General features: G+C 60.2%; 46 protein-coding genes and 1 pseudogene (1 of these 47 only partly in view). 36 read left to right on the top strand and 11 right to left on the bottom strand.

The features are described from left to right. Positions 1-574 precede the first annotated feature (574 nt). Positions 575-1,924 (top strand): replication initiation protein, encoded by a 1,350-nt coding sequence (locus tag HB376_RS14390; RefSeq protein WP_213764327.1) that lies wholly within the window; start codon positions 575-577, stop codon positions 1,922-1,924. 107 nt (positions 1,925-2,031) lie between these two features. Here HB376_RS14390 and HB376_RS14395 read toward each other — a convergent pair whose 3' ends face one another. Beyond that, positions 2,032-3,096 carry a ParB/RepB/Spo0J family partition protein gene (locus HB376_RS14395; RefSeq protein ID WP_213764328.1) on the bottom strand — a complete coding sequence of 355 codons (1,065 nt, stop codon included), beginning with the start codon at positions 3,094-3,096 and terminating at the stop codon, positions 2,032-2,034. Between the two features lie 24 nt (positions 3,097-3,120). Continuing rightward, positions 3,121-3,783, bottom strand: coding sequence for a ParA family partition ATPase (gene parA / locus HB376_RS14400; RefSeq protein ID WP_062085299.1), 663 nt, complete (start codon positions 3,781-3,783; stop codon positions 3,121-3,123). A gap of 1,530 nt (positions 3,784-5,313) precedes the next feature. On the opposite strand from parA, the gene HB376_RS14405 reads away from it, so the two are divergent. The 9 genes from HB376_RS14405 (at position 5,314) to HB376_RS14445 (ending at position 16,471) form a co-directional block, all read left to right on the top strand. Beyond that, positions 5,314-6,699, top strand: coding sequence for a gluconate:H+ symporter (locus tag HB376_RS14405; RefSeq protein ID WP_213764329.1), 1,386 nt, complete (start codon positions 5,314-5,316; stop codon positions 6,697-6,699). A 67-nt stretch (positions 6,700-6,766) separates the two neighbouring features. After that, complete coding sequence (locus HB376_RS14410) at positions 6,767-7,057, top strand: DUF1272 domain-containing protein (protein ID WP_213764330.1); 291 nt, start codon at positions 6,767-6,769, stop codon at positions 7,055-7,057. A gap of 185 nt (positions 7,058-7,242) precedes the next feature. Then, on the top strand, positions 7,243-7,782 hold the full coding sequence (gene fae / locus HB376_RS14415; RefSeq protein ID WP_213764331.1) for a formaldehyde-activating enzyme: 540 nt from the start codon (positions 7,243-7,245) through the stop codon (positions 7,780-7,782). Between the two features lie 95 nt (positions 7,783-7,877). Beyond that, on the top strand, positions 7,878-8,915 hold the full coding sequence (locus HB376_RS14420) for an aldo/keto reductase (protein WP_213764332.1): 1,038 nt from the start codon (positions 7,878-7,880) through the stop codon (positions 8,913-8,915). After that, positions 8,912-10,357: an NAD-dependent succinate-semialdehyde dehydrogenase gene (locus HB376_RS14425; RefSeq protein ID WP_213764333.1), complete on the top strand. Its 1,446-nt coding sequence runs from the start codon at positions 8,912-8,914 to the stop codon at positions 10,355-10,357. The genes HB376_RS14420 and HB376_RS14425 overlap by 4 nt, the downstream gene beginning before the upstream one ends. 94 nt (positions 10,358-10,451) lie before the next feature. Next, on the top strand, positions 10,452-11,861 hold the full coding sequence (locus HB376_RS14430) for an MFS transporter (protein ID WP_213764334.1): 1,410 nt from the start codon (positions 10,452-10,454) through the stop codon (positions 11,859-11,861). Between the two features lie 358 nt (positions 11,862-12,219). After that, entirely contained in the window at positions 12,220-12,780 is a 561-nt protein-coding gene (locus HB376_RS14435; RefSeq protein ID WP_213764335.1) for a fimbrial protein, read from the top strand. A gap of 86 nt (positions 12,781-12,866) precedes the next feature. Beyond that, positions 12,867-13,610: a fimbria/pilus periplasmic chaperone gene (locus tag HB376_RS14440; protein ID WP_213764336.1), complete on the top strand. Its 744-nt coding sequence runs from the start codon at positions 12,867-12,869 to the stop codon at positions 13,608-13,610. 179 nt (positions 13,611-13,789) lie between these two features. Continuing rightward, positions 13,790-16,471 (top strand): fimbria/pilus outer membrane usher protein, encoded by a 2,682-nt coding sequence (locus tag HB376_RS14445; RefSeq protein WP_213764337.1) that lies wholly within the window; start codon positions 13,790-13,792, stop codon positions 16,469-16,471. 230 nt (positions 16,472-16,701) lie between these two features. Here HB376_RS14445 and HB376_RS14450 read toward each other — a convergent pair whose 3' ends face one another. After that, entirely contained in the window at positions 16,702-17,571 is an 870-nt protein-coding gene (locus tag HB376_RS14450; RefSeq protein ID WP_213764338.1) for a LysR family transcriptional regulator, read from the bottom strand. A gap of 297 nt (positions 17,572-17,868) precedes the next feature. On the opposite strand from HB376_RS14450, the gene HB376_RS14455 reads away from it, so the two are divergent. Further along, on the top strand, positions 17,869-20,253 hold the full coding sequence (locus HB376_RS14455; protein ID WP_213764339.1) for a GNAT family N-acetyltransferase: 2,385 nt from the start codon (positions 17,869-17,871) through the stop codon (positions 20,251-20,253). Between the two features lie 105 nt (positions 20,254-20,358). On the opposite strand, the gene HB376_RS14460 is transcribed toward HB376_RS14455, so the two are convergent. After that, on the bottom strand, positions 20,359-20,904 hold the full coding sequence (locus HB376_RS14460; protein ID WP_213764340.1) for a hypothetical protein: 546 nt from the start codon (positions 20,902-20,904) through the stop codon (positions 20,359-20,361). Positions 20,905-21,124: 220 nt separating this feature from the next. After that, complete coding sequence (locus tag HB376_RS14465) at positions 21,125-21,946, bottom strand: IclR family transcriptional regulator (RefSeq protein WP_213764341.1); 822 nt, start codon at positions 21,944-21,946, stop codon at positions 21,125-21,127. Between the two features lie 214 nt (positions 21,947-22,160). Here HB376_RS14465 and HB376_RS14470 point away from each other — a divergent pair, with 214 nt between their 5' ends. The 5 genes from HB376_RS14470 (at position 22,161) to HB376_RS14490 (ending at position 27,056) form a co-directional block, all read left to right on the top strand. Continuing rightward, positions 22,161-22,499 carry a UxaA family hydrolase gene (locus tag HB376_RS14470; RefSeq protein WP_346730494.1) on the top strand — a complete coding sequence of 113 codons (339 nt, stop codon included), beginning with the start codon at positions 22,161-22,163 and terminating at the stop codon, positions 22,497-22,499. A gap of 4 nt (positions 22,500-22,503) precedes the next feature. After that, positions 22,504-23,793 (top strand): UxaA family hydrolase, encoded by a 1,290-nt coding sequence (locus HB376_RS14475; RefSeq protein ID WP_213764343.1) that lies wholly within the window; start codon positions 22,504-22,506, stop codon positions 23,791-23,793. A gap of 49 nt (positions 23,794-23,842) precedes the next feature. Further along, positions 23,843-24,928 (top strand): aldo/keto reductase, encoded by a 1,086-nt coding sequence (locus tag HB376_RS14480; RefSeq protein ID WP_213764344.1) that lies wholly within the window; start codon positions 23,843-23,845, stop codon positions 24,926-24,928. Then, positions 24,925-25,767, top strand: coding sequence for an amidohydrolase family protein (locus HB376_RS14485; protein ID WP_213764345.1), 843 nt, complete (start codon positions 24,925-24,927; stop codon positions 25,765-25,767). Before HB376_RS14480 ends, HB376_RS14485 begins: the two co-directional genes overlap by 4 nt. A gap of 440 nt (positions 25,768-26,207) precedes the next feature. After that, complete coding sequence (locus HB376_RS14490) at positions 26,208-27,056, top strand: fumarylacetoacetate hydrolase family protein (RefSeq protein ID WP_213764346.1); 849 nt, start codon at positions 26,208-26,210, stop codon at positions 27,054-27,056. A gap of 349 nt (positions 27,057-27,405) precedes the next feature. Here HB376_RS14490 and HB376_RS14495 read toward each other — a convergent pair whose 3' ends face one another. Continuing rightward, positions 27,406-27,849, bottom strand: coding sequence for a PaaI family thioesterase (locus tag HB376_RS14495; RefSeq protein WP_158937053.1), 444 nt, complete (start codon positions 27,847-27,849; stop codon positions 27,406-27,408). A 295-nt stretch (positions 27,850-28,144) separates the two neighbouring features. Then, positions 28,145-29,269: an AGE family epimerase/isomerase gene (locus tag HB376_RS14500; protein WP_213764347.1), complete on the bottom strand. Its 1,125-nt coding sequence runs from the start codon at positions 29,267-29,269 to the stop codon at positions 28,145-28,147. 208 nt (positions 29,270-29,477) lie between these two features. Here HB376_RS14500 and HB376_RS14505 point away from each other — a divergent pair, with 208 nt between their 5' ends. From HB376_RS14505 to HB376_RS14520, 4 genes and pseudogenes are all read left to right on the top strand, one after another. Next, the gene (locus tag HB376_RS14505) at positions 29,478-30,161 is read left to right on the top strand and encodes an MgtC/SapB family protein (protein ID WP_213764348.1); all 684 of its coding nucleotides are present in this window, start codon (positions 29,478-29,480) and stop codon (positions 30,159-30,161) included. Between the two features lie 163 nt (positions 30,162-30,324). Beyond that, positions 30,325-31,665, top strand: a complete 1,341-nt coding sequence (locus tag HB376_RS14510) for a hypothetical protein (RefSeq protein WP_213764349.1) — start codon at positions 30,325-30,327, stop codon at positions 31,663-31,665. Positions 31,666-31,746: 81 nt separating this feature from the next. Continuing rightward, a pseudogene (locus HB376_RS14515) lies at positions 31,747-32,298 on the top strand (aldehyde dehydrogenase family protein); the annotation flags it as partial. A gap of 55 nt (positions 32,299-32,353) precedes the next feature. Next, a complete protein-coding gene (locus HB376_RS14520) occupies positions 32,354-33,709 on the top strand; it encodes a DUF3100 domain-containing protein (RefSeq protein ID WP_213764351.1) in 1,356 nt (451 codons plus the stop codon). Positions 33,710-33,828: 119 nt separating this feature from the next. On the opposite strand, the gene HB376_RS14525 is transcribed toward HB376_RS14520, so the two are convergent. Then, positions 33,829-35,871: an FUSC family protein gene (locus HB376_RS14525; protein ID WP_213764352.1), complete on the bottom strand. Its 2,043-nt coding sequence runs from the start codon at positions 35,869-35,871 to the stop codon at positions 33,829-33,831. 428 nt (positions 35,872-36,299) lie between these two features. Here HB376_RS14525 and HB376_RS14530 point away from each other — a divergent pair, with 428 nt between their 5' ends. From HB376_RS14530 to HB376_RS14545, 4 genes are all read left to right on the top strand, one after another. Beyond that, on the top strand, positions 36,300-36,452 hold the full coding sequence (locus HB376_RS14530) for a hypothetical protein (protein WP_165101877.1): 153 nt from the start codon (positions 36,300-36,302) through the stop codon (positions 36,450-36,452). A gap of 561 nt (positions 36,453-37,013) precedes the next feature. After that, the gene (locus HB376_RS14535; protein WP_213764353.1) at positions 37,014-37,307 is read left to right on the top strand and encodes a hypothetical protein; all 294 of its coding nucleotides are present in this window, start codon (positions 37,014-37,016) and stop codon (positions 37,305-37,307) included. Positions 37,308-37,572: 265 nt separating this feature from the next. Continuing rightward, positions 37,573-38,511, top strand: a complete 939-nt coding sequence (locus HB376_RS14540) for a 3-hydroxyacyl-CoA dehydrogenase family protein (protein ID WP_213764354.1) — start codon at positions 37,573-37,575, stop codon at positions 38,509-38,511. Continuing rightward, positions 38,508-39,128 carry a flavin reductase family protein gene (locus tag HB376_RS14545; RefSeq protein WP_213764355.1) on the top strand — a complete coding sequence of 207 codons (621 nt, stop codon included), beginning with the start codon at positions 38,508-38,510 and terminating at the stop codon, positions 39,126-39,128. The genes HB376_RS14540 and HB376_RS14545 overlap by 4 nt, the downstream gene beginning before the upstream one ends. 84 nt (positions 39,129-39,212) lie before the next feature. On the opposite strand, the gene HB376_RS14550 is transcribed toward HB376_RS14545, so the two are convergent. Next, positions 39,213-41,198, bottom strand: coding sequence for a methyl-accepting chemotaxis protein (locus HB376_RS14550; RefSeq protein ID WP_213764356.1), 1,986 nt, complete (start codon positions 41,196-41,198; stop codon positions 39,213-39,215). A gap of 453 nt (positions 41,199-41,651) precedes the next feature. Between HB376_RS14550 and HB376_RS14555 the strand changes: the two genes are divergently transcribed. The 4 genes from HB376_RS14555 to HB376_RS14570 all read left to right on the top strand — a co-directional run bounded on the left by HB376_RS14555 (position 41,652) and on the right by HB376_RS14570 (position 45,838). Then, positions 41,652-42,830, top strand: a complete 1,179-nt coding sequence (locus HB376_RS14555; protein WP_213764357.1) for a glycine betaine/L-proline ABC transporter ATP-binding protein — start codon at positions 41,652-41,654, stop codon at positions 42,828-42,830. Beyond that, positions 42,823-43,725 (top strand): choline ABC transporter permease subunit, encoded by a 903-nt coding sequence (choW, locus tag HB376_RS14560; protein ID WP_213764358.1) that lies wholly within the window; start codon positions 42,823-42,825, stop codon positions 43,723-43,725. The genes HB376_RS14555 and choW overlap by 8 nt, the downstream gene beginning before the upstream one ends. A 77-nt stretch (positions 43,726-43,802) precedes the next feature. Further along, on the top strand, positions 43,803-44,807 hold the full coding sequence (locus tag HB376_RS14565) for a GlxA family transcriptional regulator (RefSeq protein ID WP_213764359.1): 1,005 nt from the start codon (positions 43,803-43,805) through the stop codon (positions 44,805-44,807). Between the two features lie 77 nt (positions 44,808-44,884). Further along, positions 44,885-45,838, top strand: coding sequence for a choline ABC transporter substrate-binding protein (locus HB376_RS14570; RefSeq protein WP_213764360.1), 954 nt, complete (start codon positions 44,885-44,887; stop codon positions 45,836-45,838). Between the two features lie 1,132 nt (positions 45,839-46,970). On the opposite strand, the gene HB376_RS14575 is transcribed toward HB376_RS14570, so the two are convergent. Continuing rightward, positions 46,971-48,077 carry a GlxA family transcriptional regulator gene (locus HB376_RS14575; RefSeq protein ID WP_213764361.1) on the bottom strand — a complete coding sequence of 369 codons (1,107 nt, stop codon included), beginning with the start codon at positions 48,075-48,077 and terminating at the stop codon, positions 46,971-46,973. A 292-nt stretch (positions 48,078-48,369) separates the two neighbouring features. Between HB376_RS14575 and HB376_RS14580 the strand changes: the two genes are divergently transcribed. The 8 genes from HB376_RS14580 (at position 48,370) to HB376_RS14615 (ending at position 56,728) form a co-directional block, all read left to right on the top strand. Then, positions 48,370-48,603, top strand: coding sequence for a hypothetical protein (locus HB376_RS14580; protein ID WP_213764362.1), 234 nt, complete (start codon positions 48,370-48,372; stop codon positions 48,601-48,603). 736 nt (positions 48,604-49,339) lie between these two features. Further along, positions 49,340-50,734, top strand: coding sequence for an L-serine ammonia-lyase (locus HB376_RS14585; protein WP_213764363.1), 1,395 nt, complete (start codon positions 49,340-49,342; stop codon positions 50,732-50,734). Between the two features lie 40 nt (positions 50,735-50,774). Next, positions 50,775-52,019, top strand: coding sequence for a sarcosine oxidase subunit beta family protein (locus HB376_RS14590; protein WP_213764364.1), 1,245 nt, complete (start codon positions 50,775-50,777; stop codon positions 52,017-52,019). A gap of 20 nt (positions 52,020-52,039) precedes the next feature. Continuing rightward, the gene (locus HB376_RS14595; RefSeq protein ID WP_213764365.1) at positions 52,040-52,354 is read left to right on the top strand and encodes a sarcosine oxidase subunit delta; all 315 of its coding nucleotides are present in this window, start codon (positions 52,040-52,042) and stop codon (positions 52,352-52,354) included. Beyond that, the gene (locus HB376_RS14600; protein WP_213764366.1) at positions 52,351-55,353 is read left to right on the top strand and encodes a sarcosine oxidase subunit alpha family protein; all 3,003 of its coding nucleotides are present in this window, start codon (positions 52,351-52,353) and stop codon (positions 55,351-55,353) included. The genes HB376_RS14595 and HB376_RS14600 overlap by 4 nt, the downstream gene beginning before the upstream one ends. Then, positions 55,343-55,993, top strand: coding sequence for a sarcosine oxidase subunit gamma (locus tag HB376_RS14605; protein WP_213764367.1), 651 nt, complete (start codon positions 55,343-55,345; stop codon positions 55,991-55,993). The genes HB376_RS14600 and HB376_RS14605 overlap by 11 nt, the downstream gene beginning before the upstream one ends. Then, positions 55,990-56,457, top strand: coding sequence for a dihydroneopterin aldolase (locus HB376_RS14610; RefSeq protein WP_213764368.1), 468 nt, complete (start codon positions 55,990-55,992; stop codon positions 56,455-56,457). The genes HB376_RS14605 and HB376_RS14610 overlap by 4 nt, the downstream gene beginning before the upstream one ends. Positions 56,458-56,464: 7 nt before the next feature. Continuing rightward, positions 56,465-56,728: a hypothetical protein gene (locus HB376_RS14615; protein WP_213764369.1), complete on the top strand. Its 264-nt coding sequence runs from the start codon at positions 56,465-56,467 to the stop codon at positions 56,726-56,728. Between the two features lie 82 nt (positions 56,729-56,810). Here HB376_RS14615 and betA read toward each other — a convergent pair whose 3' ends face one another. After that, a protein-coding gene (betA, locus tag HB376_RS14620) for a choline dehydrogenase (protein WP_213764370.1) crosses the window boundary here: on the bottom strand, positions 56,811-57,671 show its 3' portion. Its footprint extends 828 nt past the window's final position; only the last 861 of its 1,689 coding nucleotides appear in the window; the start codon falls outside the window, past its right edge; its stop codon occupies positions 56,811-56,813.

The raw sequence follows: 57,671 nt of genomic DNA on the forward strand, positions 1-57,671 counted from the left end.
TCCGTTTGTGACTCTAAAGGTGAGTGTTTGCGGGGGCCAGTGAGGAGCAAGTATCGATGCCGTCGACCGTGGGAAAGTCTAAAGGTGAGGTTATGCGGGAGCCTGGATCCGAGGTTTGGGAGCCTGTTTTGAGGCTGCAACTTGGCTGAATAGGGCTCCCCGGCAGGTTAAAGGTGAGCTTTTGCGGGAGTAATTGCGGAGGATCTGGCGTGCTATCGAGGGTTAAAGCCTTGATAACTCGACGATTACAGCAATTTCTCCGCGCTTTCACGAATTTTCGCCTTCCGGGAAAATTTCGTAAAAACCACAGGGGCGCGTAAAAAAATTTCAGGTGAGAAGATACGGGATCAGGCTTGAAGCGGTTCGATTTGAATCCGCAAGCGCTCAATCCGTTTACCCGCATGGCACGGGGCATAAATGAGATGAGGCGTGACGGTGAAGGTGAGAGTTTTCAGGAGCGCACCTCAGTGAGTTTTGCGCGTGACATCCGCTTCACCACTACAGGGTGAGTGCGCACCTGTAGACGAGCTTCACCGTCATGAGTATGCTTTCCCAAAATTCTCCTGACTCCAGCATGGCAACCAAACGCGCGAAGAAGACCGACATAGTGAGTCCGAGTTCGGCGGAGCTGCGAAAAGCCGTCGAAGCCATCGCTATCCAGCCAAAAAGCGGCAAGATCACGCTTTTGACTCGCAAGTTATTCAACGTGCTGCTGGCGGTCGCTCAGCAGGCGGACGAATCCGGGGACACTTATCGCGCGCTTTTATCGGACATTGTCGCGAATGCGGCGTTCGATTCCAACGATACCGCGCTGGTGAAAGAGCATTTGCGCCGCATGGTGTCGGTGCAGGTTGAGTGGAGCACAGGCACGTCGAGTCTGAAGCCTGGGCGTAAGTGGGGCATATCGACGTTGATCGCAGACGCCGAAATTCTCGAAGACCCCGCTACGCGCCGGGTGTGGGTCGAGTTTTCCTTCGCCCCAAAGATCAAGAAAAAGCTGCTCGACCCGGTGCAATACGCGCGCCTGAGTCTGCAGTTTCAAAGTCAGCTCCGCAGCAGTGCGGGCCTTGCGCTGTATGAAATCTGCGTCCGCTATCTGACGAATCCGAGCCATCTCACCATGCGCGAGACTTGGGAATGGTGGCGGCCGATCCTCTCAGGAACGCCCGACACCGAAGCGGGCGACGAAGCCAAGCGCGAGTACAAATATTTCAAGCGTGACTATCTTCGGCCCGCGATCGCGGAAGTCAATGCCGTTACCAATATCTTTGTCGAGTTGATCGAGCACAGGGAAGGCCGGCGGGTAGCTGAAATTCAGTTTCGCGTGACCGAGCGCAAGCAGCCTATGCTTGCACTCGATGAACATCCGAACGTGTTCGACAGTACGTTGGTCGATCGCATGGTGAAAATCGGGATTCCGCTGAAAGATGCGCAAACGCTTTACGCGGACAGCGAGGAAAACCGAATTCGTTCGGCGTTGCAAATGACCGAGCAGAGAATGCGAAGCACGTCGCTGCCCCCGGTACGAAGTGCGGCGGCGCTTTTCAAGGATGCTTTGAAGAAGGGATATGCGCCCCAGGTCGAAGCATTGCCGGCAGTAGCGGCCCCAGCGAAAACCAACGGAGCGCCAGCGGACGACCTGAAGGCGCGTTTGTTGAGCGAATATTCCGTGTTTCGCCGGAAGGAAGCACGCTCGTTATACGAGGAACAAGGTGAGTCTGAACGGGAGCTGGCCCGTCAGACCTTTGAGGAAGATGTGTTGCCGGAGCTCGGCACACACATGCGTGACGATTGGCGCAAGCGGGGTCTCGATTCAAAAATGGGCGAAACCTCGTTTTTCGACTGGCTTGCGCGTAAGACTTGGGGGGAACCGACCGACGGCGATCTGTTGGCATTCACGTTGAATCAGGGTCGTGCCGCGTAAGAACCCCGATAGAGGGGTTGGTAGCAAGGGCCGGTAGCTGAAGAAGTCGCGCTTGTGCCCCCTTGATGCCCCTATTCGCTTTCTCGTGTGCCGTTATCCAGGTTGCTTCATCGTTTTGCCGTATCCGCTTGCAGCATCTTCTCTATCTGTTGAAGAATTTCGTCGCGTTTGTCTTTCGACAAACCACGTAAGCGCAACTCGAGCCTGTCGTCTCCATACGTCTTGAGATCACCCACGGCAAGCCCGTCCAGCTTGATTTCCAACCGCTGCGCATAGCGTTGACGCCCTGCGGGTTTGGGCGTTTCTTGTGCGCTTGCACGGCCTTTCACAATGTCAGCGACTTGTCGGGTGCTCAGATCATCCGATGCAATTTTGTTGATCAACCGCAGCGTGGCATCTGCGCCGCGCGCCGTATGAAAGCGTGAGACCTGATAAGCCATATTCGAACCAAATCGATCCGGCCGGGCGACCATCTCATGCATCACGTTCTCGGGTAGCTTCGCGATAGCTAAAGCGACGGCGATCGTCGATTCGTCGAGGCCCAGGTGGTCGGCGAGTTCTCGCTGGCTCTGGAAGTGCTTTTCATCGAGGAAACGCTTCCAGACGATGGCGTTATCGAAGACGGTTTGCGAGTCCCGTTGTACGTTTAGGTCATAACCCAGCTTGTAGCTTTCGATGCCAATAGGAAGGTCGATGACAATCGCCTTCACGGTTTCTTTATTGGCTTCCTTCAGCGCCCGTACTCGGCGGCCACCGTCGCTAACAAAGAAAGTGCCCGGGTTTTCGTGATCGGGAATCACGTGAATGGCTTGCTGCTGGCCCTGCTTCGCCAGATTGACGGCCAATTCCGCGATGGACGCCTTCAGATAAAAATGCCTGGGGTTGAACGGGCTCGGCTTGATGGCCTTTAGCGGCAACTCAATGACCTGGCCGCGTATGTACCTGTTTTTCCGGCGCCACACCTGGAAGTTTTCCGACTCCTGCGCCGCTGGGTCGTCGTGGAATTCATCTTCGGTGTAAGCGCTGGAGCGGCCGGTGACCTGCTTGTCATTCCCCGCCTCTTGATTGACGATTTCGTCGATAGCATTGATGCGATCAAGGGCCGTGCGCTTTTCGCTGCTGGTCGTATCCGGCCGGGCTTTGAAGCCTTTTGCGAACTGGGTAGGTTTCATTCGGGATCCTTTATGCGCATAAAGTCAGGGAAGCATGGCGAGAACTTCGTCAGCGCACGCACGTATTTCAATGGCGGCCAGTCGCGCGCCGCGGTCGCTCATCTGAAGTACGGTCTGGCCTAGCGCCATCGCCTGCTTGTAGCACTCGCGGGTCGGAATCTGGGTCTTCAGCAGAGGGAACCCCAATTCTTCCAGCGCACGCTTCAGCTCGCGCGTCAGCATACGTTTCTCCTCGGTTTTGTTGAGGAGAAACACTGCGCGCAGATCTTCATTCATGACCTGTGCTTGCTGAATGAGTTTGACGAGGCCCACGCTGGACCAATAGTCAGCAGGTGACGACGATGTCGGGACAATGGCAACCGTCGCAGCGAGAAGGACGACGCCCGATACTTTTTCCGTAATTGAGGGCGGGCAATCAACGACGATGATGTCGTAGTCGTTGACGAATTTCTTGATCTCTCGATGAATCTGGGCCCCTGCTTCGGACAGGTTCACGATAGGAAACGGGATGCCGCTGGCCTCGTCGGCCGCAGCACTGGCCCAGTGGACCAGGGTATTTTGCCCGTCCGCATCGACGACGAGCACCCGCTTTCCTTTCTCGTGAAACGCCGCGCCTAGATGCATTGCTATCGTGCTTTTTCCTACTCCGCCCTTCTGCTGCGTGATCGCAATGATTTCAGCTGCCACGTTTTGCTCCCAAATTTAGCTTTTCGAATTTTACATTGAAAACTCAATTTTTCTAGCGCTAACTCATCGGGTTGGCCGTTTGGCCGATTTTCTGTGGGGTTTATGCGCATAAAGTCCCCGCGCTGGAGTTGCTTGGCTATGCGCCGATGCTGTTGTCCAGCATTGAAATCTATGGACCCGTCCTGCGAAGCGGTTGAGGGGCTTTTGATATTTGGCCCGTGCGCTAATGAAGTTGATGCGATTCCAGCGCACCGCCGATCACCGTGCCGAGAATCGTCGATCCGACTGTTGCCGATTCAAGCCACGCGTTGGCCGGGATGAGCTTTTCGGGCGGCAACGACAACAATTCCGGCCATGTTTCGAGTCGGATTGAGTCGGAAACCTTGGATTTGGCTGCTGGGCCTCGGTCCGTTCTTTGGATGTTTCGGCAACCCCACCAGCCTCTTCGAGCCATTTGGGTGAGAGTGCGGGCTCGCTACAGAAGGCCGATTGGACTCGATCAATGGCCTCTCACACGGCGACGTCAGTACGTAGTCTGTCGGCCCGCTCAACGACGATCGACGTTCGCTTGTGCCGGAATCGTTGCGGCCGCGATGAGTACCTCGCCTGGCAGAAAGCGACGGCGAGTCGTGGTGGGGCCAGAAAATTCGTCAAGGAGGCGGAGCTTTATGCGCATAAAGTCCACGTGCGGCTAATTCTGAGGTAGCTGTCCAAGGGACGGAAGGCGCCCGGCTCGGAAGTCGGGACAAAACTTGATCAGTCAGCCCCGATTCGCATCCGATCCGCGCAGATGCCCTATTGGCGGTTGTGGGAACGGAACATTGGCGGAGTGCAAATTGGAGGCTTTGGGGGCATCCCGATTCTGAACGGCTGGGTCAAATTCGAAATGTCTGGAATGATCCACAGGCCGGAACCTTATCTACAGGCGCTTGTTCGCCGCTACTTCCGACCCCGCCGCCATGGAAATTCGCTATACCTGCACCTCCGCTTGTTAAAAGCGTATTTCCCCGTGCAGGCGACCGCAGTCATAATCCTCGCCACAATCGCCGGTTTAGATTGAAATTATAATAGTTAGAATTATTAGACGCGATAAACGCCATATGCGGCAGCTACCGCGCTAATTTGGAAAGCTCATTTCGATGAAGCTATTAATCGACCACGGACTTCAAGACGCAAAGAACGGAGGAACGAATCGAACAAAGAGTAAGGAGTAAGGCGCACCCCTTAACCCATTCAACGAGCTGAAGTTGTAAAGCACGCATTCGCGTCCGTCCCCGTATTCGCTAAAAACGCTAAAGAACGAGAGAACGAGACCAAATCGACTACCTCCAATCAAACGCCGTCCTCACCCCCTAGAAATCACCTCCAAACCCCTACGACCCGAAAGACCCCCAAGTATTTTGTAAGCATTCACTCGTAAAATCCGGCGACCGTGCGATGCCTGCGACCTGATTTATCAATACCGGCCGTCGCGGACAAGCGGGCAACGGACAAACCAGTCACCCCCTCCACTTAGCCAAGGGCATTTCAGTGCATTTGACCTCGACTCTCGCCGCGTGGTCCACCCACGACACGCGTCTTCTCATCGCATGCGCGCTCGGTCTGGCGTCAATCATCGTTCTTATCAGCGCGCTGAAACTTGCGCCGTTTCTCTCAATTCTCGTCGGCACTTTTGTCGCGGGTTTCACGGCGAACTTGCCGCTGGAAGCCGTCGCGAGCGCGTTCAGCAAAGGGGCGGGCGGAATCCTGGGGGATGTCGGCATCATCATCGCGCTCGGGGCCATGCTCGGTGCGCTGATGGCGGAATCGGGCGCGGCGGACCGGCTGGTCTCCACCATCCTCGATCACTCCACGCCGCGCACGTTGCCATGGCTGATGGCGCTGGTGGCCATCATCATCGGCTTGCCGCTGTTCTTCGAGGTGGGTCTCGTCATGATGGTGCCGATCATCTTCGTCATGGCGCGCCGCTCGAAGCAACCTATCCTGCGTATCGCGATCCCCGCGCTGGCCGGCATGACGACGCTGCACGCGCTGCTGCCGCCACACCCGGGCCCGCTGATTGCGGTCAGCGCGCTGCACGCGGACCTTGGCATCACGATGGGGCTGGGTTTCATCATCGCCATTCCCGCCGTGATTCTCGCCGGGCCGGTCTATGGCATATGGCTGTCGCGCCGCATGCACGTGGAGGAGCCGGAGGAAATGGGCAAGCTGTTCTCATCGAAAGTCGATGCAAACGGAGCGCTCGACGCGCCGAGCTTCGGCATCTCGTTGCTGACCATTCTTCTGCCTGTCGTCCTGATGCTTGGCCGAACGGTGGCGAAACTGGCGATCCAGCCCGAAACTTTTCTCTTCGATGCCCTCAATTTTCTCGGTGAGCCGCTTATCGCCCTGGGACTCACCGTTCTTTTCGCGATCGTTGCGCTGGGCTGGTCACGCGGCATGCCGCGCGACCGGGTGGGCGGCATCCTGCGCAAAAGCCTGCCGCCGATCTGCGCTTTGCTGCTGACCATCGGTGCGGGGGGCGGTCTTAAGCAAACGCTGGTTGTCGCCGGCATCAGCACGACGATCGGCAAGATCGCCATCGGCTCGCACATGCCGCTGATCCTGCTGGCCTGGCTGATCGCGGTGGCCTTGCGGCAGGCGACCGGCTCGGCGACCGTCGCGACCACGACCACCGCGGGGATCATCGCCCCGGTCGTGGCGGGCTTGAGCGCGACTCACAACTCGCTGCTGGCGTTGGCGATCGGCGCGGGTTCGGTGTTTTTCTGCCATGTCAACGACGCCGGTTTCTGGATGATCCGCGAGTATTTCGGCTTGCAGTTGAAGCAGACCGTCTACGTCTGGTCGGTGTTGCAAACCATCGTTTCGGTAGTCGGCCTCGCGTTGACGCTGGTCATGTGGGGCGTGCTGACGTAAATCGTGGGCAGATTGGCAAGGCAAGCGGGCACTCCGACCCTAAACTGCAAAAAAGGAGATATCGATCATGCTTGCCTTGCGTCCCTCTTGTGAATGCTGTGGAAAAGCGCTGCCGCCGGACGCGCGCGACGCGATGATCTGCAGCTTCGAATGCACGTTCTGCGAAGCCTGCGTGTTGTCCCGGCTCAGCAACGTGTGCCCCAATTGCGGCGGCGGTTTCCAGCTCCGCCCGATTCGGCCGAAAGCCATGCTCGAGCACCGGCCGGCCTCAACCGACGTGCACCCGTCCGGCGTGAATGAACAAGCGCATCGCGCATTCTTCGATCGCTACAGCGCGATCCCGCCCGCCGAACGATAAACGCAAGCAGGCCTGAAGGCCGTCAGCCGATGACGTCGCCTTCGTCCTGATCGTCGTGTTCCCGAGTCAGGGCATTCCCTGATCTGAGCGGCGCTCATACCCATCCGCACGAATCGTCGATTCCTCCTCATCGACGTGCGCTCGCACAATCTGTTCATCGATCCACTCCATGAACGGAAGCCACCATGCCAACACCCCAAACCGGCCGCACCCTCCATATTGGCGAGGGCTTTGATGGCCCGGGCGTCAATCTCGCTCACATCAACGTGCTCGTCGGGCCGCGCAACGGCCCCGCGGGCCAAGCGTTCGCCACCGCACTTGCTACGCCTTCGGCCGGCCACGCGCCGTTTGTCGTCATTGCGCAACCTGGGGTGCCGACCAAACCGCTCACGCTGTATGTCAACAAGGCCCCCATTGCCGGTGAATTTCACGGCAACGCAACCTGGGGGGCGTCGCAGGCAGGCATTGCGAAGGCCGTCGCTGAATCGCTCGAAGACGGCACATTGCCGCCTGAAGCGGAAAACGATTGGGTGGTGGTAACGGCGAACTGGGTGAACCCGTCTACCGACGATCTCGACGCCGTTTTTCGCAACAACTACCGTGCGACGAAAAACGCTCTCAAGGCCGCCATGCTCGGCTTGCCGTCGAAGGAAGACGTGTTCGCGGCCGCGCGTGAAGTATCGAATCCGTTCTACACACCCCGCTTGCCGCAGGCAGCCCTCTAATGCAGGCAGCCTTCTAATGCAGGCAGCCCTCTGAAAATCAGCGTGCCGGTGCCGTGCGTCGGCAACCGTCGCCACGCGTCATGGAGACTCGAAGAATGGAATTTGTCCGTCTTGGCCAGTCAGGCCTGAAAGTATCGCGCCTGTGTCTCGGCACCATGAATATGGGCACCCCGCAATGGAAGCCCTGGATTTTCGACGAACAAAAGAGTGAACCCATCGTCCGCCACGCGCTGGAGGCCGGGGTGAACTTCATCGACCTGGCGGATTTCTATTCGGCCGGCGTTGGAGAGGAGGTCGTCGGCCGCATTCTCGGACGTCTTGCGCGGCGCGAGGAAATCGTGGTGACGACCAAGGTCGGCTATGACATGGGTTTGTATCAGAACGCCGGTGGTCATTCGCGCAAACACGTGCTCGACGGTATCGACGCATCGTTGCGGAGGCTGGGCATGGACTATGTCGACATCTACATGCTGCATTACTTCGATACCGCCACGCCCGTGGAGGAAACCATGGGCGCGCTGAACGACATCGTCCGTTCGGGCAAGGCGCGTTATATCGGGGTATCGACCATGTACACGTGGCAACTGGCGAAGATTGTCCAGATCTGCGAGCGGCATGGCTGGCACAAGCCTATCAACATGCAGTTGCAGTTGAATCTTGCATACCGCGAGGAAGAGCGAGAAATGATGCCGTATTGCGCCGACCAGGGATTGGGCGTGTCCGTCTTCAGCCCGCTGGCGCGCGGTCTCCTGACGTGCGACCCCGCGTCCACGCGCAACCAGACCGACTTCTTCACGTCGCAAATGTACGGCGACGCGGCGTCACGGGAGATTGCGGCGTCGGTGGCGCGCGTGGCGAAACGGCGTGGCGTGAGCGCGGCGCAGATCGCGCAGGCGTGGGTGCTCCAGCGCGATGGCGTCGCCAGCATGCTGGTCGGTGCGGATTCACCTGCCCAGTTCGATAGCGCGCTCAGTGCGCTCGGCACCCACCTGGACGCGGACGAACTGTACGAACTCGAGCGCAACTACACGCCATGCGATGTCATCAATGACTACACGGCCGGGCGTCGTACCGCACGCGAATCTCGCGCGCCACAAGGTGAATTCGTTCAACCGATGAAGGACGCCGCATGAATCTGCTTCGCAAAGAGCATTACATCGATGGCGCCTGGCACAAAAGCGCGGAGACTTACGCCGTCCGCAATCCAGCTACGGGAGAAGTGATCGCACATATCGCGAAGGCCGGCGTAGCGCAAACGCACCAAGCCATCCGCGCTGCGGAGATCGCGTTTCCCGTTTGGCGCTCACTCACCGCGAAAGAGCGTGGGACGCGCATCAGGCGCTGGGGTGAACTGATGCTGGAGCATCGCGATGCGCTCGCCGAACTGCTGACGCGTGAGCAAGGCAAGCCGCTCGCGGAAGCAAAAGGCGAAGTGGCCTACGCCGCAAGCTTCCTCGAATGGTTTGCCGAAGAAGCGAAACGCAGCTACGGAGATGTGATCCCGAGTTCGAAACCCGGCTCGAAGATTATCGTGACGCGTGAGCCGGTCGGCGTGGTCGCCGCCATCACGCCCTGGAACTTCCCGCTTGCCATGATCACGCGCAAGGCAGGCCCCGCGTTGGCGGCTGGTTGCACGATGGTGCTGAAGCCGTCCGAGGAAACGCCGTTGAGCGCGTTGGCACTCGCTGTGCTCGCGGCGCAAGCCGGCATCCCGGCAGGCGTGTTCAACGTCGTATCCGGAGACGCTGTTGCGATTGGCGCGACGTTGACCGCATCGCCCGCGGTCCGCAAGTTGTCATTCACCGGATCGACGCGTGTAGGCAAGCTGCTCGCCGCGCAATCCGCCGACACGTTAAAGAAACTCTCTCTGGAACTCGGGGGTAATGCGCCGTTCATTGTGTTCGACGACGCCGATCTCGACGCTGCAGTACAAGGCGCGATGGCATCGAAGTTCCGCAACACGGGCCAGACCTGCGTTTGCGTGAACCGGTTTTTCGTGCAGGCGGGCGTGTACGCCGCATTCACTCAACGCCTGACCGAGGCAGTACGCAAGCTTCGGGTAGGGGACGCGCTCGAGCAGGAAGTCGATCAGGGGCCGCTTATCAACGAGGCCGCATTCAGGAAGGTCGGCGATCATGTCCAGGACGCGTTGAGCAAGGGCGCGACAGTACTGACCGGCGGACGCCCACATGCGCTGGGTGGGACGTTCTACGAACCGACGGTGCTCGCTCACGCGAACCGCACCATGTTGATCGCTCAGGAAGAAACGTTTGGACCGGTGGCGGCTTGTTTCCGCTTCGAGACGGAGGCGGAAGCGATCACGCTTGCCAACGACACTCCGTTCGGACTTGCCGCGTATTTCTACACGCGCGACCTGGGCCGCGCGTGGCGGGTGGCCGACGCACTCGAGACGGGCATGGTGGGTATCAACGAAGGAATCATATCGACGGAGGTGGCGCCGTTTGGAGGCGTCAAGCAGTCAGGCCTTGGCCGTGAGGGATCGAAGTATGGCCTCGATGAATACATGGAAATGAAGTACATGATGATCAGCGGCCTGATGGGCATTGACCGCTGAACGCCGAAAGGTGCCGGCTATGCACCAGGCAGCGTCGCCGCCCGCGCATAGCCGGCATCAGCGCAATTGAAGAACATATAGGTAAGGAGACGCAGTGAGTCATCAGGACACGTCAAGCAGTGCATTCCCGATCAGTCCGCCGCCTCATGCGGGCACAACGCCTGTCCGTACGCAAGCGCCGCAGACGCCGAAACCGGTGTTACTCGACGACATTCCGTTAAACCGGTTTCACATGAAAATTGCGGGCCTGACGTTTGGTGCGCACTTCACCGAGGGTTATGCGCTCGGCACGGTGGGATACGCGCTGGCATCGATGAACCGGCAGATGCCACTCGATTCATTCTGGATGGGAGCAATTGGCAGTTCCGCTTTGATCGGGATTTTCCTTGGCAGCCTGGTATTTGGCCGGCTGTCGGATCGACTCGGTCGCCAGCGCATTTTTCTCAGTAGTTTTGTCATCATCACAGTAGCGGCGTTCCTGCAATTCTTCGCTACCTCACCTATGGAGCTCTTCGCGTTGCGGGTGTTGATCGGCTTTGGAATGGGGGGTGACTTCACGGTCGGTCATGCCATTCTCGCTGAGTTTTCGCCACGCAAGCATCGTGGTGCATTACTCGGCTCGTTCAGTGTGGTGTGGACAATCGGTTATGTCGTGGCGAATGTGCTCGGCATGTCCTATGGAGACGCATCACCGGACGCGTGGCGCTGGCTTCTTGCCTCCGCGAGTCTTCCTGCGTTCATCGTGCTGCTGTTGCGTATCGGTACGCCGGAGTCGCCGCGTTGGCTGCTGGGCCAGGGACGGGCGAAGGAGGCGCACGACATCGTGCGCAAGCATTTCGGTCCAGACGTGATACTCGACGCGGAGGATGCAATTGCCGGCATCCATACGAAACAAGGCTACGGGCGGCTGTTTCAGCCAGACCTGATCCGCCGGACGCTGTTTAATTGCGGTTTCTTCGTCTGTCTGGTCATTCCGTACTTCGCCATCTACACGTTCCTGCCGGGTATTCTGAAGGTGATCGGGCTGAGCAACGGTTTCGGTGCGGACCTGTTGCTCAATGCCGTGCTCGTGATCGGCGCGGTGCTGGGAATCTGGCTGACGATCAAATTACCGCGTCGACACTTCCTGATCGGATCGTTTGCCGTGACCTGCGCGATGCTCGTGGCCATGAGTTTGCTGCCGTCGTCCGCCACGCTCGCCATGATTGTTGCGTTCGCTGTCTTCACCCTGACCATGTCGGCGTTCAGCAATCTCGTTGGCGTCTTCCCGCCGGAATGCTTTCCGACGGAAGTACGCGCGTCGGGTGTCGGGCTGGCTATTGCATGCAGTCGGCTTGGTTCAGCGATCGGCACGTTCCTGTTGCCGGTGGGTATCGCGGAAATCGGGTTTCACTACACGATGATGGTCCTGGCCGGCGTGCTGTTGATCGGCATGATCGTATCCATTGCATGGGCACCCGAGACACGCAACCTTACCTTGCGTGCCGCGAGCAGTTCGTCATAACGAGCCACGCCACCGGCTAAGCACAGCCTCCCGAAAAGTCTCACCTCAAAAAGGCGTCCGCATTGCGGACGCCTTTTTGCTTTCAGAAACGCGCATCGCCTCCCTCACACACTCTCCATTTCGTTTTTAGGAATTCTCAGTTTTGTCCTAATTCTTTCGGAGAGTTCCGAGGGTCATCTGAGGTGCCCGGTCTTAATATTCATTCACTCGCAGACGAACCGGTTCATCGCCTCCCACACGAATCCAGACGATGAAAAAACAGGTGGCTCGCACTGCGCGCTCAGCATCGTGGGACGAAGTAGTCCTAAGCGCTGTAAGTGTCTACAAACCCACATTCATTTCTCTATTGGAAACGTTCATGAAATCCTTCATCTCTACCCTCGCTGCTGCTGCAACCTTGGCCACCCTGGCGCTCGCTTCAACCGGTGCAAGCGCTGCTGACGGCACGATCACTTTCACGGGCGCCGTGACCGATACGACTTGCTCGATCGATGCAAAAGCGGCTGGCGCCGCTGACAAGAACGTCACGTTGCCGACGGTGACGGACAGCACGCTGGGTGCCCCAGGCGCAACGGCCGGTACGACAGGCGCGACCGATCTGACCTTTGCGCTGAGCGGCTGCTCGACCGAAACGAAGGCAGTCGCCCGTTTCGAAAACGGCCCGACGATCGACCAGAGCACCGGTTATCTGACGAACCAGGCACCGGCCGGTGCGCAGAACGTTCAGGTTCGTTTGCTCAACGCATCGCGTCTGCCCATCAACGTGGTCACAGGCGCAAACAACGACCTGGCAGGCAACGGCGCGGCGATCGTGTCGGGTGCCGCGAACCTGCAGTACTTCGCTGAGTACTACGCCACCGGCAAGGCCACAGCCGGCCCGGTCAATACCTCGGTCCAGTACACGGTCGACTACCAATAAGCCGTATCAGCAGGCATCTGCGGGGTGCAGATGCCTGTTTTTTTACCGAAATTTCGAGATACGTTTTTCACGGAGAAACATCAATCATGAAGTCCATTAGTCGAATTGCATGTGGTTTGGGTCTGGTCGCAGCCCTCTTGGCCAGCAGTGCGGGCGCGAGCGTGACCGTGAGCGGCACGCGGGTGGTGTATCCCCTTGAAAATCGTGAGGTGACGGTCAAGCTGACCAACAATCGCGCTGAACCGTCGCTGGTGCAGGTGTGGATGGACAAGGGCAATGCGGACGCCAAGCCGAGTGAAGCGAGCGCGCCGTTCGTGCTGACGCCGCCGATCTTTCGCATGGATGCCAACAAATCGCAGACGCTGCGCATGATGTACACGGGTGATGCGCTGCCGCAGGACCGCGAGTCGGTATTCTGGCTGAACGTGCTCGACGTGCCGCCCAAGACCGCGAAGAGCACCGAGTCCAACACGCTGCAGTTTGCGTTCCGCACCCGCATCAAGGTGTTTGCGCGTCCGAAGGGCTTGCCCGGCACGGCCGACGAAGCGGCCGGAAAGGTGACCTGGAAGCTTGTACCGTCAGCCGACAGCAAGGGCTACGACGTGAAGGCGACGAACCCGACGGCGTACTACGTGTCGTTCAGCAAGATCGACGTGGTGGGTGCAGGCCAGACCTATACGAACGACATTGGCGGGATGGTCGAGCCGCGCGGCACCGCGCAGTTCCCGATCAAGAACCTGAAGACGGTTCCCGCCAACGCGCACGTCAAGTATCAGGGTATCAGCGATTTCGGCGGCGCCCTGCCGTTCGAAGCACCTATGACCCCGTAAGGCCCCGCAAGACTCGCCGTAAGGCTTCGCCCCGCACCGGGGCGAATTGAAGGTGTCGCGGGCCATATCGAGCCGACGCCTTCCCTCAACACTCAACACGCGTTTTACCGAGCGGACTGTCCGAACAGCCCGGTGGGTCAAGTCGCGTCTGAATTGACCTAACCATCGCAGGCTGAATCATGAAACTCGCTGCTCAAACCGCATTCAATGCTCAGTACCCGGTCGCATTCCGGCTGCGCCTGAAGCCGCTTGCCGCGATCGCTTTCTCGATGATGGCGTGCGGTGCAATTTCTCAAGCCGTGGCGGAGGCCGCGACAACGCCGCAAACCCAGACCGGCGCCATCGATGAAGTCAGTTTCGACAACATGTATCTGCGCGGAGACGCGGGCACGGCCATCGACACCAGCCGTTTCACGCGCGGCAACGCGGTGACCCCGGGAACGTATTCGGTCGACCTGATCGTGAATGGCGCGCGTTTGGCGCGTGAAGACATTCGCTTTGTTTCAACCGACGGCAAGCCGGGCTCAACGCCTTGTTTCAACCGCGCGTTGTTGCAGCGCGCGGGCGTGGATCTGGCGAAGGCCGATGCGGCCGCGGGACGTGGCGCGGCAACGACTGCGGCAACAACTACTGCCAACGCCGACACCTGCGCTGAAATTGGCGCGATCGTACCGGGCGCGACGGTCGATTTCGACTTCACGCAGCAGACGCTCGAACTGAGCGTGCCGCAAGCGTTCATGAAGAACTCGGCACGCGGTTATGTGCCGCCCGAACAGTGGGACCAGGGCGTCAACGGTGGTTTCATCAGCTACAACGCGAACACGTATCACACGGCGAGCTCGGGCGTCGGTTCGAGCCAGAGCTACCTCGGCCTGAGCGCCGGCCTGAACATTGGCGCGTGGCATATCCGCCACCAATCGTCGATATCGACCGGAACTGGTCAAAAGACGCAATTCGACAACATCGCGACCTACGCACAGCGCGACGTGACGAAACTCGGGTCACAACTGACCGTGGGCGATACGAGCACGACCGGCGAGATCTTCGACAGCGTGTCGTTTCGCGGCGTGCAACTGGCCACCGACGACCGCATGCTGCCTGAATCGATGCGCGGTTACGCGCCGGTCGTACGTGGTACCGCTGAAACGAACGCCCGCGTGACGATTCGCCAAAACGGCCAGGTGCTGGAGGAAACGAACGTTGCGCCGGGCCCGTTTGAAATCAACGATCTCTACTCGACCGGCTACGGCGGCGATCTGGTGGTGACCGTGACGGAAGCCGATGGCCGCAGCAAGGAATTCACGGTGCCGTTTGCGTCGGTGGCGCAATTGCTGCGCCCCGGCGTCACGCGTTTCAGCGCGACCGCCGGCCAGTTGCGCAATGATTCGCTCGATACGAAACCCGTCTTCGCCCAGTTCACCATCCAGCGCGGCCTGACCAACACGGTCACCGTTTACGGCGGCGCGGTCGCATCGAGCGGGTACGGTGCAGTGAACGTGGGCGGTGCGTTGAACACGGGTATCGGCGCATTCTCGATGGACGTGACGGGCGCCTTCACCAGCATCCCGAACGCGCAGTCGATGCACGGCACGAGCTTGCGCGTGGGCTACAGCAAGTTCATTGCGGCCACAGATACGAACGTATCGGTGGCCGCGTACCGCTTCTCGACGGCGGGTTACATGAACCTGAACGATGCCGCGTCGGTACGGGACATTGCAGATCACGGTGGCGATATCAACTCGGTTTATCGGCAGCGTAACCGCATGCAGGTGTCGATCAACCAAAAGCTGGGCGACCACGGCACGATGTTCGTGACGGGCTCGTCGCAGAACTACTGGAACCACGGTGGTAACGACACGCTGTTCCAGGCCGGCTACACCAACGCGTTCAAGTACGGAACGTACAGCCTGACGGCGGGGCGCACGCGGTCAATGGATGGCCAGATGTCGAACGAATTCATGTTGAGCACGACCATTCCGCTAGGCCACAAGGCGCATGCGCCGATGCTGACCACGAACGCCTCACATACCTCCGATGGCGCCACGAACATGCAGGCGAACGTGAGTGGTTCGCTGGGTGAAACGAACCAGTTCTCGTACAACGGATATGGCACGTATAACGCGGGCGGCAGTTCGGCCAACAACGGCAACGCGGGTTTGAGCGCGACGTATCGTGCGCCTTATGCGACGTTGAATGCATCGGCGAGCGCGGGTGGCGGCACGCGTCAGGTGTCGGCCGGCGTGCAGGGTTCGGTGGTGGCGCATCCGGGCGGGGTGACTTTATCGCAGACGGTGGGCGACACGATCGGGATTGTAGAGGCGCCTGCTGCAGCCGGTGCGATGGTGACGAGTTCACCGGGAACGAAGGTGGATTCACGCGGTTATGCGGTGGTTCCGTACTTGTCGCCTTACACCATGAACGAAGTGGATATTGACCCGAAGGGCACGTCCACCGATGTCGAATTTAAATCGACATCGGCGCAAGTGGCGCCGCGTGCAGGCTCTATAGTGATGATGAAGTACGAGACGGTGAGTGGTCGGGCGGCATTGATTCAGGCGCCGAAACTGGGTGGTGGAGCGTTACCCTTTGGAGCGAGTGTGGAAGACGAACAAGGCAAGAGCGTGGGTGTGGTCGGTCAGGACAGCAGAATATTTGCACGTGGTCTTGAGGATCAGGGAGCGCTGACGGTGAAGTGGGGAAATGGCCCGGTCGAACAATGCCGGATTGCTTATACGCTGCCGAAGAAAGATGCGAAGGCGTATAACCCCGGGTATTTGTCGCTGCAGTCGCATTGCGTGTTGGGAAGTGAAATGGTGGCGGGGGCGGCCAACGCTGCGATGCCGGCGAGTGTTGCACGGTAAAGATTGGTCCGGCTGACGTTTGAACAACTGAGCGAAATATAATGACCGGAATCATTCCCCGAGGCTGCTGAATGCGTATGGCTGTCCTGCTTATTTGCATGAGGCAGTGCCCGCCGCGGATCGGCGAATGCAAAAGCAAGCTTCGCCATTTCATACCGGCTGGCATCCAGTTGAACGATGCTTCCGGTTAAGGTCCTTATCGTACTTCTATCTTAAGTTGAGACTGCCGTTCAAACGGGCTGGGCAGTTTCGTGGCACAACCAATCGGCGAAGCCGGTCACGGTGCTGGCGTCGCGGTGAGCTTCCGGTACGTCCAGCCAGTATCCGAATGGTCCGCTGATCTCGACGTCCGACATCCTCACCAAAGCACCCTCGGTCAACTCATCGGCAATCATGTTCAGATCCACAACGGCCAAGCCTACCCCGCGTCGCGCCGCATGGATTGCCTGCTGCAGATTCGAAAATTCAATACCGTTCTCGGCATAACGCGGTGGCAGTCCCGCTTTCGCCAGCCAGTCCGGCCAGAGGTTCAGACGCACATCCTCATGAAGCACGTGAAGCGCGGGCAATCGATCCAGCAATATCTCGACCGGTGTCCCGCTGAACGACGCCGATCCCACTAGCGCGTGCCGCTCTACGATCAGCAGTTCCGACCACCCATGCGCCGCAGCGTCGCGCCCGAAGCGCACGCTGCAATGACATTCGTCGCTTTCCTGCGTACGAATAGACAGATCGACGTCCGGCAACTGGTCCGCCAGTGCCCCTAGCCGCGACGAAAACCACTGCGTGGCGAACGTGGGCGGCAATGACACAATCAAACGCTTGCGCTCGACGCTTCCCGTCAGGTGACGCGTTCCGCGCTCGATCACGTCAAATGCCTCTGTCACCGACGGCATCAGCAACACGCCTGCCTGCGTCAAGCGGATCCCTTTATGGTCGCGCTCGAAAAGCTTCACGCCCAGTGACTCTTCCAGTAGCCTGATCTGACGGCTTACGGCTCCTTGTGTGACACACAACGCTCGCGCCGCGCGATTGAAACTCAAATGACGCGCCGTTTCTTCGAAGAAACGCAACGCAATCAACGATGGAAGATGTCGCATAGTGATTCCTGACCGCCCAACCTTCTCGGTTTTCTTTGTGGCCGAGTAGACGTACGTACCTCCACGTGCCTCCTCTGCGAACCAGAATCGCTCCTGTCCCGCGTTTGATTAAATTACCTTGGTTCCCGGTACGAAACAATAGTCCGTTCGGTTGACGCCGAAACAAAATGAATTCTCATATCGGGCATCAGGAAATGTGAGGACGGTTGTTGGAAAAGGCGGGACATAGGCCGACCGGCTAGTAGTTGGGGGCGCGCGAATCGCCTATGCTGGATACATCCCGGATATGGAGGCCGCATGACCGTACGTAATCTCGACGCACTGTTTAACCCGAAGTCGATTGCCGTGATCGGGGCGTCGCTGCGTGCGGGCAGTATTGGCGAAATGGTGTGGTCGCGGCTGAGCGCCGCCAACTTCGCGGGCCCGGTCTGGCCGGTGAATCCGAAGCATCGTCAGTTGAACGGGGCCGCGGTGTTTGCGCATATCGACGACTTGCCGGAGATACCGACCGTGGCGGTGCTGTGCACGCCACCACCCACATGGCCCGAGATCGTCAGCCAACTGGGAGAGCGTGGCACGCGGGCGGTGGTCATAATCGGGCAGGCGGGGGAGCCGAAGGGCCGCGACTGGACACACCGTACGCTGGCGGCTGCGCGGCCATTTTTGCTGCGTGTGGTCGGTCCGGCGAGTGTCGGCGTGATGACCCCAGCTGTGGGCGCTGTGCTGGGGGCGCCGTCATGCGCCATTGCGGCGGGCGGGGTAGCGTGGGTATCGGCGTCGAACGCGTTGACCAACGGTGTGATGGGCTGGGCGAACGCACGTGGCCTGGGTTTTTCGCGGGTGGTCGCGCTGGGCGACGAGGCTGACGTCGACGTGGGCGATATCCTCGACTTCCTCGCAAGCGACTCACGGACGCGCGCGATCCTGATGGCCATCGAATCGGTGCGAATGGCGCGCAAATTCATGTCGGCTGCGCGGGCGGCGGCGCGCAACAAACCCGTGCTGGTTTTGCGCACAGGTCACGACGATCCTTTCGACGCGCTTTACAGCGCCGCTTTCCGGCGCGCCGGCCTGGTAAGGGTGGACTCGCTCGACGATCTGCTCGATGAAATAGAGACCCTCGGCGTGGGTCGCGTGGCCGCAAGCGACCGGGCGACCGTCATCACCAGCGATCGTGGCGTGGCCGCGCTCGCCGCCGACGCGTTCGCCGCGGCCGGCGATGCGCTCGCGCTCTGGCCCGAGGCCGCGCGCGTGTCAGTCGCCGCCGTGCTGCCGCGTGCGCGTCTGGAGAACCCATTGCAACTCGGAGACACTGCAACCGCCGCAGACTTCGGTGCGGCGCTCGAAGCGCTGGCGCCGCATCGCGAGACCGGGACGGCGTTCGTGGTCCACGCGCCAACACACACCGCGCCTGTTGCGGAAGTCGCGCGCGTGTTGATCGAGCAGCAAAGCCACGCGTATCGCGGTTTGCTGACCTGCTTTTTCGGCTGCGTCGACCAGGCCACGCGCGACGCGTTGCATGCCCACGGCATTCCCGTCCATACCACGCCTCAACGCCTTGCGCGGGGTTTCGCGCGGCTCGTAGATTATCGGCAGGGTCGCGAGTTGTTGATGCAGACGCCCGACGGGCCGCGCCCTCAGACGCTAGTTGCGCTGGACAGCGCGCAGGCTCAGGTCATGGCCGCATTGACTGCGGGCGTCGCGGAACTGGACGGCGAGCGGGCGTCGCGGGTGCTGGCGCAGTTTGGCCTGGTGGTGAAGGCGGGATCAGCGGGGCCAGGGAGCGAAGACACTATCGAAATCGATGTCCGCTTGCTGAACCATCGCGTGTTCGGACCGGTGTTCGAATTCAAGGCTGTTGGCGCACTCGGGCTACCGGACGCGTTGCACGAATTCGCCTTTCCGCCGCTCAACCCGGTGCTGGCGCGTGACCTCGTGATGCATTCACCCAGAGCGCGCGAACTCCCGGCGGAGAACTTGCTGATGGCGTTGACGGGGCTGTCGCAGGCTGTTTGCGAGATCGAGCAGATTGTCGCGTTACGGTTGACGGTGCGCGTGACCCGCCAGGCGGTCGTGGTCTATGAACCGCATCTGACGCTGGCTGCGCACCGCACGCCGCTCGCCATTCAGCCGTATCCGCGGCAACTGGAGGAGGCTCTCGACTGGAACGGCTTGCGTATCACCGTGCGGCCTATCCGTCCCGACGACGAAGCCGCCCATAGTGCTTTCGTCGCCGCGATGACACCGGACGATCTGCGTCTGCGGTTTTTCAGCTCCGTGCGCAGTTTCGATCACTCGCAACTCGCTCGGATGACGCAGATCGACTATGACCGAGAGATGGCGTTTATCGCCGTCACGGGTGAACACGACAGTATCGAGACGCTGGGGGTGGTGCGCGCCGTTGCCGATCCGGACAACGAGACGGCTGAGTTCGCGGTCGCGGTGCGCTCGGACCAGAAGGGCAAGCGGCTGGGAACGTTGCTGTTGACTCGGATCATCGCGTATTGCCGGGCACGCGGGACACGCTGGCTGGTCGGCGAGGCGTTGCGCGAGAACACCGGCATGATCGGACTCGCGCGCCGTTTAGGATTCGAGATAACGGCCACGGAGGATCCGGGCGTAACCGGTTTCAGGATGCGGCTCGCCGAAGCAGACGCAAAAGCCGACGCGCTGCCGTCATGAAGGCTATGAAGATCGTGCAGGTGAAGATCGCCGGCATCCGGCCGCCGTAGTGAGCGACCAGAATGCGTGCTGCAGCATGCTTGCCCGCGACCGTTGCTCTTCGAATCAGGCAGGCAGCTTTGCGAGCGCTTCGTCGACCTGTGCGCGCGATACAGCCAGCTCGTCTAGCCATGCATCGGCATAAGTGCTACCGGTTTCACGCTCCAGACGCGCGATCGTCGCCGCGCAACGCGTAGCGTCCTTAGGCGTAGCAATAAACGCTTTCACCGACGCGCCCGACGTGAACGCTTCGAACAGCGGAACGCGAATGTCGTCCGGCAGGGCGCGAGTGGTCCATTGATACGGCTTGCCATTGAACGACAACTGCGGCGGCATCACGCGTTCTTTCTTCGCTGCGGGAATCAGGCCGAAATTGCGGGCTGCATCGGCGATCTGGTCGGCCGTAAAGAGTTCGTCCGCGCTAATGTCAAACTGCTTGATAAACGTTTCGATCGACTGCATTGCGGCCGCGCGGTCGTCGCGTTTTTGCTGCGCGCGAGCGACAATATCGCGCAGCTCGTCCGCTTCCTCGCTCGTGATCGTGAAGCTGGACTGTTTTTGCTGAAGTTCGGAGAAGCGCTGAAATTCGGGATCGGAGAGGAGTTTCGCCATTGCCTTGCGTAGAAAAAGACGCGAAACGTCGCGTGAAGCGACGATCCGCTTTTTGAGAGGGTCGCCATTCTAACGCGTCGCGCGGATCTGGAAGTTGGCGAATCCGCCAACCGGATCGTCTCAACGAAGCGAGCCGGCTCTTCCCGCCGGATCGTCCCAACGAAGTTGCCCGCCGAAGTTGCTCACCATCTGCCACTCATCTGCCACTCATCTGCCACTCCTAAGCCGCGCTCGAATCCCGCGAATCGCCGAACTCAGCACCCGGTTCGCGAAACATGGACAGCGCCGCCGCCGCTTCACCCAGCAGCGCACTGACCTCGTTTATGGACGGCGCCACGTATTCGTCGATACGCCTGAGATACGGGCACGTCAGCGTCGCGATCGCTTGGCCGGACGGCCCGAGCAGCGGAAAACTCACATCCATCACACCGAAGGTCTGCTGACTCTCCTTATGGAGAAAACCGTCCGCGCGAATCTGTGTGCAGGCATTGTCCAGCGCGAGCGGATCGAGCGCGGACTCACCTTTTACACGCGTGTGCTCGGCCAGCATGTGCGCGCGTTGTTCCGCGCTTTGGAACGCAAGGATCACGCGGCCCGAACCGGTATCGATCAACCCGACCCGCGCGCCGAGCCGCACCGAAATCCCCCACGTTCCCGGCCCGTCGACCTGCGCGATCACAAGCAGATTCCCCCGGTCATAGGCGGCGAGATGACACGACTGCTCCGCGCGATCGGCAAAACGCTGCATGACCGGAAGGGCTTCCGCGATCAGACGGTTCATCGGCGGATGCCGGTGCGCGAGCGCATACAGTTTCAGGCTCAGGGAATAGCGGTCGCCCGCGGGCGAGCGCACCACGTACTGCCGCGCGACCAGCCGCTCGAGCATCCGATACATCTCGCTTGCGTTGCGCCCGAGCGATTTCGTGATCTCGGCACGCGTGAATCCATCCTTTTGCTCGGCGAGCAGTTCAAGGATATCGAGACCTTTATCCAGCGCGGGCGCCCGGTAGCGCTCGGCGTCGGTGGGATCGTCTGCCTGCATGATGGCCTTCAGTTAGGTCGCTCAAAAACAAGATGCTAAGGGAAAACACGGGCCGCTCAGCGGCGCACTTAGCTTGACTTCGACTTGTCCGCATATGAATAATACGTTCACTGATGAATGATTATACTGATGCAAACCCGCGGCAATGCTCATACGACCGCCTGAATGTCGCCCGAATTTCGTCCGGATCTCCTCCGTTCTCAAGGAAGTTTCTGTGCAGCAAGCTCCTCACAAGCCCACTGACGCCCGGCTCATTCTTCAAAGCCCGCAGGACAATTGCCTGATTGCCGGCGCGCGTCTGCAAGCGGGGGAACGTGTGGAGATCGAGGGGAAGTCCGTCACGCTGGCGAAGACCATCGACCTTGGGCACAAAGTCGCACGCCGCGCGTTGCGGACCGACGAAAAAGTGCTTCGATATGGCGCGATCATCGGCCATGTGACGTCGGACGTTCAGCCCGGAGAACATCTGCACACGCACAATCTCGAGAGCGACTATCTCCCGACCTATACCCACGACGCCGGCCATGCGTTCGTGGATCACCGGGACCGCTAAGCCGATGACAGCCACCACCACTGCGCCGCTTCAAGGATTCCTGCGCGCCGATGGGCGCAAGGGCATCCGCAATGTAATCGCGGTCGCGTATCTCGTCGAATGTGCGCATCACGTGGCGAGGGAAATCGTCACGCAATTTCGTCCGGCGTTCGACGCCTTCGACGATCCCGCTGCCGATCGCGAACCGCCCGTGCACCTGATTGGTTTTCCGGGCTGCTACCCGAATGGCTATGCCGAAAAGATGATGGAGCGGCTGACCACGCACCCGAATGTGGGCGCGGTCCTGTTCGTCTCGCTCGGCTGCGAGAGCATGAACAAGCACTATCTGGCCGACGCCGTGCGCGCGAGCGGCCGCCCGGCAGAGGTTCTGACGATCCAGGAAAAAGGCGGGACGCGCAGCACGATCCAGAATGGCATCGACTGGATTCGCGACGTGCGTGCAACGCTCGCGCAGCAACCGAAAGTGCCGATGGCGCTCGACGAACTGATCGTCGGCACGATTTGCGGCGGCTCGGACGGCACCAGCGGCATTACGGCGAATCCCGCTGTGGGCCGTGCCTTCGATGCGCTGATCGACGCCGGCGCCGCGTGTATTTTCGAGGAAACCGGCGAACTGGTCGGCTGCGAGTTCCATATGGAAAGCCGGGCCGCGCGGCCGGAACTGGGCCGCGAAATTGTCGCGTGCGTGGACAAGGCCGCGCGCTATTACTCCATCATGGGACACGGTTCGTTCGCGGTCGGCAACGCGGATGGTGGCCTTACCACGCAGGAAGAAAAGTCACTCGGCGCGTACGCGAAAAGCGGTGCATCGCCCATTGTGGGGATCGTCAAGCCCGGTGACATTCCGCCCGTCGGCGGTTTGTACCTGCTCGATGTCGTTCCCGATGGCGAACCGCGTTTCGGCTTTCCAAATATCAGCGACAACGCGGAAATCGGCGAACTGATTGCTTGCGGAGCGCACGTGATCCTGTTCACGACCGGACGCGGCTCGGTGGTTGGTTCGGCTATTTCGCCCGTTATCAAGGTGTGCGCGAATCCGGCGACCTACCGAAATCTTTCCGGCGACATGGATGTGGATGCGGGCCGGATTCTGGAAGGTCGCGCCACGCTGGACGAAGTTGGCCGCGAAGTATTCGATGCCACCGTGAGGGTGGCGGCCGGTGCCGCGTCCAAGTCGGAATCGCTGGGTCATCAGGAGTTCATCCTGACCTACAAGAGCTTTGATCCAGTTGGCCCGGCGTGTCTGCCGGCGAGCGCGACGCCGCGGCATGCGGTATCGATTACGTCGATTTGAGCCTGATTCACAGGTCGAACTCATCAGCCCAACTCACAAGTCCAACGCAATGAACCCAATCACCGGAAATCCCGTTGTGAAAAAGCGCAAGGTGGGTAAAACCTCGCTGGAAGTCACGGCGTTGTCGCTGGGCAGTGCACCGCTGGGCGGCCTGTATCACGAACTTTCCGAGGCAGACGCGCAAGCGACCGTGGACGCCGCGTGGCAAAGCGGTATCCGTTACTTCGATACCGCTCCGCACTACGGCCACACGAAAGCCGAACACCGGATAGGCGACGCGTTGCGCCAATACCCGCGCGAAGACTACGTGTTGTCGACCAAGGTTGGCCGCCGCTTTGTTCCGCGCACCACGCGTTACGACGGCAGCGAAGGCTGGTCGGACCCGCTGCCATTCCAGGCGATCTACGACTACACCTACGACGGCATTCTTCGATCGTTCGAAGACAGCCAGCAACGTATGGGTATTGTCGATATCGACATTGTGCTGATCCACGATATCGGCCGCGTCACGCACGGCGAAAACAACCCGCGCTACTGGCGGCAACTAACGGACGAAGGCGGTTTCCGGGCGCTCGATGAGCTTCGCAAAACGCGGGGCGTAAAAGCGGTTGGACTCGGTGTGAACGAAGGCGCCGCTATCCAGGAAGCAATGGCGGAATTCAACATCGATTGCGCGTTGCTGGCCGGACGCTACACCTTGTTGGAGCAGGCGGTACTCGATGACTTGCTGCCGGAATGCGAGAAGCGCGGCGTCAGTATCCTGTTGGGCGGTGCGTTCAATTCGGGCATTCTCGCCCGGGGATTGACGTCCGATACAGCGCCAAAAGCCGGCAACCAAAAGTTCAACTATGGCGATGCGCCGCAGGCGGTTATCGAACGTGTCGATGCGCTGGAACGGATCTGCCGTGCGCATGGCGTTGCCTTGGCGAGCGCGGCCCTGCAGTTTCCTTATGCGCATAAAGTTGTGGCCACGGTCTTGATGGGCGCACGAAATCCAGCGGAAGTGCATTTGAATGCGGCTTCGTTCGCTGATCCGCTGCCGGACGCTTTGTGGGACGCGTTGCGAGCAGCGGGTTTGTTGCATCGTGACGCGCCCGTGCCAAGCACTGGTCACACCAACGCAGGAAGACCATGAGCACTGAACGGATCGACGCGCATCAGCACTTCTGGGACCCATCGCGTGGTGACTATGGCTGGTTGACGCCCGAGTTGCAGAGCTTGTACCGCGTCTTCGGTCCCGCTGACCTGAAGCCTCTTCGTGAAGCAGCCCGGATTGCGCGCACAGTGGTGGTCCAGGCTGCGCCGACTGTCGATGAAACGCGCTATCTACTCGATCTCGCCCGCGACGACGAGTCTATCGCCGGCATTGTCGGCTGGGTTCCGCTTGATGCAGCGGATAGCTCGGAGTTGATCGACGAACTGGCGCGTGAACCCAAACTCAAGGGTGTGCGCCCGATGCTGCAAGATCTGCCCGACGACCGCTGGATCGAAAATCCTGCACTGACTCCGGCAATCCACGCGCTGATCAAAAACGATCTCGCCTTCGATGCATTGATATTTTCGCGTCATGTACCTTCGTTGAAGGTGTTCGCCGCGCGCTTTCCTGAGCTGCGAATCGTCGTCGATCATGGTGCGAAGCCGCAAATCAAGGATGGTCACGCCGCCTGGCAAAGCTGGGCGGACGGCATAGCCGAATTGGCCGCACTGCCGCAACGGCTGGTTTGCAAACTCTCGGGTCTGGCGACGGAAGCCGCGCCCGGTTGGTCAGTGGCCAAGCTCAAGCCTTATGTCGATCATCTTCTTGAGCATTTTGGACCCGAGCGGCTGATGTGGGGCAGCGACTGGCCGGTGCTGAACCTGAACGGTAACTATGCACAGTGGTTTGACGCAGCGCGGCAATTGACGGCGCACCTTGATACGTCCGCACAGCAGGCAATCTTTGGGGACACCGCGCGCGAATTTTACCGGCTGTAAAAGTCGCGATAAACGCATGAAGAATGAGCGCGGTATACCCGGAATTGCTTAACTGCAATTGCAACGAAAGCAGAGAATGGTAAAAAGATTGGCGACGGTGGCAATCCAACTGTGCGGCATGCTGCGGTGACCCCGTAATGCTGGCGAGGGCGGCCCTATAGCGCTGAAGAGGCGTGAAAGCTGCATCCCGAAGCATGAGCCGGTGAAATGCAAAGGCGGGATCAGAAGGAAAACGCGATGCCATCGTCGTATCTACGTTGTACCTGCGTCGTAACCCGCATCCGATGAATCATCGTTCACGACCGGCCCGAATCGTCTAACCGAAAATTTGACCGAAAGCGATCGAAAGCAAGCTCGAGCGATCTGACCTTTAAAAACGATCGCTCAAACTGAACATCTCGAAACCGAATCAAAACCTGAAAACTGAAGGATCACTCACGATGAAACTGCTGCGCTATGGGCCGAAGGGTCAGGAAAAACCGGGTTTGCTGGATCAGAATGGCAAGATTCGCGATTTGTCGAAGGTAGTCGACGATATCGCTGGCGCGGCGCTATCGGATGCCGCGTTGGTCAAGTTGCGCGCGCTCGATCCGGCCTCGCTGCCTGAAGTGCCGGGCGAACCGCGCATTGGCCCGTGTGTGGGAGCCGTGGGCAAGTTCGTCTGTATCGGACTGAATTACGCCGATCACGCGGCCGAATCGAACCTGCCCGTGCCGACTGAACCGGTGATTTTCGGTAAGTGGACGAGCGCGATTTGCGGTCCGAACGACGACGTCGAAATTCCGCGCAACTCGAAGAAAACGGATTGGGAAGTCGAGCTCGGCGTAGTGATCGGCAAGGAAGCCAAGTACGTCAGCGAGGCGGACGCGCTGGATTACGTCGCCGGATATTGCGTGATCAACGACGTCTCCGAACGTGAATGGCAGCTTGAACACGGCACGCAGTGGGACAAGGGCAAGGGTTTCGATACCTTCGGCCCGATCGGTCCGTGGCTGGTCACGAAAGACGAAATCGCCGATCCGCAGCAACTCGATATGTGGCTCGAAGTGGACGGACATCGCTATCAGAACGGCAGCACGAAGACGATGGTGTTCGGCGTGGCGGCGCTGGTGTCGTATCTGTCGAAGGTGATGAGCCTGCAACCGGGCGATGTCATTTCCACCGGCACGCCGCCGGGCGTGGGCATGGGCGTGAAGCCGTCGGCGGTCTACCTGAAGGCTGGGCAGACGATGCGGCTCGGGATCCAGGGCTTGGGCGAGCAGCAGCAACGCACGGTCGACGCGAAGTAAGCCCTTCGACGCAAATCGCTTATTGCGGCGCAACCAGGCAACCAGGTAAGCCGGCGAGCAAATTAACGCCTCGCTGGCAAGCTAAAAAAAGGTCGTTCCAACGTCAGTTGGAACGACCTTTTTTACGGCAACCATCAAAGCGATGGTTCATCGGTTCCAGCCGAAGGGATGGTCCATAATCGTCATTCGAGCCGTCGACGCATCAACGTGGCGGCTTCGCTCCAAAAGCGCGAATGTTTTCGCCGCATTAACCTTTAAGCGCATAAAGCCGGTTCCCAATACTGCCGCCGTAAAACCACCGCATCGGCGAAGGCATGAAAAGTCCCGCAAACCCACGCACTCAGCTCATTCACTCGTTAAACGCCGGCTCAAGTTCCGCAGCCATTTCGCTGATCCGATGAATGGTTCCCTGCGCGACCGCCACGAGTCTTTCGGCGCCGCCATCGGTGACATACACGTCGCATTGGCAGGTCGCCTGCGTCATGCCGGCGTAGACCACGCGCGCACGCGCCATCAACGTGCCGGAAACCGCCGGCCGCAAATAATTGATCTTGTATTCGCCCGTGACCACTTTCGGTCCCAGGCGCAATGCACCGGCGAAGGTCAACGCGTTATCGACGAGATAACTCACTACGCCGCCGTGCACGAAACCGTGTTGTTGCCGGAGTTCGTCGCGGATGGTCAGACACAGCGTGAGACTCGAGGAGTCGACCTGCATGAGCTTCGTACCCAGCAAGGCGCTAAACGGCTGCGCATTCAATGCGCCCCGTGCGATATCGACAATTTCGGCCATTCGGACACTCCTACACTTGGTTTCGGTCCAGTCAGCGTGAGTCCCACAATCCGCATCGGGGCAGGAGCCTTCGTCGCGGTCCTGCACAAGACTGTAGGTAGCGTAGGGTCACTCCGCAAGGACGATCTCAAAATCGCGGACAAATTACCGGGTTTGCACGGCTTTTCTCAATGATTTGAAACGAAAGCGCGCAAAGCGTTCGGCATCGCGCTGATTTTTCCAGCTGCAATGAAAACGCCTCGCGGCGTTGGCGAGGCGTTTGATGCGAGATCGCTGAACGTCCGGCGTTGGGGTGTCAGGGCAACGCGGCGTAGGCGGTGGCAAGGTGATAAGGCGTTGTCGACGGTAATTCCGGGCGCACGACCACGCCTTCTGCCGACTGGCTCTCGATCCACCCTTGCGGTCGAATAAAACGTCCGGCAAAACGCGCGATCTGCGCTGGCAATTGCGCGCGCACGGACTCGTCAGCATGCGTTGCGAGGGCCCGCAGATATTCGGTCTGAGCCCAGATGCGCTGCGTCGAATCGATCACGCCGCCCTGTTCGTTCAGCGATGCCGCTACGCCGCCAGTCACCGGATCAACGCCGAACTGCTGCGCGAAATCGAATCCCCGGACTAGCGCCCGGTTCAGGCCCGCTGCATCGAAAGCCGGGTGCCCGCTGGCTTTAGCGAGAAACAGCCACTCGAACTGGTGCCCGGGTTCCAGCCAGTTATTGGCGCTGCCGATCGTCAATTCAGCGATGCAGCCCGTTTCGTGATGTACGAAAGCCTGTGCGAACGCGGCTGCGAGCTTTTCCAGCCGGCGATCGAAGATGGGGTCCGCAGTCGTTTCACGGGCGGCGAGCCACGCTTCGGTCAGATGCATCAGCGGGTTTTGCAGCGGCGGCCCGAGCACGGTGGAAAAATCTTCCGTCATCGCCGAACTGAACAAGCCGCCGCCACCGCCGCTAATTTCCATCCGCCGTTCAATCAACACCGACGTTTCTTCAAGCACCGCCAGCGCTTCCTCCGCGGCCGCCGCGCCAGCCCGTTTCGCATATTCCGCGCACGCAAAAATCACAAACGCATGCGTGTACAGGTCCTTGTGGCGCTCATGCGGCGCGCCGTTTGCGTCGACGCTATAGAACCAACCGCCGTTTTTCGTGTCCTGAAAATAGGTCCGAAGCGAAGCGAACAGCGTGTCGGCATGACCGATATCGCCTGCTTGCGAGAACACGAATAGCTGGCGAGCGCAGGCCATGGCGCGATATCGCTGTGGCGGCAAGGGCGTGCGGCCATCCTCGGCCACGGCCTCAAACGCCAGCCGCAAGACTGCGTTGAAGCCGGGTCCACGCCAGATCGGCAGCACAACACGTTTATAGTGCGCACGAAGGGTGGTGGTGGTCGGGGGCGTTGCGGCGGTCGGATCTGGGTCGTGCATACGGCTTTATCGATGTTGGTTGCGCGCGGCGGCGTGCGTGGAACGTGTCCGGTGCGCCACTCGATGCGGGGCACCAAGGATAAATCAAAACGCCGGCGTTTCGGCACAACGATGGTTTATCCGCGCCGCGCCGCGCAGGCCGACGACTCTTACGCGAGCCCCGCGCCATCATCCCATCACACAACATCTATAAGGAGCAAATCCACTCATGTTAAGCAATGTAGAACTCATTTCCCGCCTGATTCTGGCAGCGGCGCTCGGCAGCGTGATCGGTTTCGAGCGCGAGCGGCTGTCATGGGCCGCCGGGCTGCGCACGCACATGCTGGTGTGCGTCGGCTCGACGCTGATCATGATGGTGTCGGCATTCGGTTTCTTCGATGTCCTCGGCCGCGACCACGTCGTGCTCGACCCGTCGCGGATCGCGGCGCAGGTCGTGTCGGGAATCGGCTTTCTCGGCGCGGGCTCGATCCTGTTGCGCGGCGAGATCGTTCGCGGCCTCACCACAGCGGCGAGCCTCTGGTCCGTGGCGGCGATCGGGCTTGCGGTCGGCGGCGGTATGTATACGGCATCCATCGCCGCGACAGTGATCATTCTGATCATCCTCGCCGGCATCAAGCCGCTGGAGCGGCGTTTCATTTCCGTGAAGCAGCGCCGCCAGTTGACCTTGCTCGTCGATCGGGGGACGCTGAATTTTCATGCGCTGCATGAGGCGCTGGGGGTGGGCAGCGTGCGCGTGAAGCAGTTTGTCGTGCAGCAAAGCGATGATTCCCCAGAGCTCGATGAAGTGCAGATCTCGCTTTCGCGGGTATCGTCGAATGAATACGAGGCGATCTGCGCGCGGCTGCGCGCGCTGGACACCGTGCGGGAATTCAAGGAAGAGGGCTCGGCTTGAGGTTGCGCGCGTCCGTAGCCCGGGCGTGCAGGCGTGCGACAATGCGGCCTCGAAAACCCATGCAGCCGCTTTTTCTGTTGCGAGGCGCCAAGCCGGACCGCTTCATCGGGCGTGTTTTTAGCCGCCCGCGGTCGCGTCCGGCCGCGCTGTCAATCATCGACTTATGCCAGATTCCGCCGTAAATCCTGCTCTCCAAGTTGCTGATTCCGCTGATGCCGCTGGTTCGCGTCGTACCGATGGTGCTTCTGCGTCCCCTTCCAGGTCTGCGTCTGCCGGCCGTCCGGCTGAATCGGATGCCGATGCCAAGCTCGCCCGCGCCGCGCGCTCGGCGCAGCGTCTTGCGTTGCTCAGCCGGGCGCCCTACGGCGCGCCCACGCTCGATCTGTTCGCCGAAGACGCTGAGCGCGCCACGCTCCAGGCGTTGAATACCGATATCCGTCAATCGTCGTTGCCAGGCTTCGAGTTACCCGAGGTTTTCATGGCGGCAGTGCCGGGCGAGGACGGATCGTCGGGGGCTGTGCGGGCGTGGCGCAACGGGGCGTTATCGGTCGAGGAGGCGGCTGTTTCGACAGTCGCTGTGTCGAGCGATGATGCGGCGGCGCAAACGGACAGCCAGACGGCCGACGCGGCAACGCTGGAGTTAGTGTTCGACGATGTTCTCGCGCCTCATGACGTGGTTGCCGGGCCGGTCCAGCCCGAACCGTCAGGCGATGGCGCGCAGGGGGTTCCGGTCGTGGCGGCGTTGGGTGAGGGGAACGCGCAGGGTTCGAACAAACGCGCGTCCGCGGCACGCGCCAGAGGCGCTGCCCGGAATGTGTCGACGACAGGACCGTCGCCAGCCGCTGCCGTGTCAGAAGTCGGGACGGTGAAAGGTAAAAGCGGACCGAGCGATGCCGTCACGCAAGTTCTGAACCGTTCGCCGGACGCGTCGAATGTATCGAATGCTGCCACAAAGCCGGCCACGTCCCCGTCCCCTCGCGACGTCGCACGAGCTGCGGCAACTCCCCATCGGGAGCCGCCGCAATCCCTGGCGGCGGCATTAATCGATGATGATCGTCGGACGCGCAAGAGCGTTACAGGCGATCATCAAGCGCCTTCCCGCGAAGCGTCGGAACTCGATACCGCTCGCGCGACCGCGTACGCGGACACTATCGACGCGTTGTATGCCGTGATCGCGGACCAGCGCGGCGCGGCGGCCGCGTTGTCGCGACGCGTAAAAACGGTCTTGATGATCGTGATCTGCGTATTGCTCGTGACTGTCGCGACGGGCGTGGCGCAGAGCATCGCGCTGCTTCGCCTGACCCGTGAAAACACAGCGCAGCAACAGCGCATCGAGCAATTGATGCTGACTCAGCAGGCCACGCTGGCGTCTTTCTTCGATACCGATTCAGCGACCATCGAGGTTCCGAACCGGGGCGATGCGAGCGCATCCGTTGCCAACAAGAATCCGGACTCCGCGCCGCATAGCCGTGCCGCGAAGCGGGCTCAAAGCAAATCGCGTTGATATCGAAACGAGCGTGGGCATTGCTGCCGCGCTCAAGCAAGGCGCATGAAAAGGGGCCTTTTCGGCGCGCTCAACTCCAATCAAAAGATCAAGGTCGGCGCGCCGCTTGATGACGCGACTGAAGCCGGTCCGATCAACAATCGCACGCAGTGTAATCACATCATGAAGATGATCGTGAGCGGCGTTCAGGCAGGGGCGACGCGTGCGTCAGGGTCGGCTGAACGCGCACCGGACGGTTACTTTATTTCGCCCACTGTGTCGTCGAACGTGACAAACGTCACGAACGAGATGGACGTCGCGCGTACTGAAATCTTCGGTCCGGTTGTCGCTGCAATTCCCTTCGATACCGGGCAAGAAGCCCTTAACATCGCGAATGACACCGGGTTCGGTTTGGCCGGTGCAGTGTGGACGAACGACGTGGGCCGTCCTCATCGGGTGGCGGGGCAGGTCAACGCGGGAACGTTCTGGGTCAGTGTCTACAAGACCATTAACGTAGCGTCCCCGTTCGGCGATGATGGCTTGATCGGATGCGGACGTTTGAGTGGGATTGAAGCGTTGTACGAGTACACGCAGACCAAGAGCGTCTGGGCGAAAACCGCTAGAGAGCCGGCCACGACGTTCGGCAATTTGTAGAGCAACGTGTCCTCTCGCCGCCGATGAAACGCGAGAGGGCAATTCGGAGATAACAATGGAAAGTACGTTGGCCGCGCAGCAACGGGGAAGTGGTGGGCTAAGGAGTGCAAAGCTGTTTCTTTACGCGGCGATCATCCTGGTCATTGCTGAGTTTATCGGCTCGTTTACGTTCAAGGTTGGGCCGGGGAAAGTCGTCCTGCTGCCGATGATCTGGGCGCTGCTGTTGGGCGCCGCGCTGGGATTGGCAAGTGAACGGTGGAGCGGCGCAGCGCGGCTCGACGTGAAGACCCAGTTCCTGGCCGCAGCCATCTTGCAGCCTGCGCTGTTGCTCTTCGTCGCGAAGCTGGGCCTGCTGGTCGGCGGCGCGTTGCCGAAGCTCGCCGCCGCGGGCTGGGCGCTGGCGTTTCAGGAGCTGGGACATTTTGTCGGCACGATTCTGCTGGGACTTCCGCTTGCATTGCTGCTCGGTATCAAGCGGGAAGCGATCGGGGCGACGTTTTCCGTCGGCCGTGAGCCGAGCCTTGCGATCATCGGCGAGAAGTACGGCATGGACTCTCCGGAAGGGCGTGGCGTGCTGGCTGAATACTTGACGGGCACCGTGTTTGGCGCGGTTTTTATCGCGATCCTGGCGGGGTTCGTAGCAAGCCTAAATATTTTTCATCCATTGGCGCTCGCGATGGGTTCAGGTGTGGGCTCAGGCAGCATGATGGCTGCTGCTTCCGGTGCCATCGCTGCGCAGCAAACGCCCGAAATGGCGAAGACGGTGCTGACATTCGCTGCGGCCAGCAACCTCATAACAACGACGATCGGCACGTATTTCACGCTGTTCATTTCGTTGCCGATGGCCGTATGGGGATATCGCCTGCTCGAACCATTGATTGGCCGGACGAGCCGGGCATCGGATGCATCGGAGGCGATTGAAAAGTCCCGTCCGAAGCCAGGCGGCGGCGAAACCGAGGTTGAAACGGCTGCGCCGCAACTGGGCTATCGCGGCAAGCTGCTCGCGTGGGGCGTCACCGCCGTGTTCGCGCTGGGTTGTGACTGGATCACCCACGGCACCACACCGCTCATGGGGCTTCCGGGCATGCTGATCATGGTACTGGCGACAATGGTAGGCGACGCCATTTATACGGTGACCGGGCGCAAGATTCCGGCGGTCTGCTGGGTGTCGATCGTTGCCATGTTCATGACGTCGCCGCTGTGTCCCTGGGCATCGCAGATATCGACGTATAGCGCGCAGAACGATTTCCTGGGCATAACAACCCCCATGCTGACGTTCGCGGGATTGTCCATCGCCAAGGATATTCCGGCGTTTCGCAGGCTCGGCTGGCGGATCGTGCTGGTGTCGTTTGTGGCGAATGCCGGGACGTTTCTTGGCGCTACGCTCGTGGCTCAGATTTTCCACGTGTAGGACTGCGGTGTTTCGATAGCACTTTTGTGCCGGTGCTTCGGCGCGCCTTGCTCGCAGACAACCTGATTGGTTCATTTGCCCGGGATGCTCCGGAGAAGCACCCGGTGCAAACGCCCCCTTCATGCTTCCCCGGCGTGTTCCATCAACAACCGGCGCAGCAGCACGACCTGATTAACGGCATCCGCTTCAAGCAGCGAGAGACTGTGTTTGGGAAAGACTTCCTGAGCATCGATACCCGTGCTGTTCGCGTCACTCCCGATCCGCGCTTCGATGCCCTTGCCGACACGCTCAACCCATGCTGCAAGGTCCCGGTTCGGCGCGGTTCCGGCCCGGCCAAAACGAGCCCGGGTCGCAGTGCCCGCCACACGCCGCAACAAGGCGAGGGCGGTCGAGCCGGTCCGGTCGTCGTGACTCGTATCGAGCTTTTCCAGCCTCAGTCGAGCCAGCACCTCTTCCGCGTTATTGCTCGCCAATCCCGCTGCGCGCCGTAGCCGTTCCAGCTCGATCTCGCTGTCTTCTCCACGTCCCAGCGATGCGCCGAGATAGCCAAGGTTCGCGGACACTGCTTTCGCCAACTGGTCGCTGAAGCGGCTGGGCTCACGGCTTGGCCATAGGAGGAATGTCGCGAGCAATGCAATCACGCAACCGAACACGTTGTTCTCCAATCGCGTGACGGCGTAGACGAGCTCGGCACCGCCCGGCGCCGCAAAGTCGGCGACCAGCACAAAGGCCGGGGTGATGAACAGCACGAACAAGCTGTAGCTGACGGGACGCAAGGCCATCGTCGCGCACACCAGCGGGAACACCACCAGCGAGATCGCGATCGGTGAATGAACGACCAGGCCGATCGCGGCCGCCAGCAATCCGCCGACAATGCTCCCTGCCGCACGCTCGATGCTGCGCGGCCAGCTAGTCGCAATGGACGGTTGCAGGATCAGGAGCGTTGCCATCGTTGCCCAATAACCGAAGGGCAGATGGAGCAGCCTGACGGTCAGGAAGGCTGCCGTTGCGGCCACGCCGACGCGAGCGGCGTGGCGCGCGCCTATTGATTGCGTCGATGCGTTCGCCTTCAACGTCTCCACGCTGCGTTTCAGGGTCGTGAGCGCGGCCGGCCACACGCTTGCGCGCCGCTGAGCCGGGGATTCGAGCTCGCTGAAATCGACATCGAAGCGCAGTGACACGGTCTCGCCCAACGCGACTTCAAGCTGGCGGGCGAGCGCCTGCAACCGGTCGCGCAGTGCAGTGGGCGGCTCCCAGGGTTTGTCGGCAATGGCTCGTGCGAGCCGCGCGAGGACTTCGGCGAATGCGTCGAGCACACGCACCGCGCGCGGCAGATTGGGCAAGCGATGATGGCCGCGCTCGCAGGCATCGGTGACGGCAATGAGGTACGCGAAGATCCGTTCGCTGTCGGCGAGCGCGAGCAGCAGCATGTTGTACGTGTCCTGCCGGTCTGCCTTCGATGACGGCACGCGTGCGAGCGCCTTGCGCGCCAATTCGATGCTGCTACGCGCCTTGCCCCGAAAACGTGAAGCGTGCGAAGCCCAATCCCCGAAGCCCGCGCTTTCCCGTTTGAGCAGCCGTGCGCCGTCACTTGCGATGTCCGCGAGGCTCGCATAAGCCGATCGCATGGCCGCGCGGCTCGCGCTGAACGGGTGAATTCGCCACACGGTGAAGCTGAGCGCCGTTGCGAAGAGGCAGCCTGCGAAGTAGAGCGCGAGGAAGCGCAATTCGCCGCGTGACCCATGGATGGGCCGGTCCACCATGACTACGCAGGCAGTCGCGGCAAGGATGGAGACCTGGGCGGCCGCCGCGCTCCACACGCGCCCCAGCGCGCCGAGAAATGAAAAGACCAGAACGGCGCCGGCCGCGGCCGCGATACCCACGCCGGACGCGTACGCGGTCAGTCCGCCACAAACGGTCGACAGCACCGCGAAGCCGGTCATGGACGCGAATCGCATGCGGTTCGAGCCGGCGGCATCGGCGAGACAGGTCCAGAACGCGCCGATAGCAGCCCACGAGAACTCGGGCATGTGCAACAGGTTGCCAAGGAGCAGCATGGCGGTCGACGCGAATGCGGCCCTCAGCCCTTCGGACAAATCGGCCTGGCTCAACGCGAACGAAACCATCCAGACGGGCCGGTGGCGCGCAATGGAATCAAGCATTCGGGAGAACGCTTTCGTGCGGCGGCTTGCCGCTTGTCGTGACTGCCGGTGAAAGTTGCGAAGGCGGAGCATGGCCTGGCTTATCAAGGGGTGGATGCCGGTAATCGGGTGGCGAGCGCTGTACGCGCACTAATTTTCGGACCAGAAAAATTAAATCTCAAAAAAATGACGTGAATCCAGCCAGAAATACGAAATGTCCGATGTTTTTGGGGAGCGTCATTTCTCGCCTGCGTTCCGTTCCCGGCACGCCTGGGGAAATCCAGTCATTTCTACCGATTTCATACGCACCTACGGCCTTCAACTGTGGCAGAAACGCACTGATGTAGAAAAACTACAAGAGAAATGCTGCGTTGCACTAGAAATCAGCTAGTGAAAACCCTATAATGATTTCTAAGGGATAACCCTTGACCACCTACTAGGAGTTTGACATGAGCTACCTCTTCGCATTGCTGCAAAAATTCGCATCGTTGTTCGAATCGCCGCATCTTCCGATGGATTCGGACTACTCGTACCAAGCGCGCCAACAAGAAGCAGAGCGCATTCGCAAGTCACGCGGCACGATCATGGGTATTCGTCTGTGAGCTGCAAGGAAGGCAGCGCGGATCGCAGGAAAAACTGAACTGTTGTCGATTTATGCTTGACAAAGTTTTTTCGTAGTGCGATTCGCCTGCTTTCATTGTTGTGGATTATGTAGTTTTTCTAGCTTGACGGTTTCACCGATCGCCACATTCTGTCCCTACGGGCTCCATGGCTATCGTGTCGCTTAGCTGCGACATTCCTCTCCGGCGCCGCTCGGCGCATGCTTCCCAGACCATTCCCAGCTTTACCCTCGGGCGCTCGATTCGGCCAATCCACGGGTTCATATTTTCATTGCTTACACGCCGCAGGCCGAAATAGTGCCAGGCTGGCTTGTCATTTCGATGTAAAAGCCAATGAAATCATCGATTTAGAATATTTCGAGACAATTTGGACACGCCAGGCTCTTTGATACGAACACTTACAAGCGCTCACGTCGTGCAACCTTACGCCCGGCTAAAGTGGTTTCAACGACGCGGCACCTGACGGCACATCCGCCAACGGCTTTTCGTTCCGGCTGGCCGCGCGTCCTTAAACGAAATCAAGCTGAAAAAGGGAAAATAGTCATGAACACCTCACGCTCAATCCTTGCTGCGCTGCTGACCGGCGGCGCGCTCCTGACCGCTACGACCGCGTTCGCGCAGGTCGATAACGGGATGATCCACGGACCCGTGCCCGCGCAAGGTTATGCGCAGCCACGCATGGTGCAGGCCGCCGTGGTGATCAACCTCGGCTGGCATGGCGACCGCTATTGGGACGGCCACCGCTACTGGCAGCGCGACGAATGGATGCGCCACCACCCGCACGATCACGGTCCGGCGGGGTATCACCACGACGACCACGGCCACGATCACGGCTGATCGAGCCGATAACAGAACCCCGTCGCTAACGCCGGCTTCCCGTAAGGGAAGCCGGCTTTTTTTCGCCTTTCGTCCCGTGTCTGGAGGGCTAGGCCGGCCGATCAGCTTCAAGTCATAGGCCATTTGCAGTCCCGCGCGATTCCAGACGCTGCGCTATTCTTGTTGGCGCGGCCTTGAGAGCCGCATCGGACAGCCTGGACGCATCCCTTTGGGGTCGAACCGGCTGTCGAATCGAAGCGCGGAATTTAAGCATTGCGGGGAAAATTTGAATCAAATCACTATCGGCGTGGTGGGCAGCGGCTTGATGGGCGTCGGCATTGCGACGCAAGCGGCGCTGCACGGCTATCCGACTATCGTTCATGACATAGACGCCGCGCGGCTTGCGTCGGTGCACGCAAAGGCAGAAGCAATCCTCGACGAATTGATCGACGCCGGCGTCTTCAATGTGGACCATAAACCGGACGTACTTGCGTGTATTGAAACTACAGATCAACTGGAAAGGGTGGCCACGGCAGGTTTCATTGTGGAAGCCATTCCGGAAGTGCTCGAACTGAAGAACCGCATCTACAGGGCGCTCGAACCGCTACTGCGCGACGACGCTATTTTCGCCAGCAACACGAGCGGCTTTCCGCCCGATCTGCTCGCGCAAGTGCTACACAACAAGGCGCGTTTTGTGATCGCGCATTTCTGGAATCCGCCGCACACCATTCCGCTGGTTGAAGTCGTGCCGGGCACCGAGACCGATCCGGACGTCACGCGCCGCACGGCTGAACTGATGACGGCTATCGGCATGGAACCGGTTGTGCTGACGAAGGCTATTCCAGGTTTTGTCGGTAACCGGCTGCAATTCGCCGTGCTGCGTGAAGCGCTCGCCATTGTGCGTTCGGGCGCAGCGACGCCAGAGGTGGTCGACACCGTGATGAGGGCGTCACTCGGACGGCGTTATGGCATGGTCGGACCGCTGCAAAGCGCGGATCTCGGCGGGCTGGACACGTTGCTGGATATTGGCACGCACCTTATGCCGGAGCTGGCAAAGGACGAAGACGTGTTGCAACTGATGCGCGACCACGTGCAGGACGGGCGGGTCGGCGTGCGCAGCGGACAAGGGTTTTATGAATGGGACGACGCGCACCGTGCGCGCGTGAAAGAAGGGCGCAAGCGCCTGATTCACCACACTGCAAAGAACACCGGAAAGCACCTATGAGCGATAACAACGCGGTTCATTTCTACAATCCCGACGAGGGTCACCAGCTACGCCACGATCCATTCAAGGCGATCGTCGCGCCGCGAGTGATCGGCTGGATTTCGAGCTGCGATCCGCACGGCCATGTGAACCTCGCGCCCTACAGTTTTTTCGGCGCGTTCGCGACGTTCCCGTACATCATCGGATTCTCGAGCGAGGGGTTCAAGGACAGTATCTCGAATATCGAAGCGACCGGCGAATTCGTGTGGAATCTGGCGAGCAAACCGCTTGCCGGGAAGATGAACCAGACCTCGGCAACCGTGCCCCACGAAATCGACGAATTCGAGCTGGCCGGACTCACGAAAGCACCGGGCGTGAACGTGGCCGTGCCGCACGTGGCGGAGTCGCCGGCTGCGCTCGAATGCAAGTTGTTGCAGATCGTGCGGCTGAAATCCCTGGACGGCACGCCGATGAACAACTGGCTCGCCCTCGGGCAAGTGGTTGGCGTGCATATCCGGCGCGAGTTCCTGAAGGACGGCCTCTTCGATACGGCCGCCGCGCAGCCCATCATGCGTGCGGGTTATCGCGGGGACTACGCGGGTATTGGCGAAATGTTCGAGATGATCCGGCCGGGCTAGTGATGCGCCGAGTCGCGGCGTTACGAGGCGCGGCGTGAATTCCGCGCGGCGGTGTTCGAATCATCCGCCGCGCCCCGCTCGCCATTACAGCCTGAACACGCTCACGGCGCGGCTCAACTGTTCGGCTTGCTCAAGCAAGCCGGCTGTCGATTGCTCCGCCTCGCCGACCAGCGCCGCATTCTGTTGAGTCGCTTCGCCGATCTGCGCCACGGCAAAATTCACTTGCTCGATACCGCTCGATTGTTCGCGCGACGCCACGCTGATCTCGCCAATGATCGCGTTCACCCGCGCGACGCGCTCCACGATCCCGTTCATCGTGCCGCGGGCTTCTTCGGCGATCCGGTAACCATGAGCGACCCGGCCTACCGAGTCGGCGATCAGCGCCTCGATCTCCTTGACCGCTGCGGCGCTGCGCTGAGCCAGTCCGCGCACCTCCGACGCCACCACGGCAAAGCCCCTGCCGTGCTCGCCGGCTCGCGCGGCTTCGACGGCCGCGTTCAACGCCAGGATGTTGGTCTGGAACGCGATACCTTCGATCACCGACGTGATGTCTGAAATCTTGCGCGCGGACGCGTCGATTTCACCCATCGTGGCGACGACGCGGCCCACCGCTTCACCACCAGCGCGCGCTGCATCGGATGCCGATGCCACCAGTTGATCCGCCTGCGCCGTGTTGGCGGCGTTTTGTTGCACGGTGGACGTGATCTGCTCCATGCTCGCCGCCGTTTCTTCGAGACTGCTGGCCTGCGTCGCGATGCGCTGCGCGATGTCGCTGCTGCCCGCCGCCATCCGTCCCGTGCCGTCCGACATATCCGACGACGCGCTGCGCACCTGCGTCACGATGCGCGCAAGACCGGTCGCAATCCCGTCGATGGCAATCATCAGCCGGCCGATATCGTCCTCGCGCGTGGTCGCGAGCCGCACGCTCAGATCGCCTGCCGCGATGCGTTCGGAGGCCTGCGTGAGTTCCGCGAGCGGCCGCCCCACTAGCCGGGCTACCGCGAACAGCAGCACGGCCACGAACGCGGCGATTACCACTAGCCCGATCAGCAGGAAACGGTTGCGCGTGGCGTGTACGCCCGCGAGCAACTCGTCGCGGTACGCAATCCCGCCAATCAGCCATTGCCATTCCGGAACCGTGCGAAACACGATTTCCTTCGCCCCGCCGTGCACCTTGGGATCGGCGGCGTCCGCGATCTCGGGGGCATCGAAGGAAAGACGGCCTTCTTTCGCGTCGAGCATCTGCTTGAACGGTGCGATGCGTTCATCGGCGAGCGGAGCATCGGTACCCGCCACGCTCGTAGGACCGCCCACGCCCGGATGCACGAGCAGCTTGCCGCGATTCGGCCCATTCGATGCATCGACGACGAAGAAATAGCCGTTCTGGCCGATCGTCAGGTCGCGAATGTTCTGCTGCAGCGTTGCGATTTCCGGTGTGACGTCCACGCCGACAAACAATGCGCCAATCACGCGGCCCGACGAATCGGTGACGGGTTTGTACTCGGTGATGTACTGCTTGCCGAAGAGCGTCGCCATGCCGATAAAACGTTTCCCGCCCAGCATGGGCGCGTACGCCGGGCCTTTCCGGTCGAGCAGCGTACCGATCGCGCGTGCGCCGTCCTGCTTTTTCAACGACGTCGTCACGCGCACGAAGTCGTCGCCGGTGCGCGCGAACACCGTCGCGATTGCGCCGCTGCGTTCGAGGAACTGATCGGGAATCGAGAAATCGAGGTTCATCGGCTTGTCGCCGGCCTTGAACGTGGGTGTCGCGACGCCGCCGATATCCACCTTCTGCGTTTCATCGAGCGTGAAATCCGGGGGCAGAAAGCTTGAGAACAGCGTCATGTAGCGCTCGACTTCGGCGCTGACGGCTTTGTCGTAGAGACGGATCATTGTGTCGATCGCGCGGTCGTCGTCGTTTATGCGTTCGAGCGCTTGTGCATCGATTTGCTGACCCGCCAGATGCGTGACCGCAATGGTAAACCCGGCTACGACCGTGGCCGCGAGGGCGCAGGCGAGGATGGCGAACTTCGCGCCGACACTGGCCCGGCGGATGTTGAATAGAGACATAGATGAACTGATCAAGCGAGATGTAGGGAAGATGAATGGTTAACGGCGCCGGCTCGGGGTTCTTGATCGCTCCGGTTCCGCCGCGTCCTGTTCGCAAGCGCTGCAAAGCAGCCAAAACCCGACATCGTCCACGCAGCCACGTTCCTGGAATATGATGGCCCGACGGTAAAAACGCCTCCAACCCGGACGACACACCGGCGAAATTCCAAAAAAACGTAACGAAACGACCGTCCACTTGCTCTGGCGCGACATGAAAAAAAGCGCCAAAATCGGCTCGGCACTGCTCGCAAACCCTTGCCCCATAAGCCTCCGGCTTTCCATCTGCCAAAAAAAGAAAAACAAGGTGTCGTATTTCCACATGTGACTGTCGGAAATAGTCGGCAACCCGCACTTTTTTCTGGCAACTATGTATGCAGAGCGCGGACGCACGTCCGCCAACCAGGAGAGCGTTCGATGAATTCCCACAAGGTCGTGGTCGAAAACCTGTGCAAGGTGTTCGGCACGAGCCCGAAGCAGGCGATCGACATGCTTGCCGGCGGCGCAACGAAGGAAGAAGTTTTCGCCCGCACCGGACAGATTGTCGGCGTCCATAACGTGTCCTTCGAAGTGAAGGAAGGCGAGATTTTCGTGCTGATGGGCTTGTCGGGTTCAGGCAAATCGACACTGATCCGCCTCATCAACCGGCTGGTCGAGCCGACTGCCGGCAAGGTGCTGATCGATGGCCGCGACGTGGCTTCCGTCCCGCGTTCCGAACTGACGTCGCTGCGCCGCAAAGACATGAGCATGGTGTTCCAGTCATTCGCGCTCATGCCGCAACGCACGGTGCTGTCGAACGCGGCGTTCGGGCTTGAAGTGGCGGGCATCGGGCGCAAGGAACGCGAGAAACGCGCGATGGCCGTGCTCGAGCAAGTGGGTCTGGCGCCGTTCGCGCAGAAGCTGCCGGCGCAGTTGTCGGGCGGGATGCAGCAGCGCGTGGGGCTCGCGCGGGCGCTGGCCGTGAACCCGTCGCTGATGATCATGGACGAGGCGTTCTCCGCGCTCGATCCGCTCAAACGCAAGGAAATGCAGAACGTGCTGCTCGATCTGCAACGCGAACAGCAGCGCACGATCATGTTCGTGTCGCACGATCTGGAGGAAGCGCTGCGCATTGGTACGCGGATCGCGATCATGGAAGGCGGCAAGGTCGTGCAGATCGGCACGCCGCAGGAAATCATCTCGAACCCCGCCGACGACTACGTGCGCGCGTTCTTCGAAGGAATCGACACCAGCCGTTACCTGACCGCCGGCGACCTGATGCAGACGGACGTGGTGCCGTTGATGAAGCACGGTTCGCAGATCGATGCATCGAGCGTTTCGCAGGCGCTCAACGGCAGCGCCGACTACGCGTTCGTGATGGACCACGAGCGCAAGATCCGCGGTTTCGTGTGCCGCGATGCGATCGGCCAGGCGTCGCCGGAAATCAATCTTATCGAATGCATCCAGCGCACCACGCCGCTTGATATTGTCGTCAGCCGGGTGGTCGCCAGCCGTGCACCGCTGCCGGTAGTGGAAGCGGACGGATCGTATTGTGGTTCGGTCAACAAGACGAATGTTCTCAAGGCCCTGACTCGGCATCGAGGTTCCCATGTCTGAAATTATCCCGCTCGGCACGTGGGTCGATCACGGTGTCAAATACCTGCTCGACCACGATGCAAACACCTTCGACGCGATCGGCAAAGTCATCGAGAGCTTTGCGGCGCTGGTCGAACACGGCCTGCAGGCCATTCCGATGTGGCTGATGATGGCGATCTTCGTCGGCATCGGCTTGTGGCGCGTCGGCTGGCGGTTTGCGCTATTCACGCTGCTGTCGTTGCTGCTGATCTATGCGACGGGCTTCTGGGACGAGATGGTGATCACGCTCGGCCTCACGCTGTCCGCCACGCTGATCAGTTTGTTGCTTGGCATTCCGCTTGGGATCTGGACGGCGAAGAGCAAGACCATCGAGACGATCGTGCGTCCGGTGCTCGACCTGATGCAGACCATGCCCGCGTTCGTGTACCTGATTCCGGCAGCCATGCTGTTCGGTCTTGGCCGCGTGCCGGGGATCTTGTCGACGGTTATCTTTGCCATGCCGCCCGCCGTGCGTCTGACGTCGCTCGGTATCAAGCATGTCAACCGCGAGATCGTGGAGGCGGGTCAGGCGTTCGGCTGCACGCCGTGGCAACTGCTGTACAAGGTGCAGTTTCCGAACGCGCTGCCGTCCATCATGACCGGCGTCAACCAGACCATCATGATGGCGCTGTCGATGGTCATCATTGCGTCGATGGTCGGCGCAGGCGGTCTTGGCAACGACGTGCTGGCGAGTATTCAGCGGCTGGACATTGGGCTTGGGTTTGAGAGCGGCTTGTCGGTGGTGTTGCTCGCGATCATTCTTGACCGCATCACGGAAAGTTTTGGCCGGTCGCCGGGTATGGCGCGGGCGCCGTTGTTGTCGGGCATTCGCAGCGTGATGCGCGTGCGCCGTGCGCCGGCTACGCAGCGAGGTTGAGCAGCAGAATCAAGCATCAGATGAGCGATTAGATCAGGCAGCGAAGTAGAGGCCAGGGCCCCAAGGATAAAAACCCGATGAAACGCGACGCGATGGTGCCGAACCGGATTCATCCTGCTGAGAATTCACCGTTATCGAAGCTGGCGCACTTCGGGTTCCTGACGTTGCCTAATTTTTCGATGATCGCGTTCACCAGCGCGATCGAAGTGTTACGCATGGCGAACTATGTTGGCCGGGCGGAGCACTACACGTGGTCGGTGATCACGCCGGACGGTGAACCGGCGCGTGCGAGCAACGGCATTACCGTGAAGCCGACTAAAACGCTGGCTGAAGCGGGCATGCCGGATGTGTTGATCGTGTGCGCGGGCTGGCATGTGCGCGATTACGTGGATGACAAGGTGATCGCGTTGCTGCAGCACGTCGCGGCGCAAGGCGTGCCGCTTGGCGGCGTGTGCACGGGTCCGTATGCGTTGCTCGCGGCGAACTTGCTGGATGGGTATCGATGCACGGTGCATTGGGAGGACATGTCGCCGTTGCACAAGCGTTTCCCCGATGTGCGATTCGCCGATGAACTCTTTGTGATCGATCGTGATCGCGTGACCTGCACGGGCGGGACCGCGCCGCTTGACCTCATGCTGAACCTGGTTGGCCAGCGGCTTGGTCAGGCGCACGCGGCGCAGGTGTCCGAGCAGTTCATTGTGGAGCGCATTCGCGGCACGACGGATTACCAGCATATTCCCGTCGATGCCCGCGTCGGATTTTCGCGTGCTGAGTTGATTGAAGTGGTGCGGCTGATGGAGGCGAACATTGAAGAGCCTTTGTCGCTTGAGGAGCTTGCGCGGCTGGTGAAGCTTTCGCAGCGTCATTTGCAGCGCATGTTCAAGATGTTCCTGAGTGTTTCGCCGACGCATTATTACCTCACGTTGCGGCTGCGGCGAGCGCGCGAGTTGTTACGTAATACCGATGCATCGATCTCGCGTGTGACGGCCGTGTGCGGCTTTCATTCGCCGTGTCATTTCAGCAAGGCGTACCGCGCGCAGTTTGGCCACGCGCCGAGTATTGAGCGCAGGCAATCGGCTTGATGATCCATTTTCAGACGTGGTGCGCTCATTGGGGCGCGGCATCGTCGTGTCTGGTGGTTTCCAAAATAGGGAGAAACATGAAACTTCACGGAATCGCGTCGTCGTGCGCGCTGGTTGTCTTGCTGAATATCACGATGTCCGGCGGCGCGTTTGCGTCTGATCCGGCCACGTGTCAGAACGTCCGTTTCGCCGATGTAGGCTGGACCGATATTGCCGCGACCACGGGTCTGGCGACCACCGTGCTGCAGGGCCTTGGATATAAACCGACGAAGACCATCGCGTCGGTGCCTATTACTTTTGCCGGTATCAAGAACAAGCAGATCGACGTATTCCTGGGTTACTGGTCGCCGACGATGGACCCCATTGTCGAGCCGTTCCAGAAAGCGGGGCAGGTGAAGGTATTGGCGGCGCCTAACCTGACGGGCGCGAAGTACACGTTGGCGGTTCCGGACTATGCGTATAACGGCGGCCTGAAGTCATTCGCCGATATTGCCAAGAACTACGACAAGCTTGACGGCAAGATCTACGGTATTGAGCCGGGTAATGACGGCAATGCGTTGATCAAGAAGATGATCGATTCGAATCAGTATGGGCTTGGCAAGTTCAAGATGGTGGAGTCGAGCGAGGCGGGCATGCTGGTGGAAGTGGGCCGTGCGATTCGCGAGAAGAAGTGGATTGTGTTTCTGGGTTGGGAACCGCATCCGATGAACGTGACGATGAAGATTGATTATCTGAGTGGTGGGGATGACGTGTTCGGGCCGAACTATGGTGAGGCCAAGGTGTTGACGGTGACGCCGCCGGATTATGCTGCGCGATGCCCGAATGTGGCGAAGCTGGTTGATAATTTGCGGTTCTCGACGGACATTGAGAATCATGTGATGACGCCGATCATGAACAAGACTGATCCGAATGTCGCGGCCAAGCAGTGGCTGAAGGCGAATCCGGCTGTGCTGGATAAGTGGCTGGCGGGGGTGAAGACGTTTGACGGCAAGGACGGGTTGCCGGTTGTGAGGGCTTACGTAGCACAGTGAGGGTTGCTCGCGCCGGTGGACCGAGGGGGTTTGCTGGTGCGAGTGGGTGGGTTTGGTGGTTTGGTGGTTAGCGGTTGGGGTCAGTGCCGGGGTGGTGGTTTCGGTGTTAGTGGTCAGGGGTCAATGCTGGGTTGCTGCTTTCAGCGTTAGCGGTCTGCGAGAGTCGGATTTTCTCTTTATCACTATTAGCCACTGTGCGTGGCGGCACGTCATTTCTTTGTCCAAAGCGACAAAGAAACGAAGCAAAGAAAGCGCTTTTAAACAAGCTACCCTAAGTGTCCACAGCGTGCGGTTTCTATTCATAGGTGCCCCAAAAGCACGGTGCTCGCCAGAGCCACCGGTGTTTGAACCCCTCCTTCTCGCGAATCCTGACACGAACACGCTTCGCCCCGTACGCCCTCGGGCAAGCACATTTGCTAAGGAATCCGAACGGCCCTACGGGTATTTACGGCTCCGGTTTTGACGGGTTAGCTACCTGGTCTGTGTGACCGTATTCATTGGCCACAGCTTGATGCGTGTTTGTGTTTACTGCTTCAGTTTTTGTGAATTGGCTGCGCGTTCTGTACAGCTATTTTCGTCGGTTACGGCCTTACGCATTCTGCAGCATCGTTTCTTGGCGGGTTGGCTACATGGTTCGTTATGCATACAAATTTGGAGGGTGGTTCACGCGGATAGCGCGGGGTGGTCCTTGGGCAGGTTCAATCACTGGTGGCGAAGCGTGTGGGTATCCGTGTTCGGAGAAGGAGGGGTTCACACATCCGTCGCTCTGGCGAGCACCGTGCTTTTGGGGCACCTATGAATACAAACAGCACGCTGTGGACACTTAGGGTAGCGTGGTTGAAAGCGCTTTCTTTGCTTCGTTTCTTTGTCGCTTTGGACAAAGAAATGACGTGCCGCCACGCACAGTGGCTAACAGTGATAAAGAGAAAATCCAACTCTCGCAGACCGCTAAGGCCGAAAGCAGCAACCCGGCATTGACTCCGACCGCTAACCCCGGAACCTAACACCCTGGCACTGACCCCGACCACTAACCCCCGAGAACCGACCACTAACCCCCGAGAACCGACCACCCCGACCGCCAACCCCCAAACCATGCCCCCCCGCCCAACCCCCGAACAGTGCGAACGCCCCCCTAAATAGCCCGCGCCCGCCCCGGAAAAGTCTCATCAAAATCCGCGGCAAGGTCGAGCGTCGCAACGCTCGCTGCATCGTCCGCCGCTGCCGTGCCACGCTGCTCCCGATACATCATCGGCGCAAGCCCGAACTGCTTCCTGAACTCCCGCCCCAAATGCGACGCATCAGAAAAACCGCAACTCGATGCAATGTCCGCAACCGTCTTGTCCGAACTCGTCAGCAACCACGCAGCCGTGCGCAACCGAACCTGCTTCGCATAAGCCTGCGGCGCCTTGCCGGTCTCCGCCTTGAACAAACGCTCCAACTGCCGCGTCGATAAATCCAGCTTGTGCGCAAGCTCATCGAGCGTCAACGAACGCCCCACATGCTGCTCCATCAGCAAGATCGCGCGCTTCACTTTCGGATGCGTGGCAGGCGCAAGCCCCGGCGGATGCGGCTGCGGCGCATTGCCCTTCTGCATGTCGTCCACCAGCAAAATGCGCAACGCCTTTTGTATCGTGGCAGCCTCGAAATGGCGCAGCAAAATGGCCGCGGCGACATCAATCGATGCCCGTCCGCCCGAACACGTAATGCGCCGGTGATCCGTCACAAACAAACGATCTGCGACCAGCATCTCCTCATTCACACCCGGAAAACGCTCGACGAAATCCCAGTAGTGAAACCAGCTCACACAGATCCGATAACCCTCCAGCACGCCGGCCCGCATCAGGGAAAACACACCCGTGCAAATGCCGACAAGCGTGGCGTCCGTGGTCGCGGCGCGACGGATGAATTGCAGCGTGGCATCGCTCGCGCCCGCGCCGGAATGCAGCAGGCCACCCACGACCACCACATAGTCGAAAGACTCAGCCTTCTCGAAGGTTTCCCAAGGCGTGATCTGGATGCCGCAACTCGCCCGCACCGGCGCAAGCGTTTCCCCAATCACACTCCATGAGCACCGAACCGGCTTGCTGAAATCGCCTTCATCAGCCGACAGGCGCAATAAATCGACGAAGCCGGAAAATGCCGTCAACGTGAAATTCGGCAGCAACACAATGCCAAAACGGATGCGCTGTTTGGACGCCGTGTCGGGCGATTGAGGGGGAAGAAGGTCAGCGGGATTCATGCGCTTGCCATTGATGTGCAGCCGTCATTCGGGCCATAGGTGACGGGCGACATGGCGGCCCGGTAATCAATCAGCATATCACCGTCATTAACTGGTTTGAAATACCGGAATTCACGCGGGCATCGAGGCGCTCGGGATTTTTGATACCCCTTCCACATAATCCGGAAAGGAAAACGACTTGCCCCCTTGGTCAGGGCAAGCCGTTTCCGATAGCCGGCTGCGTACCCGGCTATTTCCGAAAGCATTAAAGCGGGTTTAGTACGAGCTGGATACTGGCTTGGCGACCTGATTAATGAGCAGCGTGCTTGACGTGCTTGGCCTTCGTGTATTTGTGGTGATGATGCGGCTTTGCATACGACACAGCCGGTGCAGCAACAGCCGCAACAATAAGGACCGCGAGGACTTTCTTCAGAATATTGTTCATGGGGCGAACCTGATGGGCGAGAATTTGATGACGGTTGATTCAAGCGCATTCAAAAATGCCGGCACAGTGTATCGCAGCGATTCTTCAACCCGGAAAGGGTAAATAAGACCTGCAATGAAAGTGTTGCATAACCGCCGACACGTAAATCTTGCGCCGATTTTTCCGCCTCCGCTCCTGCCCGATTTGTTGCATTACCCCACGTACCAAGATCGAAACAGCGCCATGCTGCGCTTAGCTGCCTGAACCGCTAGCTGTTACCGGGGCTCCCGGTCCACTCGGCGTTGCGGTACCCATGCCGGTTTTGGTTCCCGTCGATGAAGTCTTGGCGTGCTTCATCTTCTTCTGGTGCGACATGCCAGGATTTGCCGTCGTTCCCGCCGACTGGTTAGTGGTCTGAGCGTTGTCACCAGCCTGTAAGCCTGTGCTTGAACTCGGCGGATTGGTTTGGGCGAAAGCCGTGCTGGAGATGCAAAGTACGGCGCCGATCGCGCATGTCCTTGAGAGTGCCATTGAGAATTGCTTCATGCCTGGTTTCCTTTCTGTAAGACGGGCGAGGAGACGTCCATAGGGTGTCGACTGCGGGCAAGCGGACGCTCACTAGCTTGCTCTACAGCCTGTTCAGCATGTGACGTGCCACCACCATGGCGCCGGGTTACCCGGGCCGCCACCTGCCAGTTTTCGCCGCTGATCATCGCTAAAGCGCCTCGGCATCCACCCGCATTGCGTTACTGACGCCGCCATCCCACGTGCATGCCGTTTTTGTTCTATCAGCGGAAATTGGCGTGCGGTGCAATGGTTACCTAGCGAAATCCCATGCAGTCCACCGACAAGGCACCTCATGAACGTCAGCGTTTTCGATCTGTTCAAGATCGGCATCGGTCCGTCAAGTTCGCATACGGTCGGCCCGATGATCGCAGCGTGCCGCTTTGCTTCGCATATCGAGGACGCGAACCTGCTCGCGTTCGTGCGCCGCGTGCGGGTAGATCTGTTCGGCTCGTTGGGCGCAACCGGCAAGGGCCACGGTACCGATAAAGCCGTGCTGCTTGGACTCGAAGGCAATCTCCCCGACTCGATCGATCCGGATGCGATCGAACCGCGTCTGCGGGAGATCCGCGAGTGCAAGAGCTTGAACCTGCTCGGCAAGCACACGGTTAAATTCGACGAGCGTGAGCACATAGGGTTCTTTCGCAAGTTGATGCCGGGCGCGCCTGGATCGAACGTCGTGCATCCGAACGGCATGCGCTTCCAGGCCTTCGATGAAAACGGCCAGCTCGTCGTCGAAAAAGAGTACTACTCGGTCGGCGGCGGTTTCGTGATCAACAGCGAGGGCACGCGCGTGAACGGCGTGCAAACCGGTGGCGAGGTGCCCCACCCATTCCGCACCGGCGACGACCTGATGCGCGTGTGCCGTGAGACGGGGTTGTCGATTGCTGAAATTACGCTGCGCAACGAATGCGCATCGCGCTCAGAGCGTGAAGTGCGTGACGGCCTGCTCGCGATCTGGCGCGTGATGGCGGCGTGCGTGGAGCGCGGCTGCAAGGTGCGAGGCGAATTGCCCGGCCCGATGCACGTGAAACGCCGCGCTGCCGACCTTTCCGCGCAGTTGCGCAAGCATTCGGAGGAGTCGTTGCGCGATCCACTCTCCATGCTCGACTGGGTCAACCTCTACGCGATGGCCGTGAACGAGGAGAACGCGGCGGGTGGCCGCGTGGTGACGGCACCCACGAACGGCGCGGCCGGCGTGATCCCTGCGGTGCTGCATTACTACGTGAAGTTCATGCACAACTCGACCGACGAGGGCATTGTCACGTTCTTGCTGACGGCGGCGGCTATCGGGATCATCTACAAGGAAACGGCGTCTATCTCCGGCGCCGAAGTGGGCTGCCAGGGTGAAGTCGGCGTGGCGTGTTCAATGGCCGCAGCAGCGCTTGCCGCCGTCATGGGCGGTACGCCGACGCAAGTAGAAAACGCGGCCGAAATCGGTATGGAACACAACCTCGGCATGACCTGCGACCCCGTTGGCGGGCTCGTGCAGATACCCTGCATTGAACGCAACGCGATGGGCGCGATCAAGGCGCTCAACGCGGCGCGCATGGCCATGAAGGGTGACGGTACGCACTATGTGTCGCTCGACAACGTGATCAAGACAATGCGCGAAACCGGCGCGGACATGAAGACGAAATACAAGGAGACGTCGCGCGGCGGGTTGGCCGTGAACGTCATCGAGTGCTGATTTGAAGGTTTTGCAAGACTAACAAGTTTAAGGAAACACCATGAGCCGCTATTCGATATTCAGCCTGTTGCGCAACGGCATGTCGTATCACGAGAACTGGGAACGCCAGTGGAAAAGCCCGGAGCCCAAGCAGGAATACGACGTGGTGATCGTCGGCGGCGGCGGGCATGGTCTCGCGACGGCCTACTATCTTGCCAAGGAACATGGCGTGCGCAACATCGCCGTGCTCGAGAAGGGCTGGATCGGCGGCGGTAATACGGCGCGCAACACAACCATCGTGCGTTCGAACTATCTGTGGGATGAATCGGCGGCGCTGTACGAAAAAGCGATGCAGTTGTGGGAAGGGCTTTCGCAAGACCTGAACTACAACGTGATGTTCAGCCAGCGCGGCGTGATGAACCTCGCGCATACGCTGCAAGACGTTCGGGATACTGAACGTCGCGTGAACGCGAACCGCTTGAATGGCGTTGATGCCGAATTCCTCACGCCTGAACAGATCAAGCAGATCGAGCCGACCATCAACCTGAATAGCCGCTATCCGGTGCTCGGTGCGTCCATCCAGCGGCGCGGCGGCGTGGCTCGTCATGATGCGGTTGCATGGGGGTTTGCACGCGGCGCGGATCAGGCAGGCGTGGATATCGTGCAGAACTGCCAGGTCACGGGGATTCGCCGCAACGGCAGCCAGGTGATCGGCGTGGATACCACGAAGGGTTTTATCAAAGCCAAGAAGGTGGCGGTCGTCGCAGCAGGCAACACCTCCACACTCGCCGATATGGCCGGCATCCGCCTTCCCCTGGAAAGCCATCCGTTGCAAGCACTTGTGTCTGAACCCATTAAGCCCGTGGTCAACACGGTGGTGATGTCGAACGCGGTGCACGCGTATATCAGCCAGTCCGATAAGGGTGATCTGGTGATCGGGGCGGGTGTCGACCAGTACACGGGCTTTGGTCAGCGTGGCAGTTTTCACATTATCGAAGGGACGTTGGAGGCGATCGTCGAGATGTTCCCGGTGTTCTCGCGTGTACGCATGAATCGGCAGTGGGGCGGGATTGTGGACGTGTCGCCGGATGCGTGCCCGATCATCAGCAAGACCGATGTGAAGGGGCTGTACTTCAACTGCGGCTGGGGTACGGGTGGCTTCAAGGCGACGCCGGGTTCGGGCTGGGCATACGCCCATACCATCGCGCACGACGAGCCTCACGCGTTGAACGCGCCGTTCTCCATCGACCGTTTCTACACCGGTCATCTGATCGACGAACACGGCGCTGCAGCCGTCGCCCACTAACCCGCCCTTGGAGAAAAGACATGTTGCTGATTGAATGCCCCTGGTGCGGTCCACGAGCTGAAAGCGAATTCTCGTGCGGCGGCGAAGCCGATATCGCCCGCCCGCTCGATACCGAAAAACTCACCGACAAGGAATGGGGCGACTACCTGTTCATGCGCAAGAATCCGCGTGGCGTGCATCGTGAGCAATGGATGCACACGCAAGGTTGCCGGCGCTGGTTCATGGCGCAACGCGACACCGTGAGCTACGCATTTCAGGGTTATGACACGTTCGCCCGGCCGCTCGCCGTGATGGACCAGAAAGTGGAACAGAAAGAAGAAGGACAACCGAAATGAGCCAGAAAGACCGACTCGCCACGGGCGGGCGCATCAACCGCGCGATCGCGCTCACGTTTACCTTCAACGGCAAGACATACCAGGGCCATCAGGGTGATACGCTCGCCTCCGCGCTGCTTGCGAACGGCGTGCATTTCGTTGCGCGCAGCTGGAAATATCACCGGCCGCGCGGCATTGTGACGGCCGACGTGGCAGAACCGAATGCCGTGGTTCAGCTTGAAACCGGCGCTTATACGGTGCCCAATGCGCGTGCCACCGAGATCGAGTTGTATCAGGGGCTGGTCGCCACGAGCGTGAATGCCAAGCCGAGCATCGAGAACGATCGCATGGCGGTGAACCAGAAGATCGCCCGGTTTATTCCGGCTGGCTTCTACTACAAGACCTTCATGTGGCCGCGCAAGTTCTGGCCGAAATACGAAGAAGTGATCCGCGACGCAGCGGGTCTCGGCAAAGCGCCCGAACACGTGGACGCGGATCGCTACGACAAGTGTTTCGCGCATTGCGACGTGCTCGTGGTCGGCGCGGGGCCTTCAGGTCTTGCGGCGGCGCATGCGGCGGGTTTGTCGGGTGCACGCGTGATTCTCGTCGATGACCAACCGGAACTCGGCGGTTCGTTGCTGTCGTATCGCACGGAAATCGATGGCGCGCCGGGCCTGAAGTGGGCGCAAAAAATAGAAGCCGAACTGCGCAAGATGCCGGACGTGAAGATCCTGTGCCGCAGCACGGCATTCGGTTATCAGGATCACAACCTCGTCACGATCACGCAGCGCTTGACCGAGCATTTGCCGGTATCGATGCGCAAAGGCACGCGGGAACTGCTGTGGAAAGTGCGCGCGAAGCGGGTCATTCTCGCCACGGGCGCGCAGGAACGGCCGATTGTATTTGGCAACAACGATCTTCCGGGCGTGATGCTGGCGTCGGCGGTGTCGTCGTACTTGCATCGCTATGCCGTGCTGCCGGGACGCAATGCGGTGGTCTTCACGAACAACGACAGCGGCTATCAATGCGCGCTCGATCTGAAGGCGGCAGGCGCGCAGGTGACGGTAGTAGACCCGCGTCTCGCCGACGACAAGGGCGCGTTGCAAGGCCAGGCCAAACGCTATGGCGTGAAGATACTGAATGGATCGGCCGTCACGGTGGCGCATGGCAAATTGCGCGTGGCGTCGGTCGAAGTCAACGCCTATTCGAACGGCACGGTCGGCGTGAAGCAAGCCGACTTGTCTTGCGACCTGCTCGCTGTGTCCGGCGGCTGGAGCCCGATCCTGCACTTGTTCGCGCAATCCGGCGGCAAGGCGCACTGGCACGACGAAAAGACTTGCTTCGTACCCGGCAAAGCGATGCAGGCCGAGAGCAGCGTAGGCGCGTGCGCCGGCGAATTTACGCTCGCCCGTGCGATCCGTTTCGCGGTCGATGCTGGCGTGGACGCCGCGCGTGCCGCAGGTTTTATCGTTGCCCGCCCGACACCCGTGCAAGTGGCCGAGGTCAGCGAGGCGCCGCTCATGCCGTTGTGGCTGGTCGGTGGCCGTGAGCTGGCGACACGGGGTCCTAAGCAATTTATTGATTACCAAAACGACGTATCCGCCGCCGATATCTTCCTCGCCGCGCGAGAAGGGTTCGAGTCCGTTGAGCACGTGAAGCGTTACACGGCGATGGGCTTCGGCACGGATCAGGGCAAGCTCGGCAACATCAACGGCATGGCGATCCTGGCTCAGGCGCTGAACAAGACCATCCCCGAAACTGGCACCACGACCTTCCGTCCGAACTACACGCCGGTTACGTTCGGCACGTTCGCCGGCCGCGAGCTGGGCGAGTTCCTCGATCCCGTCCGCAAGACCGCCGTGCACGAATGGCACGTGGAAAATGGCGCGGCGTTCGAAGACGTTGGCAACTGGAAGCGGCCTTGGTACTACCCGAGGAACGGTGAAGACATGCATGCGGCGGTTGCGCGCGAGTCGCTGGCGACGCGCACCAGCGTTGGCATTCTGGATGCGTCGACGCTTGGCAAGATCGACATTCAAGGTCCCGATGCCGCGAAGCTGCTCAACTGGGTCTACACGAACCCGTGGAGCAAGCTGGAAGTGGGCAAGTGCCGATACGGCCTGATGCTCGACGAAAACGGCATGATCTTTGACGACGGCGTGACCGTACGCCTCGCTGACCAGCACTACATGATGACGACCACGACCGGTGGCGCCGCACGCGTGCTGACGTGGCTCGAACGCTGGCTGCAAACCGAGTGGCCCGACATGCGGGTGCGCCTGGCGTCGGTGACGGATCACTGGGCGACGTTCGCTGTCGTCGGCCCGAACAGCCGGAAGGTGTTGCAGAAGGTCTGCCGCGATATCGACTTTGCGAACGCCGCGTTTCCGTTCATGAGCTATCGTGAAGGGACCGTGGCGGGCGCTGCGTCGCGCGTGATGCGAATCAGCTTCTCCGGCGAACTTGCTTACGAAGTCAACGTGCCGGCGAACGTCGGGCGCGCGGTGTGGGAAGCGCTCATGGCCGCCGGCGCCGAGTTCGACATCACGCCATATGGCACGGAAACCATGCATGTGTTGCGCGCCGAGAAGGGTTACATCATCGTCGGACAGGATACCGACGGCTCGATGACCCCGTACGACCTCGGCATGGGCGGACTGGTCGCGAAGTCGAAGGACTTCCTCGGCAAGCGTTCGCTGACGCGCTCGGATACGGCGAAGGCCGGGCGCAAGCAACTCGTCGGCTTGCTTGCTGAAGATGCGTCATTCGTGATTCCGGAAGGCTCGCAGATCGTGCCGGGTCCGTTCACCGGCGACACCGCACCCATGCTCGGTCACGTCACATCCAGCTATTTCAGCCCTATTTTAAAGCGCTCGATTGCGATGGCCGTCATCAAGGGCGGTCTCGACAAGATCGGCGAATCAGTAATGATCCCGCTCGCCAACGGTAAGCAGATGCCGGCAAAAATCACCAGCTCGGTGTTCTACGACAGCGAAGGAGCACGTCAACATGTGGAATGAAAACAGAAGCAACCAGACGATCGTGGATCGTGCAATCGGGCAGGGCGTGTGGCAGGAATCGCCGCTGGTAGGCGTGGATGGCCTGCTGAAAAAACATCAGGCGAGTGCATCGAAGGCGTTTCGTCTGGTCGAGCGGCCGTTCCTGGAACTGGTCAATGTGCGGGGTGACCTGCGTGATGCCGCGTTTGTTGCGGCAGTTGAGAGCGTAATTGGTTGCAAGCCGCCCGAGAAGCCAAATACGACGGCGACGGGCAATGGCTACGACCTGATCTGGCTCGGTCCCGACGAGTGGCTCGTACGCTCGGCCGCCGCGCATTCCGCGACGCAGGCTGCGCCGATGGAAGCCAGATTGCGCGAGGCGTTCAAGGGCTTGTTCGCAGCCGCCGTTGATATCGGCAGCGGTTATACCGTGCTCGACATCAGCGGCACGCGTACGCGTGATGTACTCGCACGCGGTTGTCCGCTCGATCTGCATCCGCGTTTGTTCGGTGTCGGCCAGTGTGCGCAGAGCCATTACTTCAAGGCCTCCGTGACGGTGCTGCCGACCGGTGACGACAGCTTTGACCTCGTGATCCGCCGCAGCTTTGCGGACTACTTCGTGAAGATGATGCTCGATGCGGCCGAGCCGCTGATGTCGTGAAACCGTACGAACCATTCGAAACATTAAGCGCGGGCGGACGGGGCTGGCGCATTGTTGTCGATGAGCTCGTGGTGCCCACGCGCATTGGTTTGCATGCTCAGGAGTATCTGGCGCCGCAACCCGTTGCTATCGACGCGAGCCTGCATTATCGAGGCGTACCGGCCGAGGAGAACGCGCACGAGCTGATCGATTACGAGGCATGGTGTGCGGATGTGTCGGGTTATCTGGAGAGCAAGCCGCATACGCGCTTGCTCGAAACCCTGGCGGTGGAGATCGCGGCGCTGTCGTTCACCCGGTGGCCCGCGCTCGATGCGCTGACGCTGCTGCTGTATAAGCCGAAGATTCGCGAAGGCACGCGACGCGTGGGCGTTGAGATCGACTGGCATCGTGCGGATTTCGACGCATGGCGTGCGTCGGTTGGGTTGCATACGGCGCAAACGGCGCATATGACGGTCACGCGCTGAAACGGCCATGACGTCGACGCGTGTTCAAACCGCCGGACTTTCGCAGCTTGCGTGCGAGCAGCATGATCCTGATGCGGCACTCGCGTTGCTCGATCGCAGCCTGGCGCTTGGGCATCGGCGAATTGCGTTGATCCGCTATCTGCACGCACAGTATCTTGGCGCGCCGCTCGAGCCGCGCCATCATGAGTATGTTCACAAGGTAGCGGAGCGCTTGAGCACCGAGACGATTGCGCGCATAGCGATGGCTGCGCGTGCGCGGCTTGAGATATGACCCGGTTTCCACTGCGGTAGTTGACTGGAGCTAAAAGGGCATCGCGGCTGCCAAGCCGAGATGCCCAAAAAAACATAACGATTTACACCGCCGCGACGGTCTTTCCCTTACGCGCCTTCGCACCATGCGCGACAAAATACGGCGTATCAACACGCTCTAGCGGCGCATGTCCCCGGATCTTGTCTGCGATCTTTTCGGCCAGCATGATTGTTGGCGCATTCAAGTTGCCGGTCACGATCAGCGGCATGATCGACGCATCGACCACGCGCAGCGATTCGAGCCCGTGTACGCGGCCTTCGTTATCGACAACAGCCAACTCGTCGTAACCCATCTTGCACGAGCACGACGGATGGTAAGCCGTCTCCGCACGTTGCCTCACGAACGCGTCGAGTTGATCGTCCGTGGTGAGATCAGCGCCCGGATGCAACTCCCGTCCACGATATTTCGCGAGTGCCGGCTGATGCATGATCTCGCGCGTAATGCGGATCGCGTCGCGGAATTCACGCCAGTCAAGCGGGTCCGACATGTAGTTGAAAAGGATGCTCGGGTGCGCATTCGGATCGCGAGACTTCAGCTTGACGCGGCCGCGGCTGGGCGATCGCATGGAACCCACATGAGCCTGGAAGCCATGCATCTTGATTGGGTTCGAGCCGTTGTAGTTGATTGCGACGGGCAGGAAGTGATATTGAATGTTGGGCCACAGGTCGTCGTCGCGCGTACGTATAAAGCCGCCCGCTTCGAACTGATTGCTCGCACCAATGCCCGTACCATTCAACATCCATTCAACCCCGATCTGCGGCTGGTTCCACCACTGAAGCGCAGGATAAAGCGACACGGGTTCAAGGCATTCGTACTGCATGTACATCTCCAGATGATCCTGGAGATTCTCACCGACGCCGGGCAGGTCATGCACTAAAGGCACGTCAAGTTCCCGCAGCCACGT

The organism is Caballeronia sp. dw_19, assembly GCF_018449515.1.
GTDB lineage: Bacteria > Pseudomonadota > Gammaproteobacteria > Burkholderiales > Burkholderiaceae > Caballeronia.

Excerpts from the sequence above, each read along its gene's own strand:
- HB376_RS14525 (WP_213764352.1), bottom strand. The coding sequence starts at position 35,871 with ATGCTTGATTCCATTGCGCGCCACCGGCCCGTCTGGATGGTTTCGTTC.
- HB376_RS14485 (WP_213764345.1), top strand. The coding sequence starts at position 24,925 with ATGAGCACTGAACGGATCGACGCGCATCAGCACTTCTGGGACCCATCG.
- HB376_RS14575 (WP_213764361.1), bottom strand. The coding sequence starts at position 48,077 with ATGAATCCCGCTGACCTTCTTCCCCCTCAATCGCCCGACACGGCGTCC.
- choW (WP_213764358.1), top strand. The coding sequence starts at position 42,823 with ATGTCTGAAATTATCCCGCTCGGCACGTGGGTCGATCACGGTGTCAAA.
- HB376_RS14535 (WP_213764353.1), top strand. The coding sequence starts at position 37,014 with ATGAACACCTCACGCTCAATCCTTGCTGCGCTGCTGACCGGCGGCGCG.
- HB376_RS14480 (WP_213764344.1), top strand. The coding sequence starts at position 23,843 with ATGAACCCAATCACCGGAAATCCCGTTGTGAAAAAGCGCAAGGTGGGT.
- HB376_RS14585 (WP_213764363.1), top strand. The coding sequence starts at position 49,340 with ATGAACGTCAGCGTTTTCGATCTGTTCAAGATCGGCATCGGTCCGTCA.
- HB376_RS14420 (WP_213764332.1), top strand. The coding sequence starts at position 7,878 with ATGGAATTTGTCCGTCTTGGCCAGTCAGGCCTGAAAGTATCGCGCCTG.
- HB376_RS14550 (WP_213764356.1), bottom strand. The coding sequence starts at position 41,198 with ATGTCTCTATTCAACATCCGCCGGGCCAGTGTCGGCGCGAAGTTCGCC.
- HB376_RS14425 (WP_213764333.1), top strand. The coding sequence starts at position 8,912 with ATGAATCTGCTTCGCAAAGAGCATTACATCGATGGCGCCTGGCACAAA.
- HB376_RS14435 (WP_213764335.1), top strand. The coding sequence starts at position 12,220 with ATGAAATCCTTCATCTCTACCCTCGCTGCTGCTGCAACCTTGGCCACC.
- HB376_RS14510 (WP_213764349.1), top strand. The coding sequence starts at position 30,325 with ATGCCAGATTCCGCCGTAAATCCTGCTCTCCAAGTTGCTGATTCCGCT.
- HB376_RS14580 (WP_213764362.1), top strand. The coding sequence starts at position 48,370 with ATGAGCAGCGTGCTTGACGTGCTTGGCCTTCGTGTATTTGTGGTGATG.
- HB376_RS14590 (WP_213764364.1), top strand. The coding sequence starts at position 50,775 with ATGAGCCGCTATTCGATATTCAGCCTGTTGCGCAACGGCATGTCGTAT.
- HB376_RS14410 (WP_213764330.1), top strand. The coding sequence starts at position 6,767 with ATGCTTGCCTTGCGTCCCTCTTGTGAATGCTGTGGAAAAGCGCTGCCG.
- HB376_RS14595 (WP_213764365.1), top strand. The coding sequence starts at position 52,040 with ATGTTGCTGATTGAATGCCCCTGGTGCGGTCCACGAGCTGAAAGCGAA.
- HB376_RS14600 (WP_213764366.1), top strand. The coding sequence starts at position 52,351 with ATGAGCCAGAAAGACCGACTCGCCACGGGCGGGCGCATCAACCGCGCG.
- fae (WP_213764331.1), top strand. The coding sequence starts at position 7,243 with ATGCCAACACCCCAAACCGGCCGCACCCTCCATATTGGCGAGGGCTTT.
- HB376_RS14445 (WP_213764337.1), top strand. The coding sequence starts at position 13,790 with ATGAAACTCGCTGCTCAAACCGCATTCAATGCTCAGTACCCGGTCGCA.
- HB376_RS14495 (WP_158937053.1), bottom strand. The coding sequence starts at position 27,849 with ATGGCCGAAATTGTCGATATCGCACGGGGCGCATTGAATGCGCAGCCG.
- HB376_RS14490 (WP_213764346.1), top strand. The coding sequence starts at position 26,208 with ATGAAACTGCTGCGCTATGGGCCGAAGGGTCAGGAAAAACCGGGTTTG.
- HB376_RS14520 (WP_213764351.1), top strand. The coding sequence starts at position 32,354 with ATGGAAAGTACGTTGGCCGCGCAGCAACGGGGAAGTGGTGGGCTAAGG.
- HB376_RS14545 (WP_213764355.1), top strand. The coding sequence starts at position 38,508 with ATGAGCGATAACAACGCGGTTCATTTCTACAATCCCGACGAGGGTCAC.
- HB376_RS14500 (WP_213764347.1), bottom strand. The coding sequence starts at position 29,269 with ATGCACGACCCAGATCCGACCGCCGCAACGCCCCCGACCACCACCACC.
- HB376_RS14460 (WP_213764340.1), bottom strand. The coding sequence starts at position 20,904 with ATGGCGAAACTCCTCTCCGATCCCGAATTTCAGCGCTTCTCCGAACTT.
- HB376_RS14440 (WP_213764336.1), top strand. The coding sequence starts at position 12,867 with ATGAAGTCCATTAGTCGAATTGCATGTGGTTTGGGTCTGGTCGCAGCC.
- HB376_RS14465 (WP_213764341.1), bottom strand. The coding sequence starts at position 21,946 with ATGCAGGCAGACGATCCCACCGACGCCGAGCGCTACCGGGCGCCCGCG.
- HB376_RS14450 (WP_213764338.1), bottom strand. The coding sequence starts at position 17,571 with ATGCGACATCTTCCATCGTTGATTGCGTTGCGTTTCTTCGAAGAAACG.
- HB376_RS14395 (WP_213764328.1), bottom strand. The coding sequence starts at position 3,096 with ATGAAACCTACCCAGTTCGCAAAAGGCTTCAAAGCCCGGCCGGATACG.
- HB376_RS14530 (WP_165101877.1), top strand. The coding sequence starts at position 36,300 with ATGAGCTACCTCTTCGCATTGCTGCAAAAATTCGCATCGTTGTTCGAA.
- HB376_RS14455 (WP_213764339.1), top strand. The coding sequence starts at position 17,869 with ATGACCGTACGTAATCTCGACGCACTGTTTAACCCGAAGTCGATTGCC.
- HB376_RS14555 (WP_213764357.1), top strand. The coding sequence starts at position 41,652 with ATGAATTCCCACAAGGTCGTGGTCGAAAACCTGTGCAAGGTGTTCGGC.
- HB376_RS14505 (WP_213764348.1), top strand. The coding sequence starts at position 29,478 with ATGTTAAGCAATGTAGAACTCATTTCCCGCCTGATTCTGGCAGCGGCG.
- HB376_RS14615 (WP_213764369.1), top strand. The coding sequence starts at position 56,465 with ATGACGTCGACGCGTGTTCAAACCGCCGGACTTTCGCAGCTTGCGTGC.
- HB376_RS14390 (WP_213764327.1), top strand. The coding sequence starts at position 575 with ATGGCAACCAAACGCGCGAAGAAGACCGACATAGTGAGTCCGAGTTCG.
- HB376_RS14565 (WP_213764359.1), top strand. The coding sequence starts at position 43,803 with ATGAAACGCGACGCGATGGTGCCGAACCGGATTCATCCTGCTGAGAAT.
- HB376_RS14570 (WP_213764360.1), top strand. The coding sequence starts at position 44,885 with ATGAAACTTCACGGAATCGCGTCGTCGTGCGCGCTGGTTGTCTTGCTG.
- HB376_RS14475 (WP_213764343.1), top strand. The coding sequence starts at position 22,504 with ATGACAGCCACCACCACTGCGCCGCTTCAAGGATTCCTGCGCGCCGAT.
- HB376_RS14605 (WP_213764367.1), top strand. The coding sequence starts at position 55,343 with ATGTGGAATGAAAACAGAAGCAACCAGACGATCGTGGATCGTGCAATC.